Source organism: Mycobacterium arosiense ATCC BAA-1401 = DSM 45069 (assembly GCF_002086125.1).
In the GTDB taxonomy this organism is placed as follows: Bacteria; Actinomycetota; Actinomycetes; order Mycobacteriales; family Mycobacteriaceae; genus Mycobacterium; species Mycobacterium arosiense.
Window position 1 is genome coordinate 1 of record NZ_MVHG01000023.1, and the last position, 57,671, is coordinate 57,671.

A 57,671-nucleotide genomic window follows, 5' to 3' on the forward strand; every position below is an offset into this window, starting at 1 on the left:
GCCAACTGCGCCCGCGCCGCATACAACGCCGCGGTATACCCCGCAGGACCCGAACCAATAACGATCACGTCACGGACAGTGTCGGCAGTCATGGAAACCTTTCAGGCGATCGTCTCTGGACCTGTGTAAACGCCAGCGTAAGCACGGCTGTTCCCGGGTGCGTCGCACCAGCCATGGCACCACACTAGGGGCGGGGGACCTGGGTGTTGGCCAGTAACCCGGTATCGGCCGCGCTGCAGTTCGGCGAGACCGCAAACACGGCAAGAACGTGGGGACTGTCGCCAGGGATCACCAGAACGATGCCCGGGCGCGCGTTGATCTCGACCGGTCGCGCACCCAGGACCTGCGTGGATGCCGGATAGCCGAGGCCGGTGAGGCAAGAGGCGCGCCGCGCCGGGTCGCCGAGCTCGCCGTAATTCGGACTGCGGTCGAGCAGGCCCAGAATCTCGTTTTGGGAAAGCGGGATCTCCATCGGCGGGGTTGACAGCGTGATGTGCTGGACGTCGCCGGGGGCTTCCGGGGCGGGTTCGGGTGCGTGCAGGAGCGCGCTGGTTCCCAAGCCGATCGCGGCCAGTACCGCGCACAGGCCGGCGGCCGCTGCGATGGTGCGGGCCGGGCGGATGTGTGGGCGGGCGGTGTGCGCGGCGGGTGCGGCCGGATGCCCGGGTGTGGGATCCGCCGACCGCAGCGCCGCGGAAACCCGGCGAACCACCGCAGGCGGAGGGTCGGGTGCCGAGCCGGGGTCGGCGCCGACGGCGGCGACGTCGCGGCGGACCTGGTTCAGGGCATCCAGCACGCCCGCGGCATGCGGATCGGCGCGGATGTGCCGGCGGACGCGGGCCGCGGCCGCGTCGTCGAGGATTCCGGCCTGTAGGTCGGCGAGGAGTTCGACACTCAGCGGCGGATCTGATCCCGCATTGCGGTGATCCGCCGCATCGTTGTCCGCCACATCCATCGGACCCAGTGTCCGTCATGCCCGCACCGATGGCCACGCGTGACCCGGCGGGGCGACCGCCGGGGGGATGGTCAGGCCTGGCCCGTAACGGTGTCCGGCACGGCGTTGAGGTAACCGAGCAGTTCGGCGAGCCGGACCCGTCCGCGCGCACAGCGGCTCTTGACCGTGCCTTCGGCGACGCCGAGCAGCCGGGCGGTGTCGGCCACCGAATAGCCCTGCATGTCGACGGCCACCACCGCGGCCCGTTGCTCGACGGGAAGCCGCATCAGCGCGCGCTGCACGGCCATCGTGGTTTCAACCTGGGCCGTGCGATCGGCCACCGGATAGATGTCTTCCAGCGGGACCGTCGGGTGCGCTTTGGTGCGGCGCAGCCGGTCCAGACAGGCGTTGACGACGATGCGGTGCAGCCAGCTGCCGACGGCGGCGTCGTGCCGGAACGCGCCCGCGCCGCGGTGCGCCGAGAGCATGGCGTCTTGCAGCGCGTCTTCCGCGTCTTCGGGGGTGCGAGTGGTCAGCCGGGCGAGCCGGTGCAGGTGTCGCTGGTGACGTCCGAACAGCTCGCTGAAGGCGTACCGGTCGCCGGCCACATGGGCTGCCAGCAGCTCGGCGTCACTGCGCTCACGCTTGGCGTTTCTCCCGAAGCCCACGGCCGGACAGTAACCAATCGCGTATGGCCCGGCACTTCACTCGGATGGGCTGATGTGAGTGGACGAAAAGCGGCGCGACTAGGACGCGGCCTGGACCGTGATCTCCGAAAAGCCCGCTTGGCTCTTGCCGCTGGTGGTTCCGAGGGTCGAGATCCACACCAGCAGATTTGACGTCGGCGAGCCGGCCCGGACCGGGATCACGTTGTGGCCGGGTTTGAGCGTGAAGGTCGGGGCCAAGACGGTCGTATCGTTGAGGCTGGACGGCGACGACGAGGACGCCGCGCGGATCTCGACCTTGGTCCCGCTACTAGGCGTATCGATGGTCACCTGGCCGACCACGGTGGGGCTCGGCAGCTGCAGGATCAGCCCTTCGCCCTGCTTGAAGCTGGGGAAGGGAACGGCGTCGGTATAGACCTCGGTCGCCCAGGCCGTCGAGGGATCGCCGTCGATGGCCTGTCCGGCCGTCCCGGCATTGTCGGCGTCGCCGTCGGGGGAGAAGACGGTCGCTTTGGTCGGTTTGACGACGCTGCCCGCGGCTGCGGGCGGAGTGCTCGACGACGCGGTCGCGGACGACGACGATGGGTTGTTCAGGCCGAGCTCATCCTTGTTGAGGCCGCCACCGACATCGCCGAAGATCTTGCTCACGATCGACGCCAGCACCAGCAGAGCCACCACGATGACGGCGAGGCCGGCCCCGACCCCGATGAGCACGTTGCGCCGCCGCCGGGCGAAGGTCGCCTGCTCCTGACCGGGTGGTATCAAAGCCGCCGACGGCGAAGGTGAATCGTCGATCGGGCCGAGCACTTCGGTGCGGTCGGCGACCGCGGTGGCCTGCTGGAGCAGGTTCAAAAGCGTTGAGGCGCTGCGTATTCCGCCGTCCTCCTGCACCGCTCGGACGGCGACGGCGGAGATCTGGAAGGGGATGTCGCGGTCTAAGGACATGGGCTCGACGGGGTTGCCGGCCGAGTCGCGTTCGGCGGGTGCGAGGCCGCTGCGCACGCCGGTTTCCAGCAGGGGCCACCGATTGACCAGCAGGGCGTAGAGCGCCGCGCCGATGCCGCGGATGTCGTCCTGCGGATTGGCGTCGGGCATGGTCGCCGGGTAGGCCAGCACCACGTCGCCTTCGATGCTGACCCGCACCCGGTTGGGATGGTCGATCGACAGCGCGACGCCGGCGCGGTGGGCCGCGTCGGCGGCGGCGGCCAGCGACTGCATGGCCCGCACGGCGCCGACCGGCGACGGTGCGGTGTCGGCCACCTCCTGCAACGAACCGCCCCGAATCCACTCGGAAACCACCAGGCCGCCCGAGCCGGTGTGCACCACGTCGAGGACCCGGGCGATGCCGGGTTTGTCGATGCGGCTGAGCCGCAGGGTGCGCGACAAGATCTCCTGAAGGACTTCGTCGGGCAGGGCGCCGTCCGGGTCGACGAACGTCAGCGCCACCTGGCGATCGAGGGCGGTGTCCAGCGCCTGCCAGAACTGCAGCGGCGGGGCGCCGCCGTGGAACACCAGCAGCCGATACCGCCCACCGGCGATCCGAGCCCCGGGGACCAGGTGCACGTCGTCGCCCGCGGCGTCCGCCGAACGTTCGCGCGGCGGTTCGAACGGGGCGTGCGCGCGCCGGGCGTCACCGCGGGCATTGCCGTTGGCCTGTTCGGCCGGGCGCGGGGTGGACCGCGGCGGCCCCTCGGCGGGGATGTCCGGTTGGAAGTCGTCAGCGAGCGGCCGCGGCGTACCTGAACCCGCGCCGGATCCAGCGCTGGAGGCTGCGCTTTCCATCGGGCGGTCGGTCACCTCCGGTCCTTTCGCTTGCCGGGCTAGGTTTGCCCGCTCCGGAGGCCTGCGCCGGATCGGCTCCTGGACCGCATGTACTTCAGGCGGGGACGAATTCCTCTGCTCAGGGTACGTGACCGGGCGCCGGTGAGACGATCGATCTTTTGCACTGGGGGTGCCGGGGCGCGGTCCGCGGCCCGTGATGCGGTAACGCAGGGCGTCCAGCGCCGCCCGCGCCTCGGGGACCTGCGCGCGCAGCATGACCGCGGCGGTGATCGGCAGCATGATGAGCCCCAGCACGAACAGGCGAAGCAGGGAACCGGCGCCGCCCCCGTGAGCGGTGAGCCGATCCAGCCCGAGCAGCCGGTCGACCACGTGGGCTATCAATCCGGCCAGCATGGACGCGGTGAGCGTCACCAGGACCGTCCGGACTTCGCCGACACCGATCAGGTGGCCGCCGGCGGGTAGCAGGGCGCGGCGCAGCAGCAGGTAGCCGATGATCGCGCCGGCCAGAAAGCCGACGCCGTTGGCCAGTCCCAGAAAACCGGCCACCAGCTTGGGGTCGTCGGTGAGGTGCGGCGCCCCCACCGAACCCACGATCTTGACGGCCGTGATCACGAGGATGATGACGATCGGAGTCCACGGCTGTTCGCGTGCGTAGAACACCCGCAGCTGCAGGAGTACCAGCCCGTAAGGGATCAGCGTGAAGGCCGACAGGGCGATCGCGGCACCCAGGTACCCGGCGTCGACGTCCCCGAAATGGCCGTAGGCGAACAGGGCGCTGCCCATCGCGGGACCGCCGACGGTCATGAACGCCACGATCGGGATCAGCGTGATCAGCGTGAGTCGGGTGGCCAGCGACAGGTCGCCGAGCACGGCCTTGGTGTCGTCGGCGGCGGCATTGCGGCTCAGCCGCGGCATCACCACGGTCAGCACCGTCACGCCGATCATCCCGTACGGCAGCATCAGCACCAGCCAGGTGTAGTTGTAGATCGCGGGGCCCGACGCCGCCGCCGTGCTGGCGATCTGGTTGCCCACCACCAGGCCGAGTTGGCTGATCAGCACGTAGAGCACCATCGCGGCGGCCATGGTGCCAAAACGCTTGAGGCGCTGGTCGATTCCCCACAGCGGGCGCACGTCGACGCGCTGGCGGCGCAGTGCCACCAGCAGCAGCCCGGTCTGGGCGAACACGCCCAGCGTGGTGCCCACGGCCAGCACTAGCAGCTTGGCGTTGCCCATGCGGACGGGATCGACCGACAGCTCACCGGGAACCAGCACGTAGATCGCCAGGGTGATCAGCGCGACGACGTTGTTGAGGACCGGCGCCCACGCCGTGGGCCCAAATACGTTGCGGGTGTTCAGGATTGCCATGAACACCGACGTCAGCCCGTAGGCAAGCACCTGGGGCAGGAGCAGGTAGGCGAACGCGATGGTCAGCGGCTCGTTGACTTGCGGTGCGCGGCCCAGCATCAGTCGCACCAACAGCGGGGCGGCCGCCCCCGACAGCGCGGTGGCGGCGATCAGCAGCGCCGTCGTCAGGGTGACCAGGTGGCGCACGAACGCCGCGCCGCCGTCGGGATCGCTCTGCTCCGCGCGGGCCAGCACCGGGACGAAGATCGCGGTGAAGGTCGCCTCCAGCACCAGGGCGGCCACCAGGTTGGGCAGCTGATTGGCCACCGAGAACGCGCTGGACAGCGGCGCGCCCAGGATCGCGGCCAGCAGCACCACGCGGGCGAAGCCGGTGAGCCGGCTGATCAAGGTGGCGAACGCCATGGCCCACGACCGCGATACCAACGCGGAGTCCGACAGCTCGGGGCGGCGCCGGTCGATCTCGGCCGCGACGGGCGGCAGCGGGCCGGTCGGCGGTGAGCCCGACACCCGGGAATGCCGGGTCGGCTCGGGCAGGCGGTGGTGGGGCTGGGCCTGCCGGTAGGCGGGGGTCATACTCGATGCTCTTCTTCGACGTGCTCCTGATCCACCCCTCTGTCGGGGTCGTCGCGCGCTTCGCGGGCTCCGGCGGCGTGCCGGGCGCCAGGTGGATCGGGGCGGTCCAGGTCGGCGCGGTCGGGCTGGCCGCGGAAGCGGTGCCAGAGTCGCCGGCCGGCCAGCAGAACGAGCACCGCGGCCGCGGACAGCGTGATGGCGAACAGGACCTTGCCGTAGGCGTTCGAATGCACCGACAACCGCACCGGTTCGCCCAACCGCAAACCGTCCGGGGTCCGCAGGGTCGCGTCAACGGCGACGCGTTGGGTGAAGTTGACTTCCACGGGAATGCGTAGCGGCAGGTAGCCCGGGGGCAATTCAATCTGACCGATGTCGGTGACGTTCATGCCCGGCGGCGCGTCGACATGCAGCCGCACCCGGATCGGAACGGCCAGGCCGTTGTGCAGCGCCAGCGGTAGCGGGCTGTGCTCGGTGGCCAGGGTGTAGGAGCCGCCGGGGTTGACGATCGTCACCGCGCCGAACAGGTCGTTGATCGTTTTGCCGACCACCGCCAGGCGTTGCTGAGCCAACCCGTTGCGGGTGTCGGGCGATTCGGATTGGCTCAGCGCGCGCAGCATGTCTTCGCGCAGCGGCGCGGTGTACTGGACGCCGGTAAGACCGGTGCGGTCGTCGGCCATCAGCGATGACGTCAGTCCCCACAGGCGGCCGACCTGGCTGGCGATGCCGGCGGTGACGTCGTCGCCGAACTGGCCGTGCCGGGAGCTGTCGGTGCCGACCCGTTCCTTGGAATCGTCAGGGGCCTGAACGGCCTGGTTCGCCTCGGCGATGACGGCCGGCAGGGGGCGCGGCACCGCCAGTCCGGACCGGATGGTGGTGGTCAGGGCGGTCAAGATGACCTGGGCGTCGTCGGCTTGCAGATTCCATGTGGTCGGTGGGACCAGGATCTGGGTGCGCGGGTCGTCATGCCGGAGGGCGTGCCAGAAGATCGAGCCCAATGCGTCCTGGCGGCGCGCGGCCACCGAGTCGTGGCCCAGCCGGACGGTCAGGGACGAGTCGAGGTATGTCGGTGCCGCGGGGGCGATGCCCGCGCCGGCAAGGGCGGCGCCGACGGCGGGGTCGAACGGCGCGACCGCGACCTGGGGGGTCAACCGCCGGGGTGCGGTGTCGACGCCCGTCGCGGTGTCACCCTGCGCCTCGTTGGCCGACAAGTCGGCCGCGGCGATCGCCACCGTGTTGTCCTCGCCGCTGAGCAGCTTGACCGCTCGGTCGGTCAGCGGACCGTCGGGCACCAGCGTGGCGCCGCGGGTGGAGGAGACGTCCAGAATTTTGTCGATGATGCCGTTGGCGCTCGTGGTGGCGATGGCGCTGAGGCCGGGATCGTTGACGCGTTGCACGGCGTCCAAATCGGCTTGCGCGTAGGGGAGCGGAGCCACGCAGGTCCGGTGCGCCAACGCGCGCAGGCGGTTCAGCCATTCGGTCGCGGTCGCTTGCCCGGCGCCGGGGTGGGTAGGGGTGCCCGGCAGCTGAGCGGGTCCGTCGGGGGAGTTGGACACGACGTAGCCCGCGGTCATCGCGTTGACGGTGACCAGCAGATCCGGGTCGATCGCCAAGCACAGCGCGCGGCCGACGGCGCCGTCGGGGTCGACGTCGTGACTGGTGGCGACCTCGGCCGAGGCCAGCAGGATGTCGAGCCGGCCGCCGCTGGCCAACGAGGTGGCCAGGTCGTCGTCGACCAACCGCACCGGGATGGTCCCGCCCGGGACCCCGAGGGCCAGCCTGGGTCGGTCGGCCAGCGGCCACAGCATGGTCATCGAGACCGGTTTGGAGGTATCAGGCGCGACGGCGGAACTGATGTCGTCGGCGCGATCGGGCGGCACGCCCACCACGGGAAGCAGGAAGCGCGCATTGTCCAGGCGCGCGGGGGCACCGTAGTCGGGCGTGCCATTGACGTTGACGAGAACCGGGTAGATGCCGGGCTTTTCCACCCCCAGCGACGGCTTGGTCAGCGCCCGCAGCGGCGCCGACAGGGTGAACCCGACTTCTTGCCCGCGTTGCAGTTCGGGCGCCACGGTGAGGAAATCGGCGGCGGCCTGGTAGCCGTCAGTGTCGCCGTCCAGGGTGGTGCGCAGGCCCGCCGAGGCGGTGACGGCACCCGCGTGCTCGAGCCGAACCATCACGTCGCGGACCGGACGGTCGCCGATGTTGGTCACCGTGCCGCTGACCGTCACGACGGGTGGACTGGTCGTGGTGACCACGTCCGGGGTGACTTGGTCGATGCGGACTCGAACAAACGGCGTCACCCCCGGCTCGCCCGCGGCCGCACGCGGAATCACCGGCCCGGTGAGCGCCGCGAGTCCGGCCACGATGGCGAGCACGGCGGCGAGGCGCGCCAGGCCGGCCCAACGCAGATGCGGAGGTGTCACGGCCCCGGTCCGTGGCCGTTCTTCCGGCCCGCGGCGGGGTGGCCCGCATGCCGTGTCCGCGAATGTGTCTGCTGGCGGCGCCGCGGCGAGCTGGGTGGCAGCGGTGGAAGCGAGGCCGGACCGTCGCTTTGCAACTTGTCGATCAGCTCGTCGGCCACTCGGGCCAGGCGGCGTTCGTCGGCGTAGGCCAGCCGGGAGGGCAGTTCGCCCATCGGCACCCACGCCACCTCGGCGACTTCGAGATCCTCGTCCGACAGCTCGCCGCCGGAGAACCGCATTAAGTAGTGGTGCACGGTCTTGTGCACGCGACGGCCGTCGGTGACGAACCAATAGTCGATGCGGCCCAGCGCGGCCAGCACGCTGCCCCGGATGCCGGTCTCTTCGGCGACCTCTCTGATTGCGGTCTGCTCGGCGGTCTCACCGAGTTCGATGTGCCCTTTGGGCAGCGACCAGAGCATCCGACCGCGCCGGTCGGTGCGCCCGATCAGGGCGGCGACCTGTGACTCCCGCGGGCCGTCCAGACCGTCGATGACCAGACCCCCGGCGGAGGTTTCGTGGACGGTGCGCAACTGGTCTGGTCCGCGGCCGGATGCCCGCGATCGGCGCGACTTGGTGGCCGTCGAGTCCCCGGACGCTTGACCGATCGTTTGGTTCTCGGACGAACTCGCGGCGCCACGGCCACGGCGCCGCCCCCGGCGCCGACGTGGTTTGCCTTGTTCGCCGTCCGACACCCAAGCGATAGTAGCTGGCACGGCATATTCTCCCGGAGATACTCGCCGCGGGATGAGTGGGCGAGGTCACAACGGAATACGTCTCGTCAGAGCGGTCCCATGGCGTGAGCGATAGCCCATACCGCACCGAAGGTAAGCAGTGAGAGCGGGCCGGACAGGCTGCCGATGAGCATTCCGCGCCCGATCTGGCCCGTCGGTCCTCGCGCTTGCGTGATCAGAGCCGCGATCGCCATGTAAACCAAAACGACGGGAAGTACAAAAACGATCGAGTACGGCATGAGAGCCAAGTGGCGAACTCGACCACGAAGACATGTAACACCGCCACCCAAAAGCGACCGGGCCATAGCCCGATTTCGATGCCGGGATTACCGATGCATCGGCCATCGCAGGACCTTTCAGCGCAATACCAAGTAAGCGTAAACAATCCCACCGACTAGCATTGTCACGGCAGATCCCGCAATGCTAAGTGCAAGGCCGCGATTGCGCGGTGACGACGACCGCATCAGGGCCGCCGTGAGCATGAAAGACACCAGCGCGGTGATAACGGCGGCGACGAGCATCCAACTGCGTTCGCTGTGTCCGTGTGCTGTCGCAAATGGCCCCTTGCCTAACGCCGAAATCGTGGCGAGGAGCACTCCCAGGACGATCTGCACGACAAACGGTGCGGACAACGTCGCCGTGCGCCATGCGCTGGCGTCCAAGTCGCGGACGCGGGGGAAAGACGGCGTCTCTCGTTGCTTTCAGTTATTCGCGGTCACGCGGAAACCGCCGTGCCGGTGGGCAGGGGAGGGATCGCAGGTAAGTCGGTCACCGGGCCAACGGCTTTGCTTACGTATCGGAGATGCACCGCGCCTTCCCGCCGCTCACCCTTCGTGTCGCACGTAACGCTACTGACGCTCGGTGCCGGGTCAATTCACCTCGATGTCGTGCGAGGCTCCTCACAGGGGCTTTTCGTCTCCACCCGACTAGGCTGATCGAACGTGCCTGACGCCGCCCGGGATGCCGACCTGCTGACCGCCGCCGCGGTCGCGCTCAATCGGCATGCGCCCATGTTGGCCGAGCTCGGCTCCGCGTTCGACGCCGCGGGCCACGAGCTCTACCTCGTCGGCGGCTCGGTGCGGGACGCCTTGCTGGGCAGGTTGAGCCCCGACCTGGATTTCACCACCGACGCCCGCCCCGAGCAGGTGCAGCAAACCCTGCGCCGGTGGGCCGACAACCTGTGGGACACCGGTATCGAATTCGGCACCGTCGGCATCGGCAAGGGCGACCATCGGTTGGAGATCACTACGTTTCGTGCCGACACCTACGACCAGGTGTCCCGGAATCCAGAGGTGCGCTTCGGCGATCGGCTCGAGGACGATCTGGTACGTCGCGATTTCACGGCCAACGCGATGGCCGTGCGCATCACGCCGGACGGGCCCGGCGAATTCCTGGATCCGCTCGGCGGTTTGGCGGCGCTGCGCTCGCGGACTTTGGACACCCCCGCCGCGCCGGAGGTGTCGTTCGGGGACGACCCGTTGCGGATGCTGCGCGCGGCGCGTTTCGTCTCGCAACTCGGCTTCGGCGTTGCGCCGCGTGTCCGCGCGGCGATCGAACAGATGGCCCCGCAGTTGTCCCGGATCAGCGCCGAACGGGTGGCCGCTGAGCTGGACAAACTGGTGCTCGGCGAGGACCCGACGGCCGGCGTCGATCTGTTGGTGCAAACCGGCATGGGCGAGGTGGTGCTGCCCGAGGTCGGCGGCATGCAGATGGCCATCGACGAACACCACCAACATAAGGACGTCTATCAACACTCGCTGACGGTGCTGCGCCAGGCGATCGCCCTGGAAGACGACGGCCCGGACCTGGTGCTGCGCTGGGCCGCCCTGCTGCACGACATCGGTAAGCCGGCCACTCGGCGCCACGAGCCCAACGGCGGCGTGAGCTTTCATCACCACGAGGTGGTCGGCGCCAAGATGGTGCGAAAACGGTTGCGGGCGTTGAAGTATCCCAAGCAGATGGTCGAGGACATCTCGCAACTGGTGTACCTGCATCTGCGGTTTCACGGCTACGGCGACGGCAAGTGGACCGATTCGGCGGTGCGCCGCTACGTCACCGATGCCGGTCCGCTGCTGCCTCGGCTGCACAAACTGGTGCGAGCCGACTGCACGACCCGCAACAAGCGTCGGGCCGCGCGGTTGCAGGCCAGCTATGACCGGCTCGAGGCGCGGATCGCCGAGCTGGCCGCCCAGGAGGATCTGGCGCGGGTGCGTCCCGATTTGGACGGCAACCAGATCATGGAGCTGCTCGGCATCCCGGCCGGTCCCCAGGTCGGCGAGGCCTGGCGGTTTTTGAAGGAGCTCCGGCTCGAACGCGGACCGTTGGACCACGACGAGGCGACCGCAGAGTTGTTGGCGTGGTGGAAGTCTCGAGGGAACGAGTAGCGGCATCCACGCGTCCGAATACGCATGGATTACTGTCTTGCTGGCGATAACGGCGCCGCCTTCTGGCACGGGCAACCCGATCTCGACCTGGACCACGACGGTCGCTTCGAATCGATCGGACTGGATTTCGACCACGACGGGTTGCGCGACGACGCGCTCGCGGATCTCGACGGCGACGGCATCGTTGATCACGCTGTGTTAGATCTCGACAACGACGGCACCCCCGAGGCGTACTTCACCGACGACGGATCCGGGACGTGGGCGGTGGCTATGGACCGCGGGGGCCAACTGCGCTGGTTCGGCCTCGACGGCGTCGAGCACACCGGTGGCCCGATGGTCGACTTCGACGGCCATGGCCGCACCGATGCTCGCCTCGTCGACACCGACGGTGACGGGCTGGCCGACCGGGTGCTGCGCTCTGACGACGGCGGCGTCACCGGTTATGTCGACACCGACGGCGACGGCAAATGGAATGTCCGGCTGACCGATTCGGACGGCGACGGCCTCGCCGACGGCGCGAGCTCGCTCTGAGGATGGTGCTGACCTAGCGACGGCGCGATGCTACTGCGCCACTTGAGCATTCCGTTCCTCGTCGCCGAAGCCGGCGGAGATCCCTGGTCGATTAACGACAGCCTGCAAGCCGGTCGCCCCGGGCAGGTCTCGTCGCTGGCGCGGGCTTTTCGTGACGCCGGAGCGAGCACGGCCGAGGCGGTCGTCGCCTTCGAGGCCGCCCGGCGTCGTTTCGAGGCCGCGTGGGATCACCGGAACGGAGAGCACTCGATCAATGATGCCGCGGAGGTGCGGCGGGTCACCCGGTCATTGGGTCTGCAGACCGAACAATTGCCTCGCATCGCAGTCGAATTGGAGAGCGTCGCCGCGGCGCTGGCCGAAGCACAGCGTGCCGCTGCGAGATACCTGGGCGCGCTGGAGTGCGACCTCGAAGACATCGACGACGAGATGTGTGACGCATTGGCGGACGGTGACGCTTGCGGTGCCGACTATTTGCGCACGGACGCGATAGGTGAGGTTGCGGCGATTGCGTTGCAGCTGAGCCGCATTCGCGGCGGGTATTCGAGCATGTTGGAGGCTGCGCTGACGGCCCTGCGAGCAGACGGAGCCGATCCCCTCGAAATCCAGGGTGTCGACGAGCTAGCTATTCCGCCGCCGGACAGCAGCCCAGAGAGCGTCAAGCGATGGTGGGATGCGCTGAGCGGGAGTCAACGACAGCTACTGATCGACCAACATCCGCAGTCGTTGGGCAACCTCAACGGCGTCCCGGCCGACGTGCGCGATTCGGTGAACCAGTCCGCGATGAAAGATGACCTGCGCAGGGTCGAAGACGTCGCCCGCCAGCGGGGGATGGATCCGACGACGCTCCGCGACACCGCGCTGCGCAATTGGGACACCGATGTGTTCACCAACCCCGACGGCTATGGGCTGTGCGTAACCGATGTCACGCGCTACCAGAACGCGGTCAAGACCAATGAGTTTCTCGAGCGCGACAAAAGCTCCGATGCCCCACGCGGGCTGCCGATCATGCTGTGGGCGTATGACCCGCTGGCGTTCAGCGGCAAGGGCAGGGCCGCGATCGCGATCGGCAATCCGGACAAATCCCGCAATACGGCCGTCATGGTCCCGGGCACTAACAGCAGCGTGCGGGGAGGGTGGATGTCCGACGGCACCGACGACGCCATCAATCTCTACGAACAGGCCGCCGGAGCCGACCCGAGCCACCCGACGGCGGTGCTGGCCTGGATGGGTTATGACGCACCCGAATTCGGTCAACCGCATTGGCAACAGGCCATCGCCGACCCGGCCGAATTGGAACAGGTCGGCACGCCCTGGCGGGCGAGGCAGGCGGGTGCGCTGCTGGCCGCCGATGTCAACGGCCTGGTGGTCACCCACGATGGGTTGGCCCCAACCCATGTCACCGTGCTCGGGCATTCCTACGGTTCCACGGCAGTGGCCGACGCCTTCGCCCACAGCGGTATGCGCGCAAACGATGCGGTGCTAACCGGTTGCCCGGGAACAGATTTGGCGGACAGGGCCGCGGACTTTCATCTCGAGGGCGGCAGGTTGTATGTGGGTGCCGCTTCGACCGATGCGATCAGCTGGATCGGTGAGGCGGGCAGCGGCCTCCCGAACGGACTGAACGAGGCGCTGGGGGGGCCGGTGGGACCGTTGGCCGGACTGGGCACCGACCCGGCGCATGCGGGGTTCGGGGCGGTGCGCTTCCGTGCCGAAGTCGCCGGCTCACATAGCGTCATGCCATGGTTCACCGACCACTCGCACTACTACGACGTGGGGAGCGAAGCGCTGCACAACATGACAGCTATCGTGACCGGGCACGGCGACGGGTTGGCGAGGGAAGGGATGCTCGCGGCCGAGCGGGCCGCAGCGCGGATAGCCGTTCCTCTTCAGGTGCACACACCCTTGGGCACGGTGTCGTTACCGCATCTTGGCATCCAGCTGCCGGTAACCGTCGACCCGGAATGGGACCGGCCGGCGCGTTCGGTCACCAACGGGCATGCGTTTTAGCGGGCGATTGCGGCGCCGGCACGGGTGAATTGACCGCTTCGGAACAGGATTTTAGCCTGATCAAAAGGGCTACGAGCGCCCAAGACCGTGAGCACGCCCCACTGCTGCAGACCACGAAGGAGTGCCGATGTTCGTCGATACGGATCTGTTGCACTCGGGAGGCGATCAGTCGCATCGCGCCGGTGGGCACGCTCAAGACGGCGCGGATCAGTTGGCGGGCGGAACCGTCGAATCGGGAATGTTCGGTGACTTCGCCGCCGCCGCCGCGTTTCACAGTGCGGTCGCCGCCGCGCACGGTCAACATGTGAAAACGCTGCAGAGCCACAGTGAAACACTCACGAGTGTCGGCACGAAGGCGCACCACGCGGCCAAAGGGTTCACCAACATGGACAACCGCAACGCCGCCGACATGAAGGCTCTCCGGCCTAATGATGGTCCCTCAACGTCGAACATCTGAGGAACGGGCGTGACGGAGGGACCCGCCCTCGCATCCGGGTGTGGGGCCGCATGCCGGTCTGCCGTAAGGCAGTGGGCGCCGCGGTATTCCGCGCCGCAGGCGCCGCGTTCACGGATGTCGCCAGCAATCGCTCTGGGGGCGGCTGTTCTGGCTTTGGTTTCGACGGTCGTGGCGGTTGTTGCGCTGGTGATGGCTACGTCGTCGCGGTCGCCGGATTCGAGTAATACATCCGCCTCGGCCGTATCTACCTACAGCGCCGCCGAACTGTCTGCGGCACACCAGAAGCTGTGTGGTGCTGACAAGCTGGCGGCTTGCCCCGGTCAGCAATGTATGTGGCAGCTAAACTTGCGACGGTTAAGGAAGAGCGCTGCATCAGTCCAATCGCGGGGATCTAAGTGCGGAACATGACACCGACGAAGGTATGTATGACGTTGATCCGCCGGCGTGGGGTAATACGTACAACGATGGCGGGTCGAAAGATTAGGGCGACACGGCGGTGCCATGCAGCGCAGTAAATTGCTGCTATCCCCTCGGCTGCTTCACTATTGAAGGCCTAGAACACGGGCTCGGAATGCTACACACACAAGGCTGCGGACTGCAGGAGGACAAATGGTGGGAGATCTGCCATCGAGCCATCGTGAGGGGCAAGCCGGCCCGCCACCCTCGGGAATTTGGCCGCCACCGCATTCCCCACAATCAGCATCTCGTCCGCGCCCATGGTTGGCAGTTGCGGTAGCTCTCACTGGAGCAGTAGCCGTCGCTGCGTTAGTCGTGGCACTAACGCGGCCGACGGCATCGCACCCGCCAGCCACCGGCGCTGCGACGCCCACCCACACGCCGGCGGAGACCGCCGCAGCGCAACAGCAACTATGCGACATGTACAAGTTGGCGGCTCAGTCTGTTCAGGTCGACACCGCCGGTACCGACAAAGCGCTGGCCCGCATCGCGACAACGAATGGTGCTCTAATGCTCGACATTGGGGCGAGTAATCCGGCTCTCGATGCAAACCACCGCAACACGGCACGCGCTTTAGAGGCCGCTTACCTCACAGTCACCGCGAAGAGTAGCTACGGCGTCGCAACCGAAGCTGAGTTTCAGTCGGCACTTGACGATGTCATCGCAAAGGATACCGCGATGAAAAAGGTCTGCGGTGGCGGTTGACCTTCCACCTGGCAAGTGGTCATTCGCGCTCGTTGGTGCGTGGTGGCCAGGACCCTCGACGGCTTTACGAGCCGGCGCCCAACATTGGAGCGAAGCCTGTGCAGCGCAGCAGCTTCAGTCACAAAACTTGCGTGCTCAGTGGACAGCCTTTGCTGCAAATAATAAGGGGCATACGGCAGACGATCTCATAACCAGATTCCAGCAAGGGGAGAAGCTTCATCTAGACCTTGCCGAAAAGTACCAGACAAAGGCGTCAGCGTTTAATTCGGGCGCCGACGCCATCGACTATCTGCGCAGTCGCTTGTCAAATATTGCGGATGCGGGCAACAAAGAGATCGATGACACCCTCGCTTCGAAGAAGCCGCTTCCTGAGAAGTTAGCGGAGGTACAAGCTGTCCAAGCGCGCTGCAACGCCGACGCCGCAAACGCCAGTCGCGATGCGCTCGACAAAATGATGGCGGCCACGCAAAAGATCCTCGATGCTGAAGGAACTGGTGGCAACGCCCGGACTTGGGCGCAAGCGAACGGTTTTAACGTCGGTGACGCTTCTCCACCCAGTCCCATCACAAAAGAAGATTTGACCAAGGCTGCTTTCAGCCCCGGGGGACGTTCTGGCAACGGCCCGGGGAGTCCCCCTGATGCCCCACCGTCGGGTTCGACGCAGGCGTTTAATCCTGGGGGACGTGGCGGGCCAGGCGACTCTCATGCCACCGGCGCGAACGGAAGGCCCTCGCCAGCGATCAGCCCAGCGGCGTTTGATAACCACGGACCGCTGCCAGGAGTGCAACCAGCAGCGCCGACGGGTCCCACCGTCACCGGCGGTGGCGGACCCATATCGCCAGGGATGCCCGGCGTACACGGTGGCGGGATGCCAGTGTCTCCGATGGGTCTAGGCCAAGGCGGCCAGCCCGGGTTGGCCCAGGCCTTCACGTCCGGTTTGGCGAGTGGCCAAGCGACGGGTCCTGGCGGGCAAGCGTTTACGGCCGGGCCGCTACAAGCGATGGAGGCCGGGGGACCTCAAACTCCTCAGGCGATACCGGCGGGGACGCCGACTGTACCGAGCGCGGGACCGATCATACCCATGGGTACGCCGGTCGACGCGCCTCCAGCCGCGGCCCCCGCGCCGGTAACCACCGGGGGAGGCACCCCAGTTGCACCGGTAATGACCGGCCCGTCGTGGTCGTCGTCCGCGCCGACCGTCGGTGGCGGATCTTCCATCCCCTCGGGACCGCTGCCCGCCTATGGCTCCGACCTGCGTCCGCCGGTAGTGGCGCCCCCATCCGTACCGGCCGTACCGGCGGGTCCCGCGTCGGGTGCGCCGGTGGCCTCTTCGCCGGCATCGTCCCCGGCCGCGGGCGGACCACTGGTCTCCCCAGTGGAACGAACGGCTTCCGGGGCGGCGGCGGGTCAAGCTGGCGCGGGTTCGTCGGCTATGGCTGGCGCGTCGGCGGCCTCTGCGGCTACTGGCGCGACCGCCGGTGCCGTGTCAGCGCGGACGGCCGAACAACAGCGGTTGCAGCGGCTCGTCGATGCTGTAGCCCGCCAAGAGCCGCGGCTGTCGTGGGCCGCGGGATTGCGCGACGACGGCACCACGACGCTGCTGGTCACCGACCTCGCCGGCGGATGGATTCCGCCGCATGTGCGGTTGCCCGCCCACGTGACCCTGCTTGAGCCGTCGGCACGACGGCACGACGCCAACGTGGTGGATCTGCTCGGTGCCATCACGGTCGCGGCCGCCCATCACGCCAACACGTATGTCGCCGAACCGGGTCCCGACGAACCCGCGCTCAACGGTGATCGTCCCGCCCGCTCGGCCGCGCCCGATGTCGACGAGTTCGGGCCCACCCTGGTCGATGCCGTGCGACGCCGGGACGGGCTGCCGCGTATCGCCCAAGCCATCGCGGCACCTGCGGTGCGAAAGACCGGCGTCTTGGACAGCGAAACCGAGAAGTTGCGCGAATGTACCGCTGACATTCAGCACACGGTGCTGAATGCGTATCCCAATCACGACCCCTCGGCTGTGGGGGATTGGATGCTTTTGGCGGCTATCGAGGCGCTGATCGACGGGCATGAGTACCTCGCGAATTATCACCTGGCATGGTTTGAGGCGATCAGCCACAGGCGTGGTTCGTAAGTGCCCGCAGTTGTTGGGTGAATAGCGCTACCGACGGTTTATGCCAAACTTGTCGTACTAGCGCTCGAGTGGGGTGGAGGTGAGTTGTGAATCAGCCGATCCGTCACGATTTGCCAACTACTACCGGATTAACCACCGGAATGCCGTTTCCGCCCCCGCAGCCAGCTCCCGGTCACCCACCCGGCGCATCGCCCGTGGACGGTGCTGGCGGCGCACTAACCGGAGCCGGCAACGCCGGCGTCCCCAAAGACGCAGCCGATGCAGCCGCCGCCGACGCTGACCGGCGCGCCCACGCAGCCGACGCCGCGGCAAAATTCCCGGCCAACGAGGCGAACAGCCAGCAGGACATGCAGATGATCCAGCAGATGCTGCAGGGCGCGACGGGTGCGGTCGGGGGTGCGGTCGGCGGCGTCATGGGACCGCTGACGCAGCTGCCGCAGCAGGCGATGCAGGCCGGCCAGAGCGCCCTTCAGCCGTTGCTGAGCGCAGTGCAAGGCGGCGCCCACGGCGCCGGGCTCGTTAACGACGCCCAGCTGGTCGACAGCGTCGGCAGCGGAGGTGGTGCCGCCGGACTGAGCGGCGGTTCCGGCGGCGGTGGCGCCGGGCTGGGCGGTGGTGGCACAACCCCGGCCAGTTCCTTGGGTCCCCCACCAGTGCCGACGTCGTCCCCGCCCACCACGCCCGCGGCCGCCAAAGCCACGATGATGCCGCCGACCGGTGGCATGCCCGCCATGCCCGGCCAATCCGGCATGACCGGTATGCCGATGATGCCGCCGGGCGCCATGGGCGCCGGCGGCGAAGCCGGCAAGAAAGACACCCCGGTCGAAAAGCGGATCACGGCCCCGGGTGTGCCCAACGGCCAGCCGATCAAGGGCCGCTTGACGGTCCCGCCGAACGCCCCGGGCAACAAATCCGGCGAGGCCAAACCGACCGTCGTCACCAATAGGCCCAACCGTCGGATCGTCATCATGCCGTCCGACGATGAGCCAAAGGAATAGCCCACCAACCCACCAGCCCACGGAAAGGTGAGTGGCCGGGCATTTCGCGCGGCAGTAGGGTTCCCTAGGTAATCGCGGCCGGCCGAGCCCAGTGTGCGGGTCATATTGGGTTGCCCGTTGTTGACAGCAGAACTGTCGATGCGGGCATGCTATTGGCACGTCTGCAGCGACCGCGGAATACGCGGCCAGGAGGGTGTGGGAGTACTAGCGCGAGTGTCCGGTGAGGATGCGGCGCCGCGAAGGCGCACAGGTGGGTTAGGGCGGGAACGCCGGTGACCGATCCCCTGAAAGTGCAAGCAGTCACGGCGTTGTCTCGCGCCCACAACCTCTATGCGGGCCCCGCCATGAGCGGCGGCGTCGGCGACGCGCCGGCGCAGACGCGGGCACACGTCGAGGCGATGAAGCATCACATCGGACTGCCCGCCGCGGCGGTCGCGCGGTCTAGCGCCGCGACAATGCACTTGGCTCGGCTGGCCGATGCCGATCGGTCGCTGGGGCAGATCATCGCCGCGGCGCGAGCCGATCACGCGTACGGCCGTGCGGCGACAAGGGCCAACCTCGACGCCGCCTTGACCGACACCACGCCGGCGGCCGATACGCCAATGGGCCGCCGCGAGGCGGTCGCCCGGATGGCGGCCCGGCTGCGTACCCAGCACCGGCATGTCGCCGGATCCCGGCGGCGGGCAAGGCTCCTCGCGCGCAGGCTGCGACGCTTGCACTACCTACGGGAGCGGTCTATGCACAGCAACCAAGGCAGCGGACGCGCGGCGGTGTTGGCGGCTATTCGTAAAGCGTTGGACGTCAAGGGTATTCACGACCCCGCGGCGCGGGCTCGCTGGGAACGCGGGATGGACCTGGTGGCCCGCCGCGAGTCCAACTACGACGCGAACGCGGTCAACGGCTGGGATTTCAATGCGGCGCGGGGCACGCCGAGCAAGGGTGCCTGGCAGTTCATCGCCCCGACGTTCGCGGCCTATCACCAGCCGGGCACCTCGCGCGATATCCACAATCTGGTGGCGCAGGCATGCGCGTTCATCAACTATGCGACGGGCCGCTACGGCGTCGCCGTCGACGCGTCGAATCTGGCCGATCGGATCCAGCAGGCCGATCCGCACCGAGCGCCCAAGGGGTATTGAGCATGCCGCTGAGTTTGTCTAACCGCGACCAGAACTCCGGGCACCTGTTCTACAACCGGCGGCTGCGCGCGGCCACCACCCGCTTCTCGGTGCGCATGAAGCACGACGACCGCAAGCAGACCGCCGCGTTGGTCTTGTCGGTACTGCTGGTGGCCATCGCCTCGGGCTGGATGCTGCTGCTCAACGTTTTGAAACCCACTGGCATCGTGGGGGACTCGGCAATCATCGGCGACCGCGATTCCGGGGCGCTGTACGCCCGGATCGACGGCCGGCTCTATCCGGTGCTCAATTTGACCTCGGCGCGGCTGGCGACGGGAACCGCGAACCAGCCGACGTGGGTTAAACCCGCTGAGATAGCCAAGTATCCGACCGGGCCGCTGGTCGGCATCCCGGGAGCGCCGGCGGCGATGCCGGTCCATCGCGGCGCGACATCGGCCTGGGCGGTGTGCGACACGGCAGGACGCCCACGCAGCCCGGAACGGCCGGTCGTGACCTCGATCGCCGGCCCACTCGACGGCTTCGACCGCGCGACCCCGCTGAGCGAGGACGCCGGGGTGCTAGTCACGTTCGAGGGCAACACGTTCGTGATCTGGGGCGGCAAGCGCTCCCAGATCGATCCGTCCAACAGGGCGATCACGCTGAGCCTGGGACTCGACCCGGGAGTAACGCTGCCGGTAGAGATTTCGCGGGCCCTCTATGACGCGCTGCCGGCGACCGAACCGCTCGGCGTCCCCGCGGTACCCCTGGCCGGCACCCCGTCGACGTGGGTCTCGGGCTCACAGGTCGGCGCGGTGTTGCAGGCGCAAACCGCCAGCGGCGGCAAGCAGTTCTACGTCCTGCTGCCCGACGGTGTCCAAAAAATCACCAGTTTTGTCGCCGACCTGTTGCGCAGCGCCAACTCCTACGGGTCGACGGCGCCTCGCGTGGTCGCACCCGACGTGTTGGTCAACATCCCCGAGGTGAACTCGCTGGCGGTGGACTACTACCCGACCAAGCGCCTGAATTTCATTGATACCACGGCCGATCCGACCACCTGCGTGGGCTGGGCGAAGGGCTCGACGGACCCGCAGGCGCGCGTCGTGGTCTACAACGGGCGCGGGCTTCCCACGCCGTCGTACCTCGACAACCGCATCGTGCACCTGGTGCGCGATGACAGCGACCCGGCGTCGGTGGTCGCCAACCAGGTGCTGGTGCTGCCGGGCGCGGCGAACTTCGTGACATCCACCAGCGGCGTGGTCACCTCCGACTCCCGGGAATCGCTGTTCTGGGTGTCCGACAACGGGGTGCGATTCGGCATCGCCAACGACGACACGACCTTGCGCGCGCTGGGGCTTGATTCGGGGTCGGCGGTGCAGGCGCCCTGGCCGCTGCTGCGGACCTTCGCGGCGGGCCCGGCATTGTCAAGGGAGGCAGCGCTTGTGGCGCGGGACACCGTGCCGGCGCTTGGCAGGGTGGCTGTGGTGACGACATCGGCGAAGCCGGGAGGCTAGGAATGTCCAAGAAAGCGTTCCCCATCAACCGGGTCAAGATCGAGCCGCCGAAACCGGTTCGGGTAGCGCCCAGCGCGCCGATCGCGCTGCCGGAGCGCGAGCCGCGCAACATCTGGGTGATGATCGGCGTCCCGGCGCTGATCGTGGCGCTCATCGGCACCATCGTCATGCTCTACGTCTCCGGCGTGCGCAGCCTGACCACCGGCTTCTTCCCGCTGATGGGCATCGGCGCGTTCAGCATGCTCGCGTTCTCCGGTCGCTTCGGCCGCGCCCGCAAAATCACCTGGGGCGAAATGGAAAAGGGCCGTCGCCGCTATCTCCGCGACCTCGACGGCAACCGCGACGAGATCCAGAACGCGGTGTGCGCGCAGCGCGAATGGCAGAACTCCGTGCACTCCGACCCTCGTGGGTTGGGCGCCATCATCGGCGGCCCGCGGATGTGGGAACGCGGCCGCGGCGACACGGACTTCCTCGAGGTGCGGCTCGGCACCGGCGTGCAGCACGCACCGGACTCGGTGCTCTCGGTGACGTGGCCCGACATCGCCTCCGATGAGGAGCTCGAACCCGTGACGGGCCAGGCGTTGCGCGATTTCATCTTGGAGCAGCGCAAGATTCGCGACATCGCCAAGGTGGTCAACCTGCGATCGGCACCCGGCTTCAGCTTCGTCGGCGACGACCTGGACCGGTTGCGCTCGCTGATGCGGTCGGTGCTGTGCTCGCTGGCGGTGTTCCACAACCCGCGCGACGTTAAGTTGTTGGTGGTGACCCGTAATCCCGAAGCGTGGTCATGGATCGTGTGGCTGCCGCACAACCTGCACGACGAACTGTTCGATGCGTGCGGTTTCCGGCGCCTGGTCTTCGCCACGCCCGAGGAGCTCGAGGAGACCCTGGCCGCCGAACTGCACATGAAGGGCAAGCGCGGTGCGTGGACGCCGCTGGCCGCGGCCAGCCCCACCGCGATGGGCTCGACGCTGGAAACCGGCGCCGACACGGTGGACCTCGGGCCGCACCTGGTGATCGTCGACGACAACACCGGCAGCCCCGACGCGTGGGAGAGCGTGGTCGGACAGGTCGGCAAGGCGGGAATCACGTTGCTGCGTATCGCCTCCCGGGTCGGGACCGGCGTGGGCTTCGGCGACGACCAGGTGTTCGACCTCAGCGAACGCCACAGCTCGCCCAGCGGCTCGCTGAACGGCAAAGTGGCGTTGCACCGCAACGGCTCTGACGCCGACGGCGAAGACGACCGCCCGGCCCCGCTGCTCCGGGTGCGTAACAAGTTCTTCGCCCACGCCGACCAGCTTTCGGTGCACCGCGCCTATCGGTACGCGCGGGCGATGGCCCGGTGGTCGCCGACCAGCCGCAGCGAGATCGCCGACTCAGTCAGCGGCGCAACGGAATTGCTGCGCGCCCTGGGAATCAGCGACCCTCGAGAGTTGGACGTCGACCGGTTGTGGGCCGAGCGGCGAGGCCGCGGCGACGAGCGTTGGTGCGAGGTCCCGGTGGGCGCCAAACCCAACGGCGAGCTACAGAACATCATCATCCGCGCCAAGGACTTCGGCGGTTTCGGCTTTCACTCCGTGGTGATCGGGACCAGTGGCTCGGGTAAGTCGGAGTTCTTCCTGTCGTTGGTGTACGGCATCGCGCTGACCCACTCCCCGGAAACGTTCAACGTCATCTTCGTCGACATGAAGTTCGAGTCGGCGGCCCAGGACATCCTGGGTATCCCGCATGTGGTGGCCGCTCTGTCGAACCTGGGCAAGGACGAACGGCACCTGGCCGAGCGCATGCGCAGGGTGATCGATGGTGAGATCAAGCAGCGCTATGAGCTGTTCACCTCGGTGGGCGCGCGTGACGCCAACGACTACGAAGAGATCCGACTCGCCGGTCGCGACCTGCCGCCCGTCCCGGTGCTGCTGGTCATCGTCGACGAATACCTGGAACTGTTCGCCAACCATGAGAAGTGGATCAACCTCATCATCCACATCGGTCAGGAGGGCCGCGGCGCCAACGTCTTCTTCATGCTGGGTGGGCAGCGCCTGGACCTGTCCTCGCTGCAAAAGGTGAAGTCCAACATCGCATTCCGCATCGCGCTGCGCGCCGAGTCCGGCGACGACAGTCGCGAGGTGATCGGCAGCGACGCCGCCTACCACCTGCCGTCGAAGGAAAACGGCTTCGGTCTGCTGAAGGTGGGGCCGCGCGACCTCGAACCGTTCCGCTGTTTCTACCTCTCCGCGCCGTTCGTGGTGCCCAAGGCCAAGGAAGTCGCCAAAACCGTCGACATGACGCTGACCAAGCCGCGGTTGTACAACTGGCAATACCAGCCGCTGGACGCCTCGGACGCCACCGCCTTGAAGGCGGCCGCCGCCGTCGACGCCGAGCCCGACGAATTCCTCTACTACGACGACGGTTTCAAGCGCAAGAAGATCGTCGACGTGCTGCGCGAGTCGCTGCACGAGGTCCCGCACCGCTCGCCGCGCCGGCCCTGGCTGGAGCCGCTGGAGGAGCCCGAGTCGATCGACGCCCTGGTGGCCGGATACCGGGGCAGACCGTGGCACGTCGACTACGGGCGTAACGCGGGCCTGATGTTCCCGGTGGGCGTCATGGACATCCCCGAGGAATCCAAGCAGATCGTGCATGCGGTGGATGCGTTGCGCAGCAACGTGATCGTGGTCGGGGCCAAGCAGCGCGGCAAGACCACCACCTTGATGACGTTGATGTGCTCGGCCGCGACGATGTACACCCCGGCGCGCGTGACGTTCTTCTGCATCGGTGGGGCGACGCTCGCCCAGGCCGCCTCGCTGCCCCACGTCACCGACATCGTGTCGCCGAAGGACGCCGAGGGCATCGAGCGGATCTTGAGCAGCATGGACGCCTTGATCGATGCCCGCGAGGATTCGTTCCGGCGGCTCAAGATCGACCTCGACGGTTTCCGCGAACGCCGGTTCGCGCCGGGCAGCGACGGCCTGGGTGGCACCGACGCCAACGACCCGTTCGGCGATGTCTTCGTGGTGGTTGACGACTACGACGACCTGTACTCGAAAGACACGGTGCTCGGTGATCGCATCATCTCGCTGAGCAGCCGCGGCCCCGAATACGGCGTGCACGTGATGTGCAGCGCCGGCGGCTGGATCCATGGGCAGCGGCAGAGCCTGCTGCAAAACGCCACGGCGCGAATCCAATTGCGGCTCGCCGACCCCAGCGAGAGCCAGATGGGACACTCGTCGCTCGAATCGCGGGACGCGGCCCGACGCACGCTGAACCGGCCCGGCTTCGGCCTCACCGACAGCTTGCACGAACTGCGGGTCGGCGTGCCGGCGCTGACCGATCCGGCCACCGGCGCGATCGTGAGCATCGTCGACGTCGGGGCCCGCATCGCGGAGGTCGCCGGGGTCACCAAGCATGCCACCCTGCAGCGACTCCCGCAGCGGGTGGCGCTGCAGGCGATCCTGGACTACGAGGCGGCGCAACCCAGCGGCGACGACCTTTCGATCGCGTTCGCCATCGGCGAGCGTCACGAACTGGGGCCGGTGCCGATCAAGTTGCGCGAAAGCCCCGGCCTGATGATCCTGGGACGGCAAGGGTGCGGAAAGACGTTGTCGCTGGTCGCCATTGGCGAGGCGATCATGAGCCGCTTCACCCCCGACGAAGCGCAGCTCACGCTGATCGACCCGAAGACCGCGCCGCACGGCCTGCGCGATCTGCATGGCCCGGGGTACGTGCGCGCGTACGCCTATGACCAGGACGAGATCGACGAGGTGATCACCGCCTTGGCGCAGCAGGTCCTGCTGCCCCGGCTGCCACCGAAAGGCCTCAGCCAGGAGGAGCTGCGTGAACTCAAGCCGTGGGAAGGGCCGCGGCACTTCGTGCTCATCGACGACATCCAGGACCTGCGCCCGGATCAGAGCTACCCGCCCAAACCGCCGGTGGGAGCCGCGCTGTGGAAGCTGATGGAACGCGCCCGGCAGATCGGCCTGCACGTCTTCACCACCCGCAACAGCGCGAACTGGGCGACACTGCAAATGGATCCGTGGATGCGATTCCAGAACTCGGCGAAAGTGGCTCAGCTGTACATGGACAACGACCCGCAGAACCGGATCAACCGAAACGTGCGCGCCCAGACCCTGCCCCCGGGGCGCGGGCTGCTGGTGAGCGTCGACGGCGACGTCGAAGGCGTGCTCGTCGGTCTTCCGTCCTCGGTCATACCGCCGCAGCAGTAACCAGGTGCGGCTCTGGCGCTTTTACGCTCGGCGCGACGACGCGGCGGGGGAGCGGGCTCGGCCACCAGAACCACCGCCCCAACAGCGCCACGATGGACGGCACGATGAACGCCCGCACCACCAAAGTGTCCAGCAACAGCCCGACCGCGACGGTGGTGCCGATCTGGGCGACGCTGAGCACGCTGCTCGTCAACAGAGCGAGCATGGTCAAACCGAAGATGATGCCGGCTACGGTGACCACCCCGCCGGTGCCGCCGAACGCCCGGATGATCCCGGTCTTGAGGCCCGCCGCCGCCTCCTGTTTAATCCGCAGCGCGAGCAACAGGTTGTAATCCGCGCCGACGGCGATCAGCGCGATGAACGCGAAAGGCGCTACGGCCCAGTGCAAGTCCTGACGCAGCAGGTGCTGCCAGATCAGCACGCTGGCGCCCACGGCCGAGGCGTAGGAAGTGACTACGGTCCCGACGACGATCAGCCCCGCCACCGGGCTGCGCAGCATCGCCGTGACGATCAAGAAGATGAGAACCAGCGCGGCGCCCGCCAGCAGGGTGGCGTCGCTGGCGACGAAGCGCTGCAGATCGGCGGTTACCGGGCCCACGCCGGCCAGGTCGACCTCGGTTGGGGCCAGCGTCCCCTCCTTGGTGGCCTCCGCGATGGCGGTGCGCACCTGGGCGGCCCGCTTGGCGCCGTCGGCCCCCCACTCCGAACCGTCGCCATAGACCAAAAAGTATGCGGCGCGGCCGTTTTCGGAGATGAGGTGGCGCAGGGCGGTGGTGTACCGGGGGTCGGTCAACGCGCGCTGCGGCAGGTAAAAGTCCCCCGCGGCGCTGCCCTGAAATTGCGTGGCGATCTCGTTTAGGTAGTCGGTCAGCTGATGCAGCTGAGGTCCGAGCGTGTCCGACAGAGTCAGCAGGTCATGCGTGGCCGAACGGGCCTGTCCCAAAGCGCCTTTCATCGACGTCATGCTCTGGGGCAGGGTGGCCATCGCGGTGGCGGCGGTTTTCGATCCGCTGGTGAGCTTTGCGGCACCGGAGCCCAGCCGCGTGGACGTCTGCACCAGGCTGTCGACGGGCTGTAGCACCCGGTCCACCGTCGAGCAGATCGGGTTGGCCGCGCAGTCGGGGGTCCGCCCGACGAAGTCCCGCAACGGGTCGAGGTAGCCCGACACCGTCGTGACGTTGCGTTGCAGGCCGTCCATGCCGGCACGCATGTCTTCGGCGGCGCCGGACATGTCCGCCAATCCGGCACTGCCGCCGCGCAGGCCGTTGCCCAACCCGTCGACGGCACGCTGGGTCTGCGCCAGCGCACTGTCCAGTTCGGAAACACGTCTGAGGCCCTGAGTCAGCGAATCCACCGTGTCCCCGAACTGGCGGCCGAGCACACCGGCCTGATAGCTCAGCGTCGCCTGTTCGGGAACCTTGCCGTCGGGGCGGCTGGCGGACTGCACCGCGCGCACCCCCGGCACGGCCATGATGTGACGCGTGATTCGCTCGATGGCGATCAGGCCGGCGGGGTTGCGCAGGTCGTGATCGGCCTGGATCGCGACAACGTCGGGCAACAGCGAATTGGCCGCGAAATGCCCGTTCGCGCTGGCATAGCCGTGATTGGAGTCGGTGGACGACGGCGTGGCGGCCGGTTCGTCGAAGCCGACCCGCATCCCGGCCAACGGCAGCGCGACCAGCAGGCACAGGCCCAGCGCGGTGACCAGGATGGGCCCGGGCCAGCGCGCCACGGACGTCCCGACCCGGCGCCACCGCCGCGCGGTGGTGGACGGCCGCGGTTCGAGATACCCACGGCGTATCGCCAGGCTCATCAGCGCGGGCGTCACGGTCAGCGCTGCGACCATGGTCGCCAGAATGCCGATGGAGCAGGGTAACCCGGCGCTGCGGAACGAACCGACCTTGGCGAACACCAGGCATGCCAGTGCCACCGACACCGTCAATGCCGATCCGATCACCACTGGCGCGATGGAACGGTAGGCCTGCGTCAAGGCCTGGCCTGGGGCCATACCGTGGCGGCGGCCTTCGTGATAGCGGCCGACCAAGAAGATCGCGTAGTCGGTGCCTGCACCAAGGGTCATGGCCGCCATCAATGCCACCGAAAACAGCGACACCTCAACGACATTGGACTGGCCGAGGGCGGCGACGACGGCGCGCGCCAAAGCCAGGGCGAGCCCTACCGAGATCAATGGGATCGCCGCCGCGACCGATGATCGATACACCACGAGCAGTAACAGCAGGATGAGCCCTATGGTGGCCGCGGTGATGCCGAGCATCTGCCGATCAATCGCGGAGAATTCGTCGACGATCGTGGCCCCGGGACCGGTGACATGGACTTCCAGGCCCGGCGGCGGCGCGAGTTTGTGGATGGTGCCGCGCACGGCGTCCACCGAATCGCGCGCCTGCGCGGTGCCCAGCATTCCGGCGAGCCGCACCATCACGCTGACCGCCTTGCCGTCCGAACTCTGTGCGCCGGCGGCCGTGGCGGGCTGCGACCACAGGTCGGTCACCGCATACACGTGGCGTCGATCCGAACCCAGCGATGTCGTCAACGCGTCGTAGAAGTGCCGATCCTGCGGCGTCAGCCGCCGATCACGTTCCAGCACAACGTAAACGAAGTTGTTGCTGGGCGTCTGGTTGAACAACTGGGCGACCCGGGCGGCCGCCGCGGCGCTCGGCGCGCCGGGCGGCATGAAGGACCGGGCATGGGTGTCGACGACGCGCTCCAGTTGCGGGACAGCGAGATTGGCCGCCGCGGCCGCCAGGACCCAGAGCCCGACGATCACGACCGCGTACCGCGACGTCAGGCGCGCAAGGCTGCCCATTCGGTCATGCAACGGTCTGCCGATCGCTGGTGGGCCCGCCGAACAGACCCACGGCCACATGCTCACCGCGAGTAAGGGACCGCACCCGCAGCGACCGGCGGGTGCCGATCTCGACCAGCGCGTGCAATCCGGGCTCGGCGGCTTTGAGATCGGCACGCACCTGCTCGGCCGACGCACCCTCGTGGGCGGCCTGATCCAGCTTGGCAACCAGCATGGTGATCCATCGCTGGCCGAGCGACAGCATCAAGCCCTCCTCGTCGCCGAAGAGTTCGGACACCTTGGATGATTCGTCCATCAACGCAAGTGCCGCCTCGGGGTCCGTCTCGGCGGCTTTGATTACCTGGGCCATGAAGGCCATGCGGTCGTGCAGCAGTGTCCATGTCATGACTCGACGCTAGGAAAGCGACCGGATGTCGCGCGTCGTGCCGAAGTGCAGTCTTTGCCTCCTACCGCGGGCGGAGACGGGTGCCGCCCGCAGGAGGATGTGGCGAAGCGGTGAGCTCTTTTAGGATTGGACGATGTTGCGCGCCGCAGCTTATCACCTGCGGGAACTGCTTCGCCGACGAAGCGAGCTGATTCCCGTCGGTATCACCTGGGCGTCACTGATCTCTGTCGATGTCGCCCTGGTGCTCGGCGGCGTGATCGGCACGCTGCAACGGCCCGTCTCCGACCTGCCCGTGGCGCTGACGGCGTTCGCCATAGCGTTGTCGCCCTCGTTGGCGTTCTTGGCTTTCAACATGAAGATGACGCCGGGGCCGTTGTGGGCCACCTGGTCGGCGTCCACCGCGTTGATGCTGTTTGGTACGTCGACGCCCATTCACGCCGATTTCGGCCCGGCGTTGTTAATCCTGATGGTCTTGGTCGTCGCGACCTTGGCGTCGGTTGGGGCCGGACTTCTGGCGGCCGGCTCGGCGGGGGCACTATTGGTCACCGCGGCCGCGCTGCACCGCCTCGACACGGTGGGGCTGTACCTCGGTTTCATCGCGGTGGGCTGGCTGCTCGGCTACCTGATGCGCACCCAGCGGTTGTTGTTGGCCGAGCAGATCGAGGCGCAGGACATGCTGGCCGAGCACGCCGCCGCGGACGAGCGGCGGCGCATCGCACGAGAAGTGCACGATGTCATCGCCCATTCGCTCAGCATCACCTTGTTGCATGTCACCGGGGCGCGGCGGGCGCTGCAGCAGGACCGCGACGTCGACGACGCCGTCGGCGCGCTGGAACAGGCCGAGCGTCTCGGCCGCCAAGCAATGGCCGACATCCGTCGCACCGTCGGGTTACTCGACAACTGGCCGACCAAGGCCGCGCAAACCGCGCCCGAACCCGGTATCGACGACGTCGCGGTCCTCGTCGAAAGCTTCCAACGGGCCGGTCTGGCCGTCGCGCTGTGTATTGAAGGACCCACCGATCACGTCTCGGCCGCGGTGGGCCACGCGCTGTATCGCATCACCCAGGAATCTCTGGCCAACATCGCCAAGCATGCACCCGAGTCGAAAGCCGGTGTGGTGCTCGATATTTCGCCGGTATCGGCGAGGCTCACCGTCACCAACCTGTTGCCCGTGGCGGTGGCGGCCGCCCACTCCGCCGAGGGGCGCGGGGTGCGCGGCATGCGCCAGCGTGTCGAGCTGCTCGGCGGGGCCATCGATGTCGGGCCGACCCGGGACGGCTGGTCGGTGTGCGCCGAAATCCCGCTGCAGGAAGGCGATACCGCCTGGAGGCCCTGGTGGTGCAAGGCGTGATCGACGCGGCACCCGAGATCGCGGTGCTGCTCGTCGACGATCAGGACCTGGTGCGATCGGGCCTGCGCCGGATCCTGCGCCGCAAGGACGGTTTCGTCATCGTCGCCGAATGCGCCGACGGAGACGAGGTGCCCGCCGCGGTGGCCGAGCACTGGCCCGACGTCGTCGTGATGGACCTGCGGATGCGCCGCATCGACGGCATCGAGGCGACGCGCAGGCTGGGTGGCAGGCCGCCGGTGCTGGCGCTGACCACCTTCAACGAGGACGAGCTGCTATCAGGGGCGCTGCGTGCCGGTGCGGCCGGCTTTGTGCTCAAGGACTCGTCTGCCGAGGAGTTGATCCGCGCGGTGCGGGCCGTCGCCCGGGGCGACAGCTATCTGGACCCCGCGGTGACCTCGCGCGTCCTGACCACGTACCGGAAGGCCGCTCCGGGACCGCGTGGCACGGCGATCGCCGAGCTGACCACCCGCGAGCTCGACGTGCTGACATTGATCGGACAGGGCCTGTCCAACGCGGAGATCGCCGATCAACTGTGCATTTCGGGCGTCACGGTCAAGAGCCACATCGGGCGGATATTCGGAAAGCTCGATCTGCGCGACCGTGCCGCCGCGATCGTCTACGCCTACGACAACGGCATCGTCGCCCCGCGCTGAAGACCTACAAGGGCGCCGATTGCTCGGCCAGGTTCAGTAGCACGTAGGCCATGCACACGAGGAAGTTGATCACCACCATGACCAGGCCCGCGAACATCAGCGACCGGGCACCGCGTTGCTTGAGCCGCTTGTAGCGCGCCGCCCGCAGTTCGCGGTCGAGCCGGATCGCGATCAACGCGAAGTTCACGTTCACCAGTTCGTGGGCGGCCAGCGGCGCGCCCTCCAGCATTTGGCGCAACCGTTCGGGTGCCGTTCGAACACCTACCCGCTCGAAACTGTGACACAGACGTAGCGCCTGCCGTCGGCGGAGCGTTTCATATGGCAGCCGAAGCCGCCGCGCAAGTTGCCCTCGTTCGTCCCCCCAGGGGTAAGACGGGGTCATCACAAGCGGGATTCTAAATCGCCCGGCGCCACTTTCGCGCTTTGAACACGGATCGTGTTGCGAGAGATCACTTGGCCGTACCGACGATCATTTGCTGGGACGCCGGGAGCTCGAGATAGCGCTCCAGGTTGCGATGCATGTTGATCACGCGGCGTTCCTCGCTGGACAGCACCAAGTGAGTGAAGCCGGGTTGGTGCATGCCGCGCTGCAAGCCGGGCAGCACCGCGATGTCTTGCGTGAGCACCACCCCGGGCTCGGCCGACTCGGCGGCCATGCGGACATCCGTCGGCCTGGTGCGCGGCGCGCCCGGCGGCATTCGCGTCATCAAGAACATGACCAACTCACCCTTGTCGGGGGACGGCTCGGCGGCGGGCCGCGAGCACATCACGGTCAGGTGGTCGGCGTTGGCCAGAAGCGTCATGTTGGGAAACACGTTGTATTGGTGCAATCGGGTCAATCGGTCGGTGTCAGCCCAGTTGAGATCCACGCCGCGGGTTGCGGCGAATGCCCGGGTTCGGTCGGCGATCAGGTCGGCGACCGTCTGGCCGGGCCGGCGTTCGGCGGTGGGGAAGGGGGTGTTTTCGGCCGCACCCATCAGCGCCCCCTGCGTATAGACGTAGGCGTTCCACACCTCTTCGTCGCTCAGCGTGCCGTCAAAGCGTGGGCTCTGCACACCGTAGGGCTGATCCGATTTTCCGGTGTGACCCCAAATCCGTTGTGGCGCATGAATATCATCGACGCAGCGCAGGAGTTCGGGATGCAGGGCCTGGATGTGGTAGGTCTCGCTGTATCCGTCGGCGATCGTCTTCCAGTTGGCGTCGACCTCGACGGTGAGGGTGGCGTAGCAGTGGAAATCTTCCAGGTGGCACCAAGCGATGTCGTCGGGCACCGCCTCCAGGTACTCGGTGAGCGACACGGCGCCCGGGTCGAGGTTGACGAACACGAGCCCCGCCCAGGTGTCGACCCGCGCCGGTAGCAGCGGAAAGTCGGACATGCGCAGCGCGCCGAAGCCCTTGCGGTTGGGCACCCGTTTGAGCGCGCCGGCCAGGTCCCACGTCCAGCCGTGATAGCCGCATTTGAGTTCGTGCAGGCCCGACCCTGTTCCCGTGCACAGCGAGTTGCCGCGGTGCCGGCAGACGTTCTGGAACGCCCGGAGCACCCCGTCGTCGTCGCGGACGATCAGCACCCCATAGGGGCCGCAGCGGTATTCGAAATAGTCGCCCGCCTCGGCGACATGGTCGACCATGCAGGCGAGCTGCCATACCCTCGGCCACATCCGCTGCGCCTCGAGCGCGGCGAAGGCGGGGGAGTAGTAGCGCTCGGCGGGCACCAGCGTCGGGCGATCCGGCGGGGTGCCAATGGCATCCTCGTCCCGGGTGCGGGCCGGATTGCCGGCGGGCGCGTTCACGCGTGGAGCCTTAACGCGCTCCGCGCACCAGGCGGCCGGGGCGCGCCCCGGTATCGACGTCGTTGCGCCGGGTCATCGTCCCGCTGACGATGGTCGCGGCATAACCGCTGGCCCCCTGCAGGATTCGGCTGCCGCCGGCGGGCAGGTCGAACGCCATCGCCGCCGGATGCAGCGTCAGCGCGTCCATGTCGATGACGTTGATGTCGGCCTTCTTGCCCGGTTCGATCGTGCCGCGGTCGGTGAGGCCGAACAGGTGCGCGGTGTCGCGCGATTGCTTGCGGATGACGTATTCCAGCGACAGCTTCTCGCCGCGGTGCCGGTCCCGTGCCCAGTGCGTGAGCAGGAACGTGGGATAGGAAGCGTCACAGATCATCCCGCAGTGGGCGCCGCCGTCGGAGAGTCCAAGCACCCCGGCCGGGTGCAGCATCATCTCGCGGATCGCGTCGTGATTGCCGTCGGCGTAGTTGAACAGCGGCAGCATCAGCATGTTGGTCGCGTTCGACTCCAGCATCAGGTCGTACAGGGTGGACAACGGGTCCTCGCCGCGGGCCTCGGCGATGGCCGCGACGGTGCGGTCCGGGGTGGGCTCGTAGTCCGGCGGATCGCCGAGCGCGTACAGCCGCCCCAGCGAGTGCTGCACCAAAGCGAACATCCCGTCGAACAACAGGGTGGGGTCGGGGGGCAGGTCGTCCTCGGACAGGATCGCCGCCTTCAGGGCGGGGTCGGCCAGCCGCCGCGCGAGCTCGTCGCGGCCGCATTCGGCCTTCAGCCGGCGATAGGTGGGTCGGTGACTGAACCCGTGATGGCCTTGGAAACCGATCATCATGCCGAAGGGACGCGCCGCGATCTGCGGGTAGAGGCGGGCGCCCGCGGCGTGCGCGTCCGCGGACAGGTCCAGCATCTCCCGCCACAGCTTCGGATCGGCGTCCACCTGGATCAGCGCGAAGGAGACCGGCCGGTCAATCTCGCTGCTCAGCCGCCGCATCCAATCCAATTCCTTTTTTGGGCCGATGATGTCCTCGCCCGCAGCGCCCTGCGGGGCCAACTCGAACACCGCCTGGCCGCCGGCCGCCATCGCGCGGCCGAGGCCGAACAGCTCTTCCTCGGCGGCGAACGTGCCGGGCACCGGCTCACCGTCCATGGCGCGGTGGCCCATCGTGCGCGACGTGGAAAAGCCGAGTGCCCCAGCCTCGATCGCCTCGCGAACCAGCCGGCTCATCGCCTCGATGTCCTCGGGGGTGGCCGGTTCGTTGCGGGCGCCCCGCTCGCCCATCGCGTAGGCGCGGACGGCGCCGTGTGCGACCTGGCTGCCGACGTCGACGGCGAACTTCTGCTTGCCGACCGCGTCGAGGTACTCCGGGTAGGTCTCCCAGCCCCAGGTGATGCCCTCGGTCAGCGCGGTGCCAGGGATGTCCTCGACGCCCTCCATCAGCTCGATCAGCCACTGCTCGGTGCCGGGCCGCACGGGCGCGAAGCCGACACCGCAGTTTCCGGTCACGATCGTGGTCACGCCGTGGCCGCTGGACGGCTCCAGCAGGCTGTCCCAGCTGACCTGGCCGTCGTAATGGGTGTGGATGTCCACGAAGCCCGGTGCCACCACATGCCCTGTCGCGTCGATGGTTTCGGCCGCCTCACCGGCCAGCGCGGGGCCGTCGGCGGAGCGGCGGACGACGTCGACGATCTTGCCGTCCTTGATGCCGATGTCGGCGGGATAGCGTTGTGCGCCCGTGCCGTCGACGACCGTGCCACCGATGATCTTCAGGTCGAACATGAGACTCCCCTTCGCCGCGTCGCGGGCTGTCCCTGGCAGGCTGAGCGCGAGGCGCACAGGATTTCGCTACGGTAGGTAGCGTAACCCTTGGCGCGACGAAGGCAATAGCCCTGGCCGAATTGGCCCGGCGTTATAGGACGCCCGTCCGGACGGCCAAAAGATGGCGGTCATCTGCCTCATCGGCGCGATGCTCGTAAAGGACGGCCACAGTGACGAGCGCGGGTGGGCTGATCAAGCGTCGCAGGCGGGGTTGGTGACGTCGTTCCACGTCAGCGTGACGCGAGTGCCCTGCGGCGTCCGGTCGATGACCACGTCGTCGGCGAGCACCTCCATCAGCGGGATGCCACGGCCGCGCATCTGCTGCTGGCGCTGCACCGCCACTTTCCGTCGCCAACGGCCGCGATCGTCGACGGTCACCGCGAGGATGTCTGCATTCGCGTCGTAGGCTGCCCGCACGTCGACCGTGCCGCGCTCGACGGCGTCGACGTAGGCGAATTCCGCGGCGTTGGCGATCGCCTCGTTCACCGCCAGCAGCAGATCGCTGAACCGGTCGTCGTCAAGGGAAAAATGCCGTTCGAGCCACACCGCGAATTCGGCGCGGGTCCGGGCGGCGCTGCGCGCGTCGGCGGCGACACGCGTCCGTACAATATCGGCCATCGATGCTCGACGCGTTCTGCGGCTGGTCAGCGCGTCTCATCGTCCCCAATTGCGGTTTCACCCTGCCGGCGCTCACTCACTCGCGAGGCCGCTCAGCGCTCCGTCCAAGCTGCTGTAGAGCGAGAGCACGCTGTCGATACCCATGAGTTTGATCGGCCTGCTGGTGGCCGAGCCGTCGGCGACCACCGCGAATTGCGTCGGCGGCTCGAGCTCGGCCTGCGCGGTCACCAGGACGGTCATCCCGGCCGACGCCAGGAATCCGACTTTGGACAGGTCGACAATCAGTGCCGCGGGCTTGGTCGCCAGGGCGGTCTGAATGGCATCGGCCAGCAGCGGCGAGCTGAGCATGTCGACTTCGCCGGAGACGGTGAGCACGACCGCCTGATCTACCTGGTGTTTGCCCACTTCAAAAGCGGTTGGATCGACTAAACCGCCGGATTGTTCGCCCATGGTCTACCACTCACATTCGGTCCCTTGCGGGACGCCGCTAGCTTTCAAACAGCCACTGCCGCACCGGGGGCTGTTTGCTCAACCCCGCGGAACACGCTCGCCTACGGAGGAGACGCACTCCATCGATCTGCGCTGGTAAGGCAGATTCAGCTACAAGTGTTTAGTCAATGGTAGGCCACGCAGCGTAGCACGCTCAAAACGCTGAACGCTTTCGGGCGCCGCGCCGTAGTCCGGATGTGCGTGACGGCCAGCCTCGAAGTTGCACGGCGCACCGGCCCGTGCGTGAATTGCTCCCACCTGCTTCGTTCTCAGCCCGTGCGGCGTGGCCTGCACAAATGGGAAGGACGGTCGGCCGTGGAGCCCGGTGATGGCGGCGACGAGAAACACAAGGGCGAGCAGCCCGGCGAAGACCCGCCGACGGCGCCGCATTCCCATCCGCTGAACCGGCGGCGCGCGCTGCTCGGCCTGGGCGCGGTGGCCTGCGCCGCCGCGGTCGACGTGGGCGCCTTCGCCTATGCCGGTGCCTGGCTCCGGCCCGGAGCGCTGACTCCGCCCCGGTTCACCGATCGCTTCGAGCGCGTCTACGGCCGTCACGACGGGTTCCGGCGAAATCACGCCAAAGGGCTGAGCGCTACCGGAACATTTGTCAGCACCGGGGCGGCCGCGGCGATCTGTCGGGCCGCGGTGTTCGGACGCGGAAGCGTTCCCCTGATCGGCCGGTTCTCGCTGTCCGGGGGGCTGCCCGCCCAGCCCGACAAACCCGACACCGTCCGCGGTCTGGGGCTGCTGTTCGACGGGCCCGCAGGACAGCAGTGGCGCACCGCCATGATCAACCTCCCGGTCTTTCCGGACAGCACCCCGCAGGGCTTTTACGATCGCTTGCTGGCGTCCAAGCCGCTTCCCGGCACGGGCAAGCCCGACCCGCAGCAGGTGGCCGCGTTCCTGCAACGGCATCCCGAGACCGCCGCGGCCATGCGGATCATCAAGCAGGCGCCGCCGAGCGCGGGATTCGCCGACAGCGCCTTCCATGCGCTGAACGCCTTCCGGCTTACCAACGGTGCCGGCACGACGGTGCCGGTGCGCTGGTCCGCGATCCCCCAGCAGGGCGCCGACCTGGCGGCCTCACCCGCCGGGCCGCCGGCCAAGGACTACCTGTTCGACGCCCTCATCCGCGCGTTGGCGCGCACCCCGCTCACCTGGCGGCTGGTGCTCACCGTCGGCGAGCCGGGGGATCCGACCAACGACGCCACCAAACCGTGGCCGCCGGGACGGCGCACCATCGACGCCGGCACCATCACCATCTCCGCGGTCCAGACCGAGGACGCCGGCAACGCGCGCGACATCAACTTCGACCCACTGGTGCTGCCCGACGGCATCACCGCCTCCGACGATCCGCTGCTCGCGGCCCGATCGGCGGTGTACGCCCAATCATTCCGTCGCCGCGCCGAGGAGCCCAAAACCCCCAGCGCGGTCGGCGTCGAAGCGGTCCTCCCATGACCGGGGCGACCGTCGCGCCGCGGTTCACCCTGCCGTCGCGCGTCCTGCACTGGCTGATGGCCCCGATGGTCATCGCGCAATTGCTCGTCGGGGTGACCATGGTCGCCGCCCTGAGCGTGTATCCGCTACTACTGGCCATCCATCGGCCGCTGGGCCTGTTGATCCTGGCCTTCGCCCTGGTCCGGCTGGTGAACCGGCTCAGGCACCGGCCGCCGCCGTTCCTGGCCACCATGAGCAAAACCGAACGCCGCATCGCGACGTGGTCGGAGTACCTGCTCTACGCCCTGCTGCTCGTGCAGCCCCTGACCGGGTGGGCCATGCTGTCGGCGGCGCGCTTCCCAATCACCCTGCTCGGGCCGCTTGCGCTGCCCGGCATCGCACCGCACAACGTCGACGTCTTCGCGGTACTCCGGGAGTGCCACAACGCTGTCGCGCTGCTGCTCTTCCTCGCGTTTACCGCCCACATGACGGCGGTACTCTTCCACACGCTCGTCATGCGCGATCGGCTCCTCGACCGCATGGCGCTGTGGCGCACCAAGCCGCCGCCCTGCAGCCAGACAGAGGTCGAGACCAACATCGCAGTCTGACGACCTGCCTACTCGGGCCAAAAGTGGCCGAATATGATCGGCTCGATTCGGACTTGAGCGCGCGCGACCACCGGCCGCGGGCGCTGTGCCCATGAAGGCCACGAGGAACTGGGAGAGTTCAATGTCGAACCAACAGCAAGCGGACCGGATGACGTCGGGCAAGGGATTCATCGCGGCACTGGACCAGAGCGGCGGTTCGACGCCCAAAGCGCTGCGCCTCTATGGCATCCAGGACGACGCGTACTCCTCCGACACGGAGATGTTCGACCTCATTCACCAGATGCGCTCGCGGATCATCACGTCCCCGGCGTTCACCGGTGACCGTGTGCTGGCCGCGATCCTGTTCGAGCAGACCATGGACCGCGAAATCGCCGGCAAGCCGTCGACCACCTACCTGTGGGAGACCAAGGGCGTGGTGCCGATCCTCAAGATCGACAAGGGCCTGGCGGACGCGTCCGACGACGTTCAGCTGATGAAGCCGATCCCGGGCCTCGACGAACTGCTGGACCGGGCCGCCGGCCTAGGTGTCTTCGGGACCAAGGAGCGGTCGGTGATCGGCGGCGCCAACGCCGAGGGCATCGCCGCCGTGGTCGCCCAGCAGTTCGAGCTGGCCCACCAGGTGCTCTCGCACGGCCTGGTGCCCATCATCGAACCCGAAGTCACCATCTCGATCTCGGACAAGGCCGCGGCCGAAACCATCTTGCGCGACGAGATCACCAAACAACTCGAGAACGTGCCCGAGGGTCAGCGCGTGATGCTCAAGCTGAGCCTGCCCACCGAGGTCAACTTCTACCGCCCCCTGATCGAGCACCCGAAGGTGATGCGGGTGGTCGCCCTGTCCGGTGGCTACTCCCGCGAGGAAGCCAACGACCTGCTGGCCAAGAACACCGGCCTGATCGCCAGCTTCAGCCGAGCGCTCACCGAGGGGTTGACCGTCGACCAGTCCGACGAGCAGTTCAACGCCACCCTGGACAAGGCGATCCAGTCCATCTACGACGCTTCGGTGGCCGGCTGAACTAGTAGCGGTGCCGGCCCATGCGCGTGGGCCCGGAGTCGCCGTCGTCAGAGACCAACGCGGGCACCATCTCGCTGGTCACCAAACCCTCGTCTCGGGTCACTTCGTCGACGATGGCGAAGGCTTCGGCGATGTTGGCCGGGGTATCGATCACGACGGTGACGACGGGCACCCGCCGGGTCAGCGAGAACAGTCCGTCGCCGTGGGGCGGGTGGTCGCCATGAAAGCCCCAAACGCCGCGCAGCACGGTCGCACCGTCAACGGTCCTGGCTCGGCGCAGCCGCTGGACGATCGCACGGTGTATCGGCACGCCCTCGTGGTGCGCCGACTCCGAGGTATAGATCGTCAGCTGCTGAAACAGCGGCAGGCCGCGCTCGTCGACGCCGGGCAGGGCGTGCGGTCGCTCCAGAGCGTGGCCGTCGCGCTTGCACACCTGGACCCGTTCGATAGTGAACAGCGGCCTGCGCAGTAGTTCGCCGAGTTCCGGTAGCACCCGACCGATGCGCTCGCCGGACCCGACGACCACGATCATCATCGGCACGTCGGCGTTGCGGCCAAAGAAGTTCGCGCGCTGGCGCTTTCCGTGTGCGACCCCGTCCACCCCGAGCAAGACCGTGGCGCCGGCCAGGCCGCGCCGGTGCATCAAATCGCACAGGGCGATGTAGGCGGGCGAGCCGTTGACGCGCTGCTTTCGGCCGACGTAGATCGTCAACTTGACGGCGTCGTGCAGGTCTTCTTCGGGCAGTCGCGGCGACCCGATGCCATCGTGCAGCAGCCGAGCACGCTCCAGGGTGACCAGGCCTCGCTGCTTGACGCTCAGCACCGGGTCGAGCAAGGTCTCGATCTTCGCCCGTGTGTCGACCGCGATGATCGCCACGGGCGGGTCCTCGGACAACGTCAGGGACTGGTCGGTACGCAAGTAGTGGCCGGTGCCGAACCCCCCGATGCCGCGCAGCAGGACGCCGCAAGCGATCCGGTGCCGCGCATACAAGCCGAGCAACACATCGGAGACGAAGCTGTCCCCGGTGCGCCTCCGCTCGGCCAGATAGGTGGTGAGCTTCAGGCAATCGTCGTCCATCGCCGCTCCCGTCGCCCTGGCGCCGAGCCTACCGGTTGCAGACGTCAAGCGCCGCAGCGGTGTTCGGTGCGGCGTACCTCAGCGCAGCTGTTCGGTCGGGACGCTGTAGCGGTCCTGGTAAGCGCCCACTCGTTCACGCACCTCGGCGGCGTGCAGCCTCTCACAGTTGTGGTTGCGAATTGGCCACGCCGACAGGGCCATCCGACGCCCCTGCACGCGACGGTCAGCCCGCGGTGAGCGCTGCCACGATGAGCCGGGTGGTGCGCTCGGCTCGCCGGCGCGAGTAGGGCTGGGCGCCGGACAGGATCGGATACACCACCCCGCCGACGATTGCGTCCGCGGCCGACTCGGCGATGGTCTCGTTGATGCCGTCGGCCATGAGCCGGGTCCGCACGCTGTCGTGAAGGGGCGCGCTGAATCCGGCGTGCAGCTTGACGGCGGTGTCCTCGTGCTCCATGCAGGCTACGGTCAGCGTGCGCAGCATGGCCGAACCGCGCGGCGTCGTCAGGCTGGCGAACAACTTGCCAACCCAGCCCACCAGGTCGGCGGCCAGGTTGCCGCTGTGGTTCACCGACGCGAGCAGCTTGTCGGCGTCTTCGAGCATGACGTCGGCGACGAGCGCGGGGCGAGTGGGCCACCATCGGTAGATGGTCTGCTTGCCCACGCCGGCGCGCGCGGCGACCGCCTCGATGGTAAGCCCGTCGAAGCCGCGCTCGAGCAGCAGTTCCCGCGTGGCCGTGACGATCGCCGTGCGAGACTTCTCGCTGCGTCTCCGAGGCGAGCCCGCCGGTGCGTTCGCCGCGCCGAGATCGGTTGGCATCTGGTGGTCCTCGCTTCTGCGAACTCCGATCGAAAGCCCTTCGCCGGGGATCGGGCGCGCTTTACATATCCCGATTCGCCCCGGTAGGCTGCCACAAGACGAGACGGTCCGTCTTGTAGCGAAAGGATAGCAGTCGGTGCGGCCAACGCCAGTTATCTCTCGGCCGTCCTCGTGAGTCTGGGACTGAGTCCGGAGCAGCAGGAGCTCAGCGACGCCGTCGGACAATTCGCCGCCCGGCATGCGCCGATCGCCGCCACGCGCGGCAGCTTCGACGACCTCGCGGCGGGCAGCGTGCCCGGATGGTGGGATGCTCTGGTCGCCAACGGGTTCCACGCCGTGCATCTGCCCGAAGCCCTCGGCGGCCAAGGTGGAGAACTGATCGACGCCGCATGCGTTCTGGAATCGGCGGGCATCGCGCTGCTCCCCGGTCCGCTGCTGCCGACCGTCTGCGCCGGAGCCGCGGCACTGCTCGCCGATCCGACGCCGGGCGCGCAATCATTCCTCCGGGAGCTGGCGACGGGCGCCACCGCGACGATCGTGCTGCCCGAAGACGGCTTTTCGGCGCGACGCGACGGCGGCGACTGGCGGATCAGCGGCGCGTCAAACATCACCCTGGGGGTGTGCGCGGCGCGTACGATCCTGCTCGGTGCCCCTACCGATGACGGCGACGTCGTCTGGGCGCTGGTGGACACCGAAACCCCCACGGCCACGGTCGAACCCGTATCCGGCACCGACCTCGTCGCCGACGCCGGCATCCTCCGGCTCGACGACCACCGCGTCACCGATACCGAGGCGCTCACCGGCCTCGACCCCGAGCGCGCCCGCTGTGTGGTGGTGGGTCTCGTCGCCAGCATGACCGCCGGCATCGTTGCGTGGTGCCTGCAGGCCGTCACCGCGCACCTACGCGTCCGCGAGCAGTTCGGCAAGGTGATCGGCACCTTCCAGGCCCTGCAGCACAACGCGGCAATGCTGTTGGTCAGCAGCGAATTGGCCACCGCGGCTGCGTGGGACGCGGTCCGCGCTGTCGACGAATCACTCGATCAGCACCGGATCGCCGCGGCCGGGGCGGCCGTGATTGCGATCTCGCCCACCCCGGACCTGGTGCTCGACGCGCTGACGATGCTCGGCGCCATCGGTTTCACCTGGGAACACGACGTGCACCTGTACTGGCGGCGGGCCATCAGTCTGGCGGGATCGATAGGCCCGGCTAACCGCTGGGCGCGACGGCTGGGGGAGCTCACGTGCACCCAGACGCGCGACATGTCGGTGAATCTCGGCGACGCGGAGGCCGAATTCCGTTCCTGGGTGGCCGAAACACTGGATGCGGCCCTGCAATTGAGCAACGACAAACCCGCACCGCACGGCGACTACGCGGACCAGGCATCGGGTCCGCAGCGCACGTTGATCGCCGAGGCCGGTCTGATCGCGCCGCACTGGCCGGCGCCGTGGGGCGTGGATGCGGGCCCGTTGAAGCAGCTCATCATCGACGAGGAGTTCGCCAAGCGACCCGGGCTGGTTCGGCCGTCGCTGAACATCGCCGAGTGGATTCTGCCCTCCGTGCTGGCCGCCGCGCCAAAAGAGCTGCAGGAGAAGCTGATTCCACCGACCCAACGCGGCGACATTCATTGGTGCCAGCTGTTCAGCGAGCCGGGAGCCGGTTCCGACCTCGCGTCGCTGGCCACCCGGGCCACCAAGGTCGACGGCGGCTGGCGGATCAACGGCCACAAGATTTGGACGTCGCTGGCCCAATACGCCGACCTGGGCGCGCTACTCGCACGCACCGACCCCGAAGCCGGCAAGCACCGCGGCATCGGTTATTTCATCCTCGATATGCGTTCCCCCGGGGTCGAGATCCAGCCGATCAAGACGGCCACCGGGCAGGCACACTTCAACGAGGTGTTCCTCAACGACGTCTTTGTCCCCGACGAGATGCTGCTGGGTGGTCCGACCGACGGTTGGAGCCTCGCGATCGCCACGATGGCCGAAGAGCGCACGGCGATCGGCGGATACGTCAAATTCGACCGGGCCGTCGCGCTGCGCCGGCTCGCCGCGAAACCCGGCCCCGATCGTGACGACGTGTTGCGCGAACTCGGCGAGTTGGACGCCTACACCAACGCGATCAGGGCGCTCGGGGTGCGCGAAACCATTCGGCTACTCGACGGCCAGGCGTCCGGCCCGGCGTCCAGCATCGCCAAGGTTGCGATGAATGTGCTGCTGCGACGCACCTTCCAGGCCACGCTGCAGCTCACCGGGCAGGTCGCAATGGTCGACGACCCCGGCGCTGCGGTGGTGGAACCCTACTTGCACCTGCCCGCCGAGCTGATCGGCGGTGGCACGAGGGAGATCCAGCTGAACATCATCGCGCAGATGATCCTCGGACTGCCCCGAAAGTAGGACACGGCATGGGATTACGCGGAGAAGCCGCGATCGTCGGATACGTCGAGCTGCCGCCCGAGCGGCTCAATAAGGCCTCGCCCGCGCCGTTCGTCCTCGAACAGTGGGCGGAGCTGAGCGCCGCCGCGCTCGAGGATGCCGGCCTGCCGGGAGATGTCGTCAACGGCATCGTCGCGTCACACCTGGCCGAGTCGGAGATCTTCGTCCCCTCCACCATCGCCGAATACCTGGGCGTGGGCGCGAGATTCGCCGAGCATGTGGATCTGGGCGGGGCCAGCGCCGCGGCCATGGTGTGGCGCGCGGCGGCGGCCATCGAGCTGGGGATCTGCGACGCGGTCCTGTGCGCGCTGCCCGCCCGCTACATCACGCCCTCATCCAAGAAGAAGCCCCGGCCCATGGTCGACGCCATGTTCTTCGGCTCGTCGAGCAACCAATACGGCTCGCCCCAAGCCGAATTCGAGATCCCCTACGGCAACCTCGGCCAGAACGGACCGTACGGCCAGGTGGCTCAGCGCTACGCCGCGGTCTACGGCTACGACGAGCGCGCGATGGCCAAGATCGTCGTCGACCAGCGGGTCAACGCCAATCACACCGACGGCGCGATCTGGAAAGACAAGCCGCTGACCGTCGACGACGTGCTCGCCAGCCCGGTCATCGCCGACCCGCTGCACATGCTCGAGATCGTCATGCCCTGCGTCGGGGGCGCCGCGGTCGTCGTCGCCAGCGCGGACGTCGCCAAGCGGTCACGCAATCGCCCGGTGTGGATCAAGGGATTCGGCGAACACGTCCCGTTCAAGACTCCGACATATGCAGAGGATCTGCTGCACACCCCGATCGCCGCCGCGGCCGAGACCGCATTCGCCATGATCGGTCTGAGCCGCGAACAGATGGACATGGTGTCGATCTATGACTGCTACACCATCACCGTGCTGCTCTCCCTGGAAGATGCCGGCTTCTGCGAGAAGGGTAAGGGCATGGAATTCGTCGCCAACCATGACCTGACCTTCCGCGGCGACTTTCCGCTCAACACCGCGGGCGGGCAATTGGGCTTCGGCCAAGCGGGTTTGGCCGGCGGAATGCACCATGTCTGCGACGCCACCCGCCAGATCATGGGTCGCGCGGGTGCCGCGCAGGTCCGCGACTGCAACCGGGCGTTCGTGTCCGGCAACGGGGGCATCTTGTCCGAGCAGACGACGCTGATCCTGCAAGGGGACTGACCGATGAAATTCGAACGACCCATGCCCGTCAAAACGCCTACCAGCGCGCCGTTTTGGGACGCGCTCGGCGAACATCGCATCGTCATTCAGTATTCGCCGTCGTTACAGGCCTACGTGTTCTACCCACGGGTGCGCGCGCCGCGCACCCTGGCCGACGACCTGGAATGGCGCGAGATCTCCGGACTGGGGACGCTCTACTCCTACACCGTCGCCCACCGGCCGGTCAGCCCGCATTTCGCCGACGCCGTCCCCCAGCTGCTCGCCATCGTCGAATGGGATGAGGGCCCACGGTTTTCCACCGAGATGATCAACGTCGACCCGGCCCGCCTCCAGATCGGGATGCGGGTGAAGCCCGTGTTCTGCGACTACCCGGAACACGAGGTCACGCTGCTGCGCTACGAGCCTGCCGACTGAGCTACGTCGACGACCGCACCACCAGGTGGGCGATGTCGGTCAGCTCCGGCGACGGCGGGGCGGGGTGCCCCAGCCGCTCGAATACGGCGGCGAGGGCGGCGTCGGCGACCGCGCACGGATCGAATTGCACGGTGGTCAGTTGCGGAGTGCTCACCATGCCCATCGGGCTGGCGTCGACGCCCATCACCGCTAAGTCCCCGGGACAGCGCAGCCGTGCTTGGTGGATACCGTAGAGGACCAGGCAGGCGATCTCGTCGCTCTGGGCGCACACCGCGGTCACCCCGTCGCCCACCCAGCGGGTGACGACATCGGCGGCGTTGTCCAGGGTGACCTCGTCGCTGCGCACCGGCGGCAGGTCGCGCAGTTGTGCCGCCCGTGAAACACCCTCGAACCAGTAGTCACCCAGCGGTCGCCACCGGGCAATCCCGGTGTAGGCGAACGCAATTCGCCGATGACCACGCTCGACCAGGTGCTCGACACGCATCTCACCGACCGACAGGTGCGGGTTTTTGAGCGCGGGCAATGTCCCGATCTCGATATGGGGGATGCCCGCCTTCGCCACCGCTTGACGGGGCGCCGCACTCAGCGGGAAAAGGCTGGTGATCGCGACCGGGTCGAGATTTTCGATCGCGTCGACCACATGCTGGTCGTCGTCGGTCTCGAAGATCTGTACCTGAAGAAGACCCTCGCGCGCCAGTGCGGTGGTCATGTGGCTGCCGGCCTGCATTGGCATCTCGCCCACGGCCACGTGCGGAACCACGTAGAGCACCACACCGCTTTTACCGCGCGCCAGGTTGCGCGCGGCGAGGTTGGGCCGATACCCCAGCAGTTTGGCCGCGCGGTACACCGCATCACGGGTTTCCGCTGAGATACGCCGGCCCTGGGCGTTGTTCAGCACGTAACTGACCGTGGCGGTCGACACGCTGGCCAACCGGGCGACATCGGCGGTGGTCGGACGCGCAGCTTTGTTGTTGCTCAACTTCGCACCTTCCCGGCCGGTCATGCCCCATCGTGGCACGCGACGGCGGCGCGCATCGCGCCATACCGCGCGGAAGGTGAGCCGGCGGCGCCATGCTATGGACTAATAGTCGCTCTTTGAAGAGCAGCGGCGTGGACCCGCTGGCGGTGACGCGGCGCCGCCGCATGACTGGTTGCCGGCCGAACAGACACAATTCGGGTCGTGGGCGCCACGGGCCGCAACCACGCGCTCGGTTGACACTGTGACTCACACCATTGTCTACTAGTCGCTGACGGTGTGATCGAGGTGGGCGGCATGCTTAAAGACGATCTGATTCTGATCAGCGTGGACGATCACATCGCCGAGCCCGCCGACATGTTCGAAGCCCACGTACCGACCGCCTATAAGGACAGAGCGCCGCGGGTGGTTCTCGAGCCCGACGGCATCCAGCAGTGGTACTACGGCGAGATCCGCGGGCGCAACATGGGCCTGAACGCCGTCGCGGGAAAACCGCGCGAGATGTACAACATCGACGCCTCACGTTACGACGAGATGCGGCCGGGCTGCTTCAACGTGGACGAGCGGGTGCGGGACATGAACGCCGGCGGACAGCTCGCGGGACTGAACTTTCCGAACTTCACCGGCTTCTCCGGCCAGGTCCTCAACCAGGGCCCCGACCGCGACACGAACCTGGTGATGATCAAGGCCTATAACGACTGGCACGTCGACGAATGGTGCGGGGCATATCCGGGCCGGTTCATCCCATGCGGCATCCTGCCGTTGTTCGACGTGACCGAGGCCGCCAAGGAAGTCGGGCGCCTCGCCGCCAAGGGCTGCCACGCCGTCACATTCTCGGAGAACCCAGAAGCGTTGCAGATGCCCAGCATTCACACCAAATACTGGTATCCGCTGTTCGAGGCCGTCTGCGAACACAACACCGTGCTGTGCACCCATGTGGGGTCCGCGTCACGATCGCCCCAGGTGTCCACGGACGCCCCGCCCAGCGTGCAGATGACCGCCTCGTCGATGATGAGCATGTTCACCTTCACCGAGCTCATCTGGGCGCAGTTCTGGGCCGACTTCCCGCAACTGAAGTTTTCGCTGACCGAGGGCGACGTCGGCTGGATTCCGTACTTCCTCTGGCGGGCCGAACACGTCTACAACCGTCACTCGGGTTGGACGCTGGCGAGCTTCCCGCCCGGTTACGACGGACCCACCGATGTATTCAAGCGGCACTTCTACACCTGCTTCATCAGCGACAAAGTGGGCGTGCAGATCATGAACTGGTTCAACGAGGACATGCTGTGCTGGGAATCCGACTTCCCGCATTCCGACAGCAACTGGCCCTTCGCCCCGGAAGACATCATCGCCACCATGGGTCACCTCGACGACACGGTCATCGACAAGATCACCCACGAGAACGCCATGGCCGCCTACTCGTTCGACCCGTTCCGGTACATCCCGAAAGACCATGCGCGGGCGGGCTATTTGCGCACGCAGGCCACCGACGTCGACGTGGTCACCCATGTCGGCCGCCAAGCCAGCCAGCGCGACCGCGACGCATGGACGCGGATGACCCAGTTCGCGCTGCAGGCCCAGGCCTCGGCGCAGGCGCCGGTGACGGCCGAGGCCACCGGCATCGCGGGCCGCGCCACCACACTGGGCAATTGAGCGTGCGGGCCGAGGCGCCGTTCGCGGACTGGCGCGTGCTGGAGCTGAGCAACGGACTGGCGGCCTCCTACTGCGGCAAGATGTTCGCCGACGCCGGCGCAGACGTGGTGAAAATCGAGCCGCCGCAGGGAGATTCGCTGCGCCGATGGTCGGCCGGCGGACCGCCCGGCGCGTTGTTCGACTATCTGGCCGCGGGCAAGAAGTCGGTAATCGATCACGGCCAGCCCGCGATCACCGCGCTACTGGCCGGCGCCGACCTCGTGATCACCGACCTCACCGGCGGACGGACACTCGACGACATCACCGCCCACACCGCCGCAGCGGCCGTGGTGGTGGCGGTGACGCCGTTCGGCACCACCGGCCCCTACGTCGAAAACCAGGTTGCCGCCAACGAATTCATCCTGCAGGCGTTGTGCGGATCGATCGCCGGTCGCGGCTGGCCCGACGACGAGCCGGTGCAGGCGGGCGGTCGGCTCGGCGAGTGGCTGGCGGGCACGTTCGCGGCGGCCGCGGCCGCGGCAACGGCCCGGCATGCGGCCCGAAGCGGACGCGGACAGGTCATCGATGTCTCGACCTACGAGGCCATGGTGATCGCCATGGGTGGGCTGTCCGCCATGTCGGCCAGCGTGCTGGGCGCCGATTCGCTGCTGCACGAACGGAGTTTGGAGCTGCCGTCGATCGTCCCGACCGCCGACGGAATGGTCGGCTTCTGCACCATCACCGCGCAGCAGTTCTCCGACTTCCTGGTGATGATCGATCGCGCCGAACTGGTCGACGATGCCGACCTGGCGTCGTTCGCCGGCCGGGTCGAGCGCCGCGACGAGTTCCTGCGCATGGTCACCGAATGGACCGGGCGCCGGACCACCCAGGAGATCGTCGATCTCGCGGTGGCATTCCGGATTCCGGTCGCCCCCATCGCGACACCCGAAACCCTCTCCGAGATCGAACACTTCTGCCAACGCGGCGTGTTCGTCGAGTCGCCGACCGGGGTGCTGTCGCCGCGGGTGCCGTATCGCAGCGACGCGATGGCGACCCGGGCGCCCGGGGAACCACCGCGACTCGGCGCCGACAACGGGCGGGTCCGGTGGCCGGTGCGACCCCAACCGCCCCGCAGCGCCGACCCCGACGCGCTGCCGTTGTCCGACCTCCGGGTCACCGACTTCACCGCGTTCTGGGCGGGCCCGGTCGCCACCCAGCTGCTGGGCGCCCTGGGCGCGGACGTGATCAAGGTCGAGGGTGTGCGCCGGCCCGACGGCATGCGGTTCTCGGCCGGGCGCCCACCGGACTGGGACCAATGGTGGGAATGGGGCCCGGTCTTTTTGTGCAGCAACAACAACAAGCGGGGCGTCAGCATCGAACTCGGCACCGGCACCGGGCGAGAGCTCGCGCTCGAGCTCATCGCCGCCAGCGATCTGGTCGTCGAGAACTTTTCACCCCGGGTGATGGCGAACTTCGGCCTGGAATGGGACGCGGTGCGGGCCGCCAATCCGCGGGCGATCTTTGTCCGCATGCCCGCGTTCGGGCTCGATGGTCCGTGGCGCGATCGCGTCGGCTTCGCGCAGACGATGGAGCAGGCCACCGGCATGGCATGGATGACCGGGCACGCCGATGGCCCGCCGGTGATCCCGCGGGGTGTGTGCGATCCGATCGCCGGGTTGCACGCCGCCTTCGCCGCCGTCGCGGCGCTGGCGATCCGCGACCGCCGGGGCACCGGAATGCAGGTGGAGGCGACCATGGTCGAGGCCGCGCTCAACGCGTCGGCCGAAATGCTGGTCGAATACTCCCGCAACGGAATCGCGATGCACCGGAACGGAAATCGAGGCCCCGGCGCCAGCCCGCAGGGCGTCTACCGGTGCCGCGGTGATGACGACTGGGTCGCGCTCGCCGCGCTCGACGACACCTCCCGGGCCTCGTTGGCCGGCCTGCTGGGCCAGCCCGGGCTCGAGCATGCCGACTGGGCCGAGCGCGCCGACGACATCGACAAGCTGATCTCCGCTTGGGCCGCAGGACATTCGGTCTTCGAGGCGGTCGCCGCGCTGCGTGCGGCGGGGGTGGCCGCCGCGCCTGTCACGCCGGCGGCGGCGCTGCTGGCCGATCCGCAGCTGCAGGCCCGCGGCTTCTGGGAAACCGTCGACCATCCCGTCGCCGGATCGTTCGAGTGCACCGGAATGCCGTTCGCGTTCCTCGGCGCGCCGCGGCGCTGGATCCGGCGGGTACCGCCGCGCTACGGGCAGCACACCGGCGAGGTGCTGACCGACCTGCTGGGGCGAAGCGAGCAGGACCTGGATGCATTGCGGCGGTCGGGAACCATCAGCGCGCGGCCGGCGGGTTTGTGACATGGCGGTCAGCCTGTGCGTGCCGCCCCGCGCCGGTGAACTCTGTGCGCCGGTGCGCTTCTTGGTGCGCAAGGATTCCGTCGTGATGGAGCTGACCGCTCGCCACCGCATCACCGGCGTCGAATGGGATGACGACGAGCGCGCGGTCGCGATGGTCGTCGAGATCACCGACCCGCAGACGGCGCGTCCGGTGGACGTGCGAATCGATGTCGTGGAACCGGGTGGCGCCCCGGGCCCGGACAACCGCGACGCGCGCACCACGACGATCGGCACCATCATCCGCGACGGGCGACCATACGAGGTCCGCGGCACCTACCTGGGTGTGGTCGCGGACGAAAACTGAAGGGCTGTAAGGGAATGGAAGATCGGTGACGGGGGGCAAGCGCACCGCCGCGATCGTCGGAGTGCACAACACCCGGCAAGGGCGACGGCTGGACGGCGAAACCTCACGCGGATTGGCGATCAAGGCGATCCTCGGCGCGCTCGACGATGCCGGCCTGACCCTCGACGATGTCGATGGCATCAGCGCCAGCCCGCAGTCGACCTCGTTGATCTACGACCTGCGCATCGGCCCGGCCTGGCAGGGCCTGGCATTCGGGGTCGGCATGATCACCGAGGCGGTCACCGCCATCGAGCACGGCATGGCCGAGGTGGTGGTCCTGGTCGCGGCCCAGGCCGGCGAATACCGGGACCACGAGTCCACGGCGCCCTGGACCCGGCCCGAAAACGAATTCGTCGCCCCCTGGGGCATGTTCACCACCGCCGAGTTCGCGCTCATCGCGCGGCGCCACATGCATGCCTACGGCACCACGCGCGAACAACTTTCGTTGGTGGCGGCGACCATCCGCAACAACGGCTCACGCAATCCAGAAGCCGTCTACTACGACCGTGGGCCGTTCAGCCCGGACGACATCCCCGCGTCGCGACCCATCGCCGACCCGTTTCACCTCCTCGATTGCGCCACCACCTCCGAGGGAGGGTGTGCGCTCGTCGTGGCCAACGTCGCTGCCGTCGACGTTGCGAGCCGGCCCATCTACGTGCTGGGCAGCGGAGCGGACTTTCACGGCCCGTCGTATCAGCACCCACCCGCGTACGATCTGGCCGGGCGGCGCGCAGACCACGTCAACGGTGTGGTGGGCCGGCGGGCGGCCGAGTGCGCATTCCGACACGCCGGCTTGCGCCGCGGCGACGTCGACGTGCTGGAACTCTACGACCCGTTCTCCTTCGAAATCATCCGTCAGCTCGAGGCTTTCGGTTTTTGCGGCGACGGTGAGGGTGGTCCCTTCGTGGCCGACGGCCACATCGCCATTGACGGCAGCCACCCGATCACCACCGACGGCGGAACCATGTCGTTCAGCCATGCCGGCGCCAATCCGCAGATGATGCAGCGGGCGGTCCGCGCCGTGCAGCAGCTGCGCGGACAGGCCGGCGATCTTCAGGTGCCCGATGCACACGTCGCGCTTTGTAGCAACGGGGGAGCGGGGGCGCTGTTCACGACCGTGCTGATTCTGGGAGACCAACCACGATGACCTCCGATCCGTTGCGGCCCCAAGCCGGGCCCGTCCCGCACGCCAGCAGCCACGTCAGCCGCCCGTTCTGGGAGGGCTGCCGATCCCACGAGCTGCGCTACCAGCGTTGCGCTGCTTGCGGATCGGCGAACTTCCCGCCGACCGAACACTGCCGCCAATGCCTTTCCGATGACATCACCTGGCAGCACAGCAGCGGCCGCGGCGAGATCTACAGCTGGACGGTCGTATACCGGTCCGTGACACCGGAATTCGAGCCGCCCTATGCGCCGGCGATCGTCACCTTGGACGAGGGTTATCAGATGCTGACCAACGTCGTCGGCGTGCCACCGGAGGAGCTAGACGTCGGCATGCGAGTACGGGTGCAGTTCCACGCCACCGGGCCCGACGTGACCCTCCCGTACTTCACCGGCGCGGAAACCGGCAGTTCGTGAGCCCGAGAACCACTAACGGCCTGCCGGTCACCGCCTACCTGGTGTTAGGGGTGCTGGCGGCCAACGACGAGCAACTCACCGCCGGCGAGATCAAGATGCGTGCCGAACTGTCGGTCGGGCACTTCTATTGGTCGCCGTCGGTCAGTCACGTCCGGCGCGAACTGACCCGCCTGTTGCAGCGGGACATGGTCAGCGAGATCGGCGCGCAATCCGGCAAACGCGCCATCACCTTGTACGAGACCACCGATGCCGGACGCGACGCGCTGCGCCGCTGGGTCCAGCACTTCCCGGGCCCCGACCGCGTGGTCGTCAAACACCCCGTCATCCTCCGCACGTGGTTGGCGCGCGGCCAGGATCCCGAACACGTCCTCGACACCTTGGACCGGCATCTGGAAGCGACCCGCGCCCGGTTGGACGAGGCGCTGTGGTCGCGGCGGCGGTCGGCCGAACTCGGCATCACCGAGGACCCCGAGCAGCGGTACTCCTTCGCCGTTTTGGACTACGCCATCCGCGGGCTGTACGCGGAGATCTCCAACATCACCCAGCTGCGCGACGAGATTGCCAGCGGCACAACGCGAGACCCGGCTAAACGGGTGCGACGGCCGAAGGGTCAGATCCGGCGCCGGGTACCGAGGAGCCCGTCGTAGTTGATGGTGGCGACCCGCCGCGCCCGGCTCCGCCGCGCTTGCGATCGCCGCTAGTTGATGGTGGCGACCCGCCGCGCCCGGCTCCGCCCGAACGATCGCCACTGACCGTGTAGGCCGTGCCCCGTGGTTCGCGCTCCCACAGCACTTCGCCGGGCCCGACGTTCGTTCCCTGAGCGATCAACCGGCGCTTGAGCACCTTGTGCGTCGCGGTGCTGGGCAGGTCGGCCGCGATCCGGACGTAGCGTGGGCGGGCCTTGGGGGACAGGTCGGGCTGCGCGTCCAGGAACGCTTCTAAATCATCGGCGGTCAGGGCCTGGCCGTCGTTGAGGACCATCGCGGCCATCACCTGATCGCCGACGTGGCCGTCGGCCACGGCGTAGACCGCGACCCGGCTGATCGCGCTGTGGCGCAACAGGATTCGCTCGATCGGCGCCCCCGCCAGATTCTCGCCGTCCACCCGCATCCAGTCGGCGGTGCGGCCGGCCAGATAGATCCAGCCGTCGGCGTCCCGGTAGGCCAGGTCACCGGACCAGTACATGCCGTGGCGCATGCGTTCGGCGTTGGCGTCCGGGTCGTTGTAGTAGCCGGTGAAGAAACCCGAACCCGCGGTGTTGACCAACTCGCCCACCGCCTCGTCGGCGTTGACCAGCGCGCCGTCGGCGTCGAACCGGGCGACCGCACACTCGGTGACGGTGTCGCTGTTGTACACCGCCACCCCGTCGGCGCCCCGGCCGATCGAGCCCTTGGGGGTGCCGGGCTCGCGGATGATGATGACGGCATTCTCGGTGGACCCGAAGCCGTCCTCGACCTGCACACCGAACCGGCGGCCGAATTCCTCGATGTCCTTGTCGTTGGCCTCGTTGCCGAACGCCACCCGCAGCGGATTGTCGGCATCGTCCTCACGTTCGGCGGTCGCCAGGATGTAGGCCAGCGGCTTCCCGACGTAGTTCATGTAGGTGGCGCCGTAGCGGCGGACGTCCTCGAGGAAACTGCTCGCCGAGAATTTCGCGGGCACGATCGCCGCACCGGAACACACCGCGGGCGCCCAGCCCGCGACGACCGCGTTGGAGTGGAACAGCGGCATCGACACGTAACAGGTGTCTTGTTCGGTGAGGTTGAATCGGTCGGCCAGGCTGAGACCGGCGACGGTGGCCATGAAGTGGGATACCTGGACAGCCTTGGGGTTTCCGCTCGTGCCCGAGGTGAAGATCATCATGAAGGCGTCCATCGCGGTGACCTGCCGATGCGGTGTCAGGTCGCCCGCGCCGTCGACGAATTCGGCCCATTGCGGTGTCGAGGTGTCGAGGATCTGCGTGCCGGCGAGGTCCAGGCCATCCAGCAGTGGCCGATGTTCGGCATCGGTCACCACGAACTGGCAGTCGCAACGACGCACATCGGCGGCCAGTGCCTCACCGCGCCGGGTGTCGTTCAGGCCGCACAGCACGTAGCCGCCAAGCCCGGCCGCCGCCATCTGGCTCAGCATCTCGGGCGTGTTTCCCAGCAAGGCGCCGACGTGCACGGGCCGTAGCGGATCGGCGGCGGCCAGCAGCGCGGCGGCCCGCGCCGCGGCGCCCGCTAGGTACTGATGCCAAGTCCATTGCGCGTCATGGTATTTCACCGCGATCGACGAATCGGACCGGCGCTTGTTCAGTAGCGCTTGAATCGTGTCGTCAGCCATCGGCCGGATCCACCTTCGCTTAGCCATCCTACGAGACGAGACGGTCCGTCTTATAGTACCGGGCGGCCCGGCCGGGTACGGGGCCTGCCGTCGCCACCAATTCTGTTGTGCAGTTGTCATGCTTATTTCGCTCAGGATTCCCCCATCGGGGCCCGCGTGTATCGCCGCCCCGTTCGCCCCGAGCGGTCATCATTGCCCCATGCTGTTTGAGCTACACAGGTCGCTGTTGCTGTTACGCAACCGAGCGAGTGAACTTCGGCGCGGAATCGCGCAGTCGCGATTGGCGGGCTTATCCGGCCGGCGGCACCAGGCCGGACCGCAACCTTCGAAGGGCGACGCCCAAAGTTGATGCGTGACGGCGCTATCCGCCCACCATCATCAGCCCGCCATCCACCGCCAGCAGCTGCCCGGTGATGAACCTTGCGCCTGGGCCGGCCAGGAAAACCAGCATCGGACCGACGTCGCGGGCGGGCTCGCCCAGCGTGCCGCCGAGCGGGATCATCATCTTCATCTGCTGGTCGATCAGGGCCGCGGCGTCCGGGCCGAGGAAATCGCGGAGCCGGTCGGCGCCCGGCGTCTGGACCGCGGGGGCAAGGGCATTGACGGTGATGTTGTCGGCGGCCCAAGCTTTGGCGGCCGATCGCGTCCATGCCTGCACCGCGCCCTTTGTTGCGGCGTAGACGGCCGAGATGGGGCTGCCCATCACGGCTTCCGACGACCCGAAGTTGATGATCCGGCCGCCTTTGGGGTCTTGGTCCTTCATCACCGCGTAGGCGGCCTGGTTGGTGAGGATGGTCGCCTTGATGTTGGTGTCCAACAGAAACGTGATGTCGTCGGCGTCGATGTAGCCGGGAACTCCCGCCTGCCACAGCCCCGCGGCGTTGACCAGCACGTCGAGGCCACCGAGGCGTAGCGCCGCCTCGCGGGCCAGCGCCGAGACGGCCTCTGCCTGGCGCACGTCGCACTGCAACCAATCGGCCGCCAGGCCGTCCGGCGGTGGCGTCTGGTGATAGGTCGCGGCGACCTTCGCTCCCGCCGCCGCGAGCACCTCGACGGCGGCCGCGCCGATACCGGTGGCACCCCCGGTGACCAGGATCCGCCGGCCGCTCAGGGGAGACGTCGCGTCTGACACGTCCACGACGCTACCGCGAGCGTCGAGGCACCGAACCGTTACGTGCGCACGGCGATCGTCGAGAGCAAATCGGCGAGCCGATCGGGCTGATCGATCATGGAGAAGGTCCTGGCCCCCGCGATGACTTCGAGGCGGGCGTTGGGAATGGTCGCGGCCAGCCGCGCCCCGTCTTCCTGCTCGAAGAACACATCGTCGGCAGACCACGCGATGAGCGTCGGCTTGTCGAAGTCGTACAGCCGGGCCGCCACCGCCGTCGTCACCTCGGTGCGCATCGAAAGGGTGAACTGGCGCAGGTCTTCCGCGACCTCCGGCAGCGACAGTGCCGGGCGCACCCAGACCTCGGTGAGCTCGTCGATGTTGCGATGCGCCAGACCGTCGAACGCGCGCTTGCGCACGGCTGGCACCCGCACGGCCTGGGCCGCGGCCCGGAAGGACGGCTTCGTCTTCGCCGCCAGAATGAGCGGCTTGAGGATCGGTGGCGGAAAGTGTTCGAACGCATCGCAACTCGTGAGCACCAACGCGCCCAGCCGTTCGCGATGGTGCACGGCCACCAACTGGGCGACGACACCACCGGTGTCGTTACCCACCAGCACCACGTCCTGTAGGTCCAGCGCGGCGAGCACTTCGGCGACCATGCCGGCCACACCGGTGATGGTGCGGTCGGCGCCGCGGCGCAGCGGCTCGGGATGCGCGCCCAACGGCCAGGTCGGAGCGATGCACCGCAGACCGCGCGCAGCCAGGCGTTCACTGAGCTGGCGCCACAATTGCCCACCCATCATGTAGCCGTGCACAAAGACGACAGGCCTGCCGTTTTCGGGTCCGGCTGCTTCGTAATGGATGGTTCCGGCACTAATGTCGATCGTCGACATAGCAAACTCCTACCTCGGGGATACACTTACAAACAGGCTGCCTGTTCGTAAGTTACCAACAGACCGTATGGAAAGCAAGAGACGGACCCAGGAAGAGCGCTCCGCGGCCACCCGCGATGCGCTGATCGCGGCCGCCCGCAAGCTGTGGGGGCTGCGGGGGTACGCCGATGTGGGGACGCCGGAGATCGCGACCTCCGCCGGGGTCACCCGGGGCGCTATGTACCACCAATTCGCCGACAAGGCAGCGCTTTTCCGCGAAGTCGTCGAGGTCGTCGAGCAGGACGTGATGGCGCGGATGGGCGCGGTGGTGGCCGACTCCGGGGCAACCACACCGGCGGACGCGGTCCGGGCCGCGGTCGACGCGTGGCTCGACGTCTCCGGCGATCCCGAGGTGCGTCAGCTGATTCTGCTGGATGCGCCGAGTGTGCTGGGTTGGGCCGAGTTCCGTGATGTCGCGCAGCGGTACAGCCTCGGCATGACCGAGCAGATGCTCACCGAGGCGATCCGGGCCGGCCAGCTGGCCGAGCAACCGGTGCGGCCTTTGGCGCACGTGCTAATCGGGGCACTCGACGAGGCGGCCATGGTCATCGCCACGGCCGACGACCCGAAACGGACCCGCCGAGAAACCGGCCAGGTGCTGCACCGACTCATCGACGCGATGTTCGACGTGCGCTGACTTCGGCCTCGCGCGAAACCTGCATTTTGCTTTCTCGACGGCTAGCACGACGACTTCGGATCAGCTGCTTGCTCGGGCACGTCGAAGAAGGCTCTTAGGGCTGATTCGTCACCGTCGATGTCGACGACTGCGAGGACGTCATCCAGCGACAACACGCCCGCGGCGAGGCCGAGAACAAGCGGCGCGTCGGCATTGAGGACGGCGTCAAGCTTGCGCCCGTCGGGCCTGTCGACGGCGATGCCGGACTCAGTTGCGCGCAGTTGGACCATTACGCCGTCCACGGCGACTCCCACCGCCACTGACTGATCGGTTGGCATGCGCCCGGCGAATAGGGCCGGAAGTGCCACCAGAAGCCCGTCGGCGCGGAATTCATCGCCTTCGGGCCCCCGGATCATGAGCGGTGTCGACCAGCGGATTAGCGCATTGATGGGCTCGCGGAGTTCCGCCCCCCACGGGGTGAGGACGTACGTGATCGCGCTGGCGTCCTCGGCCAATCGCCGCTCGACCACACCGGCGGATTCTAGGTCGCGGAGCCGGTCGGTCAGCAGATTCGTCGCGATGCCGGCCAGTCCGCTGCGCAACTCGCTGTAGCGTGCGGGCCCTATCAGGAGCTCGCGGACAATCAACAGATTCCACCGGTCGCCCACCACATCCAGGGCCCGGGCAAGTCCGCAGTACTGACCGTAGTCTCGACTCATCACCACCCACTTGTTAATCTAAAGCTTACGTCACTATATCAAGCCGATCGGGTGGAAGACATGACAGTCGCGGAAAGACCCGACTGGGTCGATAACGAGTTATTCCCCTTCGAGAGCCGATTCGTCGACATCGACGGGCACAGCGTCCACTACGTGGACGAAGGATCAGGCCCCACGCTGCTGTTCCTGCACGGCAATCCCACCTGGTCGTTCGACTATCGCGAGGTCATCGAATCCCTGCGCCCAGAATTTCGCTGCATCGCGGTGGACTACCCCGGATTCGGGCTGTCGGTGGCGGGGTTGGGATACCGGTATCTGCCCACCGAACATGCCCAGGTGATCGGCGGATTCGTTGACGCACTCGCGCTGAGCGCGGTCACGCTGGTGGCTCATGACTGGGGCGGCCCGATCGGGTTGGCAACGGTGCAACAGCGCCCTGAAGCCTTCGACGGGCTGGTGCTGACCAACACGTGGGCGTGGCCGGTCGGCGCTCCGTTGGTGCAGATCATGTCCCATCTGATGGGCAGCCCGATCGCGCGCCTGCTGATCCGGCAGTGCAACCTCTTCGTCAACGTCATGATCCCCATCGGCCACCGGCTGACCAAGCCCACCAACGAGCAAATGGCCCACTACCAAAAGGCCCTCGACAGCCCTGCACGGCGGGAAGCCTCAGCTGTGTTCCCACGCGAGATCACCGCTAGCCGAGCCTTTCTCGCCGGCGTCGATGCCGGGTTGACCGACATTGCGGCACTGCCGACGCTGATCATCTGGGGCGACTCGGACTTCGCATTCGGAAACAACGAACTGCAGCGCTGGGAGCAAACCTTCACCGATCACCAGACCGTCGTAGTCAAAGGTGCCGGTCACTTCGTCCCATCCGACGCTCCCGAGCAATTCGCGGCAGCGATCCGCCACTGGCACAGCCAATAACGATGAAGGGACGCGCCCAGCGAGGTGTGGGTCCACATCGATGGCGAGCACTTGCGGTCTCAGTGTCGGCTCGTCGAATGGACCACCATCGGAATAGCCTTTGCGACAGGCACTTTCGGCGCGACGCCGTGAGCCGCAAGGCGGCGGTTCTGGCCGCTGTTTACGTAGCGGTCCTCGCCATCAACC

At 67.7% G+C, this 57,671-nt stretch carries 48 protein-coding genes; 26 read left to right on the forward strand and 22 right to left on the reverse strand.

Features of this window, described 5'->3' with window-relative positions:
* The 7 genes from BST14_RS29490 to BST14_RS11925 form a co-directional block, all read right to left on the reverse strand.
* On the reverse strand, positions 1-92 hold a 92-nt coding region (locus tag BST14_RS29490; protein WP_142279375.1), incomplete at its 3' end, for an FAD-dependent oxidoreductase.
* A 92-nt stretch (positions 93-184) separates the two neighbouring features.
* A complete protein-coding gene (locus BST14_RS11895) occupies positions 185-955 on the reverse strand; it encodes an RsmA family anti-sigma factor (protein ID WP_083064680.1) in 771 nt (256 codons plus the stop codon).
* 71 nt (positions 956-1,026) lie between these two features.
* The gene (gene sigM / locus BST14_RS11900; RefSeq protein ID WP_083064681.1) at positions 1,027-1,602 is read right to left on the reverse strand and encodes an RNA polymerase sigma factor SigM; all 576 of its coding nucleotides are present in this window, start codon (positions 1,600-1,602) and stop codon (positions 1,027-1,029) included.
* 78 nt (positions 1,603-1,680) lie between these two features.
* Positions 1,681-5,319: a murein biosynthesis integral membrane protein MurJ gene (locus tag BST14_RS11905; protein ID WP_245845382.1), complete on the reverse strand. Its 3,639-nt coding sequence runs from the start codon at positions 5,317-5,319 to the stop codon at positions 1,681-1,683.
* Positions 5,316-7,742 (reverse strand): hypothetical protein, encoded by a 2,427-nt coding sequence (locus tag BST14_RS11910; protein ID WP_083064682.1) that lies wholly within the window; start codon positions 7,740-7,742, stop codon positions 5,316-5,318. The genes BST14_RS11905 and BST14_RS11910 overlap by 4 nt, the downstream gene beginning before the upstream one ends.
* The gene (locus tag BST14_RS11915) at positions 7,739-8,473 is read right to left on the reverse strand and encodes an NUDIX hydrolase (RefSeq protein WP_083064683.1); all 735 of its coding nucleotides are present in this window, start codon (positions 8,471-8,473) and stop codon (positions 7,739-7,741) included. Before BST14_RS11915 ends, BST14_RS11910 begins: the two co-directional genes overlap by 4 nt.
* 395 nt (positions 8,474-8,868) lie before the next feature.
* The gene (locus tag BST14_RS11925) at positions 8,869-9,174 is read right to left on the reverse strand and encodes a hypothetical protein (protein ID WP_245845383.1); all 306 of its coding nucleotides are present in this window, start codon (positions 9,172-9,174) and stop codon (positions 8,869-8,871) included.
* Positions 9,175-9,453: 279 nt separating this feature from the next.
* Between BST14_RS11925 and BST14_RS11930 the strand changes: the two genes are divergently transcribed.
* The 10 genes from BST14_RS11930 to eccCa all read left to right on the forward strand — a co-directional run bounded on the left by BST14_RS11930 (position 9,454) and on the right by eccCa (position 25,027).
* Positions 9,454-10,896 carry a CCA tRNA nucleotidyltransferase gene (locus BST14_RS11930; RefSeq protein ID WP_083064684.1) on the forward strand — a complete coding sequence of 481 codons (1,443 nt, stop codon included), beginning with the start codon at positions 9,454-9,456 and terminating at the stop codon, positions 10,894-10,896.
* A 24-nt stretch (positions 10,897-10,920) separates the two neighbouring features.
* Positions 10,921-11,427, forward strand: coding sequence for a pullulanase (locus tag BST14_RS11935; protein WP_083064685.1), 507 nt, complete (start codon positions 10,921-10,923; stop codon positions 11,425-11,427).
* 27 nt (positions 11,428-11,454) lie between these two features.
* Positions 11,455-13,434 carry a putative alpha/beta hydrolase gene (locus BST14_RS11940; RefSeq protein WP_083064686.1) on the forward strand — a complete coding sequence of 660 codons (1,980 nt, stop codon included), beginning with the start codon at positions 11,455-11,457 and terminating at the stop codon, positions 13,432-13,434.
* 127 nt (positions 13,435-13,561) lie between these two features.
* Positions 13,562-13,891: a DUF2563 family protein gene (locus BST14_RS11945; RefSeq protein WP_083064687.1), complete on the forward strand. Its 330-nt coding sequence runs from the start codon at positions 13,562-13,564 to the stop codon at positions 13,889-13,891.
* A gap of 609 nt (positions 13,892-14,500) precedes the next feature.
* Complete coding sequence (locus BST14_RS11950; RefSeq protein WP_083064688.1) at positions 14,501-15,052, forward strand: hypothetical protein; 552 nt, start codon at positions 14,501-14,503, stop codon at positions 15,050-15,052.
* Entirely contained in the window at positions 15,042-17,186 is a 2,145-nt protein-coding gene (locus tag BST14_RS32635) for a DUF5631 domain-containing protein (protein ID WP_169926079.1), read from the forward strand. Before BST14_RS11950 ends, BST14_RS32635 begins: the two co-directional genes overlap by 11 nt.
* Before the next feature lie 140 nt (positions 17,187-17,326).
* Positions 17,327-18,184 carry a hypothetical protein gene (locus BST14_RS11960; protein ID WP_245845384.1) on the forward strand — a complete coding sequence of 286 codons (858 nt, stop codon included), beginning with the start codon at positions 17,327-17,329 and terminating at the stop codon, positions 18,182-18,184.
* Positions 18,185-18,456: 272 nt separating this feature from the next.
* A complete protein-coding gene (locus BST14_RS11965; protein ID WP_438502150.1) occupies positions 18,457-19,320 on the forward strand; it encodes a transglycosylase SLT domain-containing protein in 864 nt (287 codons plus the stop codon).
* 2 nt (positions 19,321-19,322) lie between these two features.
* The gene (gene eccB / locus BST14_RS11970; RefSeq protein ID WP_083064691.1) at positions 19,323-20,810 is read left to right on the forward strand and encodes a type VII secretion protein EccB; all 1,488 of its coding nucleotides are present in this window, start codon (positions 19,323-19,325) and stop codon (positions 20,808-20,810) included.
* A 2-nt stretch (positions 20,811-20,812) separates the two neighbouring features.
* Entirely contained in the window at positions 20,813-25,027 is a 4,215-nt protein-coding gene (gene eccCa, locus BST14_RS11975) for a type VII secretion protein EccCa (RefSeq protein ID WP_083064692.1), read from the forward strand.
* On the opposite strand, the gene BST14_RS11980 is transcribed toward eccCa, so the two are convergent.
* Both BST14_RS11980 and BST14_RS11985 read right to left on the reverse strand, forming a co-directional pair.
* Positions 25,008-27,863, reverse strand: a complete 2,856-nt coding sequence (locus BST14_RS11980; RefSeq protein ID WP_083064693.1) for an MMPL/RND family transporter — start codon at positions 27,861-27,863, stop codon at positions 25,008-25,010. The genes eccCa and BST14_RS11980 overlap by 20 nt on opposite strands.
* Positions 27,856-28,236: a hypothetical protein gene (locus tag BST14_RS11985; RefSeq protein WP_083064694.1), complete on the reverse strand. Its 381-nt coding sequence runs from the start codon at positions 28,234-28,236 to the stop codon at positions 27,856-27,858. The genes BST14_RS11980 and BST14_RS11985 overlap by 8 nt, the downstream gene beginning before the upstream one ends.
* Before the next feature lie 133 nt (positions 28,237-28,369).
* Here BST14_RS11985 and BST14_RS11990 point away from each other — a divergent pair, with 133 nt between their 5' ends.
* Both BST14_RS11990 and BST14_RS11995 read left to right on the forward strand, forming a co-directional pair.
* A complete protein-coding gene (locus tag BST14_RS11990) occupies positions 28,370-29,587 on the forward strand; it encodes a sensor histidine kinase (RefSeq protein WP_083064695.1) in 1,218 nt (405 codons plus the stop codon).
* Positions 29,584-30,240: a response regulator transcription factor gene (locus BST14_RS11995; RefSeq protein ID WP_083064721.1), complete on the forward strand. Its 657-nt coding sequence runs from the start codon at positions 29,584-29,586 to the stop codon at positions 30,238-30,240. Before BST14_RS11990 ends, BST14_RS11995 begins: the two co-directional genes overlap by 4 nt.
* A gap of 4 nt (positions 30,241-30,244) precedes the next feature.
* Here BST14_RS11995 and BST14_RS12000 read toward each other — a convergent pair whose 3' ends face one another.
* From BST14_RS12000 to BST14_RS12020, 5 genes are all read right to left on the reverse strand, one after another.
* Positions 30,245-30,469 (reverse strand): hypothetical protein, encoded by a 225-nt coding sequence (locus BST14_RS12000; protein ID WP_083064696.1) that lies wholly within the window; start codon positions 30,467-30,469, stop codon positions 30,245-30,247.
* Positions 30,470-30,689: 220 nt separating this feature from the next.
* Entirely contained in the window at positions 30,690-32,030 is a 1,341-nt protein-coding gene (locus BST14_RS12005) for an aromatic ring-hydroxylating oxygenase subunit alpha (RefSeq protein ID WP_083064697.1), read from the reverse strand.
* 10 nt (positions 32,031-32,040) lie between these two features.
* Positions 32,041-33,801, reverse strand: coding sequence for an N-acyl-D-amino-acid deacylase family protein (locus tag BST14_RS12010; protein WP_083064698.1), 1,761 nt, complete (start codon positions 33,799-33,801; stop codon positions 32,041-32,043).
* 231 nt (positions 33,802-34,032) lie between these two features.
* The gene (locus tag BST14_RS12015) at positions 34,033-34,458 is read right to left on the reverse strand and encodes an ATP-binding protein (RefSeq protein ID WP_083064699.1); all 426 of its coding nucleotides are present in this window, start codon (positions 34,456-34,458) and stop codon (positions 34,033-34,035) included.
* 72 nt (positions 34,459-34,530) lie between these two features.
* Positions 34,531-34,908, reverse strand: coding sequence for an STAS domain-containing protein (locus BST14_RS12020; protein ID WP_083064700.1), 378 nt, complete (start codon positions 34,906-34,908; stop codon positions 34,531-34,533).
* Positions 34,909-35,262: 354 nt separating this feature from the next.
* Here BST14_RS12020 and BST14_RS12025 point away from each other — a divergent pair, with 354 nt between their 5' ends.
* The 3 genes from BST14_RS12025 (at position 35,263) to BST14_RS12035 (ending at position 38,007) form a co-directional block, all read left to right on the forward strand.
* Positions 35,263-36,405: a catalase family peroxidase gene (locus BST14_RS12025; RefSeq protein ID WP_438502151.1), complete on the forward strand. Its 1,143-nt coding sequence runs from the start codon at positions 35,263-35,265 to the stop codon at positions 36,403-36,405.
* A complete protein-coding gene (locus tag BST14_RS12030; protein WP_083064701.1) occupies positions 36,402-36,992 on the forward strand; it encodes a cytochrome b in 591 nt (196 codons plus the stop codon). Before BST14_RS12025 ends, BST14_RS12030 begins: the two co-directional genes overlap by 4 nt.
* Positions 36,993-37,113: 121 nt before the next feature.
* Positions 37,114-38,007, forward strand: a complete 894-nt coding sequence (locus BST14_RS12035) for a fructose bisphosphate aldolase (protein ID WP_083064702.1) — start codon at positions 37,114-37,116, stop codon at positions 38,005-38,007.
* Position 38,008: 1 nt separating this feature from the next.
* Here the strand turns inward: BST14_RS12035 and BST14_RS12040 are convergent, their stop codons facing one another.
* The 3 genes from BST14_RS12040 to BST14_RS12045 form a co-directional block, all read right to left on the reverse strand.
* A complete protein-coding gene (locus tag BST14_RS12040) occupies positions 38,009-39,085 on the reverse strand; it encodes a DUF190 domain-containing protein (RefSeq protein ID WP_083064703.1) in 1,077 nt (358 codons plus the stop codon).
* A gap of 78 nt (positions 39,086-39,163) precedes the next feature.
* Positions 39,164-39,286 (reverse strand): hypothetical protein, encoded by a 123-nt coding sequence (locus BST14_RS31415; RefSeq protein WP_281252803.1) that lies wholly within the window; start codon positions 39,284-39,286, stop codon positions 39,164-39,166.
* Positions 39,287-39,308: 22 nt separating this feature from the next.
* Positions 39,309-39,905 carry a TetR/AcrR family transcriptional regulator gene (locus tag BST14_RS12045; RefSeq protein ID WP_083064704.1) on the reverse strand — a complete coding sequence of 199 codons (597 nt, stop codon included), beginning with the start codon at positions 39,903-39,905 and terminating at the stop codon, positions 39,309-39,311.
* A 171-nt stretch (positions 39,906-40,076) separates the two neighbouring features.
* On the opposite strand from BST14_RS12045, the gene BST14_RS12050 reads away from it, so the two are divergent.
* Genes BST14_RS12050 through BST14_RS12060 form a run of 3 tightly spaced genes read left to right on the forward strand, consistent with a single transcriptional unit; the run spans position 40,077 to position 43,930 of the window.
* Positions 40,077-42,299: an acyl-CoA dehydrogenase family protein gene (locus tag BST14_RS12050; RefSeq protein ID WP_083064705.1), complete on the forward strand. Its 2,223-nt coding sequence runs from the start codon at positions 40,077-40,079 to the stop codon at positions 42,297-42,299.
* Positions 42,300-42,307: 8 nt separating this feature from the next.
* Entirely contained in the window at positions 42,308-43,516 is a 1,209-nt protein-coding gene (locus BST14_RS12055; RefSeq protein ID WP_083064706.1) for a thiolase family protein, read from the forward strand.
* 3 nt (positions 43,517-43,519) lie between these two features.
* On the forward strand, positions 43,520-43,930 hold the full coding sequence (locus BST14_RS12060; protein ID WP_083064707.1) for a Zn-ribbon domain-containing OB-fold protein: 411 nt from the start codon (positions 43,520-43,522) through the stop codon (positions 43,928-43,930).
* Position 43,931: 1 nt separating this feature from the next.
* On the opposite strand, the gene BST14_RS12065 is transcribed toward BST14_RS12060, so the two are convergent.
* Positions 43,932-44,909 carry a LacI family DNA-binding transcriptional regulator gene (locus BST14_RS12065; RefSeq protein ID WP_438502152.1) on the reverse strand — a complete coding sequence of 326 codons (978 nt, stop codon included), beginning with the start codon at positions 44,907-44,909 and terminating at the stop codon, positions 43,932-43,934.
* A 294-nt stretch (positions 44,910-45,203) separates the two neighbouring features.
* On the opposite strand from BST14_RS12065, the gene BST14_RS12070 reads away from it, so the two are divergent.
* From BST14_RS12070 to BST14_RS12095, 6 genes are read left to right on the forward strand one after another with little or no spacing between them, the layout of a single operon-like run.
* Complete coding sequence (locus tag BST14_RS12070) at positions 45,204-46,559, forward strand: amidohydrolase family protein (RefSeq protein WP_083064723.1); 1,356 nt, start codon at positions 45,204-45,206, stop codon at positions 46,557-46,559.
* Positions 46,560-46,561: 2 nt separating this feature from the next.
* On the forward strand, positions 46,562-48,895 hold the full coding sequence (locus tag BST14_RS12075; RefSeq protein WP_142279377.1) for a CaiB/BaiF CoA-transferase family protein: 2,334 nt from the start codon (positions 46,562-46,564) through the stop codon (positions 48,893-48,895).
* A 1-nt stretch (position 48,896) separates the two neighbouring features.
* Complete coding sequence (locus tag BST14_RS12080) at positions 48,897-49,238, forward strand: hypothetical protein (protein ID WP_083064709.1); 342 nt, start codon at positions 48,897-48,899, stop codon at positions 49,236-49,238.
* Between the two features lie 25 nt (positions 49,239-49,263).
* The gene (locus BST14_RS12085; protein ID WP_083064710.1) at positions 49,264-50,424 is read left to right on the forward strand and encodes a thiolase family protein; all 1,161 of its coding nucleotides are present in this window, start codon (positions 49,264-49,266) and stop codon (positions 50,422-50,424) included.
* Complete coding sequence (locus BST14_RS12090) at positions 50,421-50,855, forward strand: Zn-ribbon domain-containing OB-fold protein (RefSeq protein ID WP_083064711.1); 435 nt, start codon at positions 50,421-50,423, stop codon at positions 50,853-50,855. The genes BST14_RS12085 and BST14_RS12090 overlap by 4 nt, the downstream gene beginning before the upstream one ends.
* Positions 50,852-51,502, forward strand: a complete 651-nt coding sequence (locus BST14_RS12095; RefSeq protein ID WP_083064712.1) for a MarR family transcriptional regulator — start codon at positions 50,852-50,854, stop codon at positions 51,500-51,502. The genes BST14_RS12090 and BST14_RS12095 overlap by 4 nt, the downstream gene beginning before the upstream one ends.
* Here the strand turns inward: BST14_RS12095 and fadD1 are convergent.
* From fadD1 to BST14_RS12110, 3 genes are all read right to left on the reverse strand, one after another.
* Positions 51,441-53,180 (reverse strand): fatty-acid--CoA ligase FadD1, encoded by a 1,740-nt coding sequence (gene fadD1 / locus BST14_RS12100; protein WP_083064713.1) that lies wholly within the window; start codon positions 53,178-53,180, stop codon positions 51,441-51,443. The genes BST14_RS12095 and fadD1 overlap by 62 nt on opposite strands.
* A gap of 361 nt (positions 53,181-53,541) precedes the next feature.
* Positions 53,542-54,312 (reverse strand): SDR family NAD(P)-dependent oxidoreductase, encoded by a 771-nt coding sequence (locus BST14_RS12105; RefSeq protein ID WP_083064725.1) that lies wholly within the window; start codon positions 54,310-54,312, stop codon positions 53,542-53,544.
* 38 nt (positions 54,313-54,350) lie between these two features.
* Positions 54,351-55,181: an alpha/beta fold hydrolase gene (locus tag BST14_RS12110; protein WP_083064714.1), complete on the reverse strand. Its 831-nt coding sequence runs from the start codon at positions 55,179-55,181 to the stop codon at positions 54,351-54,353.
* 67 nt (positions 55,182-55,248) lie between these two features.
* Between BST14_RS12110 and BST14_RS12115 the strand changes: the two genes are divergently transcribed.
* Positions 55,249-55,857: a TetR/AcrR family transcriptional regulator gene (locus tag BST14_RS12115; RefSeq protein ID WP_083064715.1), complete on the forward strand. Its 609-nt coding sequence runs from the start codon at positions 55,249-55,251 to the stop codon at positions 55,855-55,857.
* A gap of 41 nt (positions 55,858-55,898) precedes the next feature.
* On the opposite strand, the gene BST14_RS12120 is transcribed toward BST14_RS12115, so the two are convergent.
* Positions 55,899-56,555 carry a winged helix-turn-helix transcriptional regulator gene (locus tag BST14_RS12120; RefSeq protein WP_083064727.1) on the reverse strand — a complete coding sequence of 219 codons (657 nt, stop codon included), beginning with the start codon at positions 56,553-56,555 and terminating at the stop codon, positions 55,899-55,901.
* A 60-nt stretch (positions 56,556-56,615) separates the two neighbouring features.
* Here BST14_RS12120 and BST14_RS12125 point away from each other — a divergent pair, with 60 nt between their 5' ends.
* Complete coding sequence (locus BST14_RS12125; protein WP_083064726.1) at positions 56,616-57,485, forward strand: alpha/beta fold hydrolase; 870 nt, start codon at positions 56,616-56,618, stop codon at positions 57,483-57,485.
* Positions 57,486-57,671 lie beyond the last annotated feature (186 nt).

Bases quoted from the DNA above. Each gene is read 5' to 3' on its own strand.
- BST14_RS11895 (WP_083064680.1), bottom strand. From the start codon at position 955: ATGGATGTGGCGGACAACGATGCGGCGGATCACCGCAATGCGGGATCA.
- BST14_RS11905 (WP_245845382.1), bottom strand. From the start codon at position 5,319: ATGACCCCCGCCTACCGGCAGGCCCAGCCCCACCACCGCCTGCCCGAG.
- BST14_RS11935 (WP_083064685.1), top strand. From the start codon at position 10,921: ATGGATTACTGTCTTGCTGGCGATAACGGCGCCGCCTTCTGGCACGGG.
- BST14_RS11940 (WP_083064686.1), top strand. From the start codon at position 11,455: ATGCTACTGCGCCACTTGAGCATTCCGTTCCTCGTCGCCGAAGCCGGC.
- BST14_RS11945 (WP_083064687.1), top strand. From the start codon at position 13,562: ATGTTCGTCGATACGGATCTGTTGCACTCGGGAGGCGATCAGTCGCAT.
- BST14_RS11950 (WP_083064688.1), top strand. From the start codon at position 14,501: ATGGTGGGAGATCTGCCATCGAGCCATCGTGAGGGGCAAGCCGGCCCG.
- BST14_RS11960 (WP_245845384.1), top strand. From the start codon at position 17,327: ATGCCGTTTCCGCCCCCGCAGCCAGCTCCCGGTCACCCACCCGGCGCA.
- eccB (WP_083064691.1), top strand. From the start codon at position 19,323: ATGCCGCTGAGTTTGTCTAACCGCGACCAGAACTCCGGGCACCTGTTC.
- eccCa (WP_083064692.1), top strand. From the start codon at position 20,813: ATGTCCAAGAAAGCGTTCCCCATCAACCGGGTCAAGATCGAGCCGCCG.
- BST14_RS11985 (WP_083064694.1), bottom strand. From the start codon at position 28,236: ATGACATGGACACTGCTGCACGACCGCATGGCCTTCATGGCCCAGGTA.
- BST14_RS11990 (WP_083064695.1), top strand. From the start codon at position 28,370: ATGTTGCGCGCCGCAGCTTATCACCTGCGGGAACTGCTTCGCCGACGA.
- BST14_RS12000 (WP_083064696.1), bottom strand. From the start codon at position 30,469: ATGCTGGAGGGCGCGCCGCTGGCCGCCCACGAACTGGTGAACGTGAAC.
- BST14_RS12010 (WP_083064698.1), bottom strand. From the start codon at position 33,801: ATGTTCGACCTGAAGATCATCGGTGGCACGGTCGTCGACGGCACGGGC.
- BST14_RS12015 (WP_083064699.1), bottom strand. From the start codon at position 34,458: ATGGCCGATATTGTACGGACGCGTGTCGCCGCCGACGCGCGCAGCGCC.
- BST14_RS12020 (WP_083064700.1), bottom strand. From the start codon at position 34,908: ATGGGCGAACAATCCGGCGGTTTAGTCGATCCAACCGCTTTTGAAGTG.
- BST14_RS12030 (WP_083064701.1), top strand. From the start codon at position 36,402: ATGACCGGGGCGACCGTCGCGCCGCGGTTCACCCTGCCGTCGCGCGTC.
- BST14_RS12035 (WP_083064702.1), top strand. From the start codon at position 37,114: ATGTCGAACCAACAGCAAGCGGACCGGATGACGTCGGGCAAGGGATTC.
- BST14_RS12040 (WP_083064703.1), bottom strand. From the start codon at position 39,085: ATGGACGACGATTGCCTGAAGCTCACCACCTATCTGGCCGAGCGGAGG.
- BST14_RS31415 (WP_281252803.1), bottom strand. From the start codon at position 39,286: ATGGCCCTGTCGGCGTGGCCAATTCGCAACCACAACTGTGAGAGGCTG.
- BST14_RS12045 (WP_083064704.1), bottom strand. From the start codon at position 39,905: ATGCCAACCGATCTCGGCGCGGCGAACGCACCGGCGGGCTCGCCTCGG.
- BST14_RS12055 (WP_083064706.1), top strand. From the start codon at position 42,308: ATGGGATTACGCGGAGAAGCCGCGATCGTCGGATACGTCGAGCTGCCG.
- BST14_RS12060 (WP_083064707.1), top strand. From the start codon at position 43,520: ATGAAATTCGAACGACCCATGCCCGTCAAAACGCCTACCAGCGCGCCG.
- BST14_RS12070 (WP_083064723.1), top strand. From the start codon at position 45,204: ATGCTTAAAGACGATCTGATTCTGATCAGCGTGGACGATCACATCGCC.
- BST14_RS12080 (WP_083064709.1), top strand. From the start codon at position 48,897: ATGGCGGTCAGCCTGTGCGTGCCGCCCCGCGCCGGTGAACTCTGTGCG.
- BST14_RS12090 (WP_083064711.1), top strand. From the start codon at position 50,421: ATGACCTCCGATCCGTTGCGGCCCCAAGCCGGGCCCGTCCCGCACGCC.
- fadD1 (WP_083064713.1), bottom strand. From the start codon at position 53,180: ATGGCTGACGACACGATTCAAGCGCTACTGAACAAGCGCCGGTCCGAT.
- BST14_RS12110 (WP_083064714.1), bottom strand. From the start codon at position 55,181: ATGTCGACGATCGACATTAGTGCCGGAACCATCCATTACGAAGCAGCC.
- BST14_RS12115 (WP_083064715.1), top strand. From the start codon at position 55,249: ATGGAAAGCAAGAGACGGACCCAGGAAGAGCGCTCCGCGGCCACCCGC.
- BST14_RS12120 (WP_083064727.1), bottom strand. From the start codon at position 56,555: ATGAGTCGAGACTACGGTCAGTACTGCGGACTTGCCCGGGCCCTGGAT.
- BST14_RS12125 (WP_083064726.1), top strand. From the start codon at position 56,616: ATGACAGTCGCGGAAAGACCCGACTGGGTCGATAACGAGTTATTCCCC.